At 43.8% G+C, this 57,671-nt stretch carries 60 protein-coding genes (2 of these 60 running past the window's edge); 51 read left to right on the plus strand and 9 right to left on the minus strand.

Annotated features, from left to right (window positions below; all coding sequences use genetic code 11):
- The 3 genes from ACSYSN_RS03150 to rpsD all read right to left on the minus strand — a co-directional run.
- Positions 1 to 179 carry the start of a replication-associated recombination protein A gene (locus ACSYSN_RS03150; protein ID WP_491712719.1) on the minus strand. 1,135 nt of this gene lie to the left of the window's left edge, so the window shows 179 of its 1,314 coding nt (coding positions 1–179); the start codon lies at positions 177 to 179; the stop codon falls past the left edge of the window.
- On the minus strand, positions 176 to 649 hold the full coding sequence (locus tag ACSYSN_RS03155) for a YueI family protein (RefSeq protein WP_491712720.1): 474 nt from the start codon (positions 647 to 649) through the stop codon (positions 176 to 178). Before ACSYSN_RS03155 ends, ACSYSN_RS03150 begins: the two co-directional genes overlap by 4 nt.
- A 68-nt stretch (positions 650 to 717) precedes the next feature.
- Positions 718 to 1,329, minus strand: a complete 612-nt coding sequence (gene rpsD, locus ACSYSN_RS03160; protein ID WP_317638084.1) for a 30S ribosomal protein S4 — start codon at positions 1,327 to 1,329, stop codon at positions 718 to 720.
- Positions 1,330 to 1,698: 369 nt separating this feature from the next.
- On the opposite strand from rpsD, the gene ezrA reads away from it, so the two are divergent.
- The 10 genes from ezrA (at position 1,699) to mreD (ending at position 13,956) form a co-directional block, all read left to right on the plus strand.
- Entirely contained in the window at positions 1,699 to 3,411 is a 1,713-nt protein-coding gene (gene ezrA, locus ACSYSN_RS03165; RefSeq protein WP_491712721.1) for a septation ring formation regulator EzrA, read from the plus strand.
- A 138-nt stretch (positions 3,412 to 3,549) separates the two neighbouring features.
- Positions 3,550 to 4,707, plus strand: coding sequence for a cysteine desulfurase family protein (locus ACSYSN_RS03170; protein ID WP_491712722.1), 1,158 nt, complete (start codon positions 3,550 to 3,552; stop codon positions 4,705 to 4,707).
- A 4-nt stretch (positions 4,708 to 4,711) separates the two neighbouring features.
- Entirely contained in the window at positions 4,712 to 5,929 is a 1,218-nt protein-coding gene (thiI, locus tag ACSYSN_RS03175) for a tRNA uracil 4-sulfurtransferase ThiI (protein WP_491712723.1), read from the plus strand.
- 264 nt (positions 5,930 to 6,193) lie between these two features.
- Entirely contained in the window at positions 6,194 to 8,833 is a 2,640-nt protein-coding gene (locus tag ACSYSN_RS03180; RefSeq protein ID WP_491712888.1) for a valine--tRNA ligase, read from the plus strand.
- Between the two features lies 1 nt (position 8,834).
- Positions 8,835 to 10,112 carry a bifunctional folylpolyglutamate synthase/dihydrofolate synthase gene (locus ACSYSN_RS03185; protein WP_491712724.1) on the plus strand — a complete coding sequence of 426 codons (1,278 nt, stop codon included), beginning with the start codon at positions 8,835 to 8,837 and terminating at the stop codon, positions 10,110 to 10,112.
- Positions 10,093 to 10,770 carry an HAD family hydrolase gene (locus tag ACSYSN_RS03190; RefSeq protein ID WP_491712725.1) on the plus strand — a complete coding sequence of 226 codons (678 nt, stop codon included), beginning with the start codon at positions 10,093 to 10,095 and terminating at the stop codon, positions 10,768 to 10,770. Before ACSYSN_RS03185 ends, ACSYSN_RS03190 begins: the two co-directional genes overlap by 20 nt.
- A gap of 35 nt (positions 10,771 to 10,805) precedes the next feature.
- Positions 10,806 to 11,429 carry a JAB domain-containing protein gene (locus ACSYSN_RS03195; protein ID WP_491712726.1) on the plus strand — a complete coding sequence of 208 codons (624 nt, stop codon included), beginning with the start codon at positions 10,806 to 10,808 and terminating at the stop codon, positions 11,427 to 11,429.
- 97 nt (positions 11,430 to 11,526) lie between these two features.
- A complete protein-coding gene (locus ACSYSN_RS03200) occupies positions 11,527 to 12,531 on the plus strand; it encodes a rod shape-determining protein (RefSeq protein ID WP_491712727.1) in 1,005 nt (334 codons plus the stop codon).
- Between the two features lie 46 nt (positions 12,532 to 12,577).
- Entirely contained in the window at positions 12,578 to 13,429 is an 852-nt protein-coding gene (gene mreC / locus ACSYSN_RS03205; protein WP_491712728.1) for a rod shape-determining protein MreC, read from the plus strand.
- The gene (gene mreD / locus ACSYSN_RS03210; RefSeq protein ID WP_491712729.1) at positions 13,429 to 13,956 is read left to right on the plus strand and encodes a rod shape-determining protein MreD; all 528 of its coding nucleotides are present in this window, start codon (positions 13,429 to 13,431) and stop codon (positions 13,954 to 13,956) included. The genes mreC and mreD overlap by 1 nt, the downstream gene beginning before the upstream one ends.
- 34 nt (positions 13,957 to 13,990) lie before the next feature.
- Here the strand turns inward: mreD and ACSYSN_RS03215 are convergent, their stop codons facing one another.
- Complete coding sequence (locus ACSYSN_RS03215) at positions 13,991 to 14,131, minus strand: DUF4044 domain-containing protein (RefSeq protein ID WP_317638096.1); 141 nt, start codon at positions 14,129 to 14,131, stop codon at positions 13,991 to 13,993.
- 101 nt (positions 14,132 to 14,232) lie between these two features.
- On the opposite strand from ACSYSN_RS03215, the gene ACSYSN_RS03220 reads away from it, so the two are divergent.
- The 30 genes from ACSYSN_RS03220 (at position 14,233) to ACSYSN_RS03365 (ending at position 41,480) form a co-directional block, all read left to right on the plus strand.
- Entirely contained in the window at positions 14,233 to 14,559 is a 327-nt protein-coding gene (locus ACSYSN_RS03220; protein ID WP_491712730.1) for a DUF3397 domain-containing protein, read from the plus strand.
- Positions 14,560 to 14,719: 160 nt separating this feature from the next.
- Entirely contained in the window at positions 14,720 to 15,151 is a 432-nt protein-coding gene (gene mraZ / locus ACSYSN_RS03225; RefSeq protein WP_491712731.1) for a division/cell wall cluster transcriptional repressor MraZ, read from the plus strand.
- 4 nt (positions 15,152 to 15,155) lie between these two features.
- Complete coding sequence (gene rsmH / locus ACSYSN_RS03230) at positions 15,156 to 16,103, plus strand: 16S rRNA (cytosine(1402)-N(4))-methyltransferase RsmH (RefSeq protein ID WP_491712889.1); 948 nt, start codon at positions 15,156 to 15,158, stop codon at positions 16,101 to 16,103.
- Between the two features lie 13 nt (positions 16,104 to 16,116).
- A complete protein-coding gene (ftsL, locus tag ACSYSN_RS03235) occupies positions 16,117 to 16,479 on the plus strand; it encodes a cell division protein FtsL (protein ID WP_317638099.1) in 363 nt (120 codons plus the stop codon).
- Positions 16,479 to 18,644 (plus strand): penicillin-binding protein, encoded by a 2,166-nt coding sequence (locus ACSYSN_RS03240; protein WP_491712732.1) that lies wholly within the window; start codon positions 16,479 to 16,481, stop codon positions 18,642 to 18,644. The genes ftsL and ACSYSN_RS03240 overlap by 1 nt, the downstream gene beginning before the upstream one ends.
- Positions 18,645 to 18,650: 6 nt before the next feature.
- Positions 18,651 to 19,613 carry a phospho-N-acetylmuramoyl-pentapeptide-transferase gene (gene mraY / locus ACSYSN_RS03245; protein WP_491712733.1) on the plus strand — a complete coding sequence of 321 codons (963 nt, stop codon included), beginning with the start codon at positions 18,651 to 18,653 and terminating at the stop codon, positions 19,611 to 19,613.
- A gap of 9 nt (positions 19,614 to 19,622) precedes the next feature.
- The gene (gene murD / locus ACSYSN_RS03250; protein WP_491712734.1) at positions 19,623 to 21,002 is read left to right on the plus strand and encodes a UDP-N-acetylmuramoyl-L-alanine--D-glutamate ligase; all 1,380 of its coding nucleotides are present in this window, start codon (positions 19,623 to 19,625) and stop codon (positions 21,000 to 21,002) included.
- 1 nt (position 21,003) lies between these two features.
- Positions 21,004 to 22,110 (plus strand): undecaprenyldiphospho-muramoylpentapeptide beta-N-acetylglucosaminyltransferase, encoded by a 1,107-nt coding sequence (gene murG, locus ACSYSN_RS03255; RefSeq protein ID WP_491712735.1) that lies wholly within the window; start codon positions 21,004 to 21,006, stop codon positions 22,108 to 22,110.
- A 19-nt stretch (positions 22,111 to 22,129) separates the two neighbouring features.
- Positions 22,130 to 22,993 carry a cell division protein FtsQ/DivIB gene (locus ACSYSN_RS03260; RefSeq protein ID WP_491712736.1) on the plus strand — a complete coding sequence of 288 codons (864 nt, stop codon included), beginning with the start codon at positions 22,130 to 22,132 and terminating at the stop codon, positions 22,991 to 22,993.
- Between the two features lie 62 nt (positions 22,994 to 23,055).
- Positions 23,056 to 24,411, plus strand: a complete 1,356-nt coding sequence (gene ftsA / locus ACSYSN_RS03265; protein ID WP_491712737.1) for a cell division protein FtsA — start codon at positions 23,056 to 23,058, stop codon at positions 24,409 to 24,411.
- Between the two features lie 14 nt (positions 24,412 to 24,425).
- Positions 24,426 to 25,739 (plus strand): cell division protein FtsZ, encoded by a 1,314-nt coding sequence (gene ftsZ / locus ACSYSN_RS03270; RefSeq protein WP_491712738.1) that lies wholly within the window; start codon positions 24,426 to 24,428, stop codon positions 25,737 to 25,739.
- Between the two features lie 14 nt (positions 25,740 to 25,753).
- Complete coding sequence (locus ACSYSN_RS03275) at positions 25,754 to 26,191, plus strand: cell division protein SepF (RefSeq protein ID WP_491712739.1); 438 nt, start codon at positions 25,754 to 25,756, stop codon at positions 26,189 to 26,191.
- A gap of 32 nt (positions 26,192 to 26,223) precedes the next feature.
- Positions 26,224 to 26,493, plus strand: a complete 270-nt coding sequence (locus tag ACSYSN_RS03280; RefSeq protein WP_491712890.1) for a YggT family protein — start codon at positions 26,224 to 26,226, stop codon at positions 26,491 to 26,493.
- 154 nt (positions 26,494 to 26,647) lie between these two features.
- The gene (locus tag ACSYSN_RS03285; protein WP_491712740.1) at positions 26,648 to 27,469 is read left to right on the plus strand and encodes a YlmH family RNA-binding protein; all 822 of its coding nucleotides are present in this window, start codon (positions 26,648 to 26,650) and stop codon (positions 27,467 to 27,469) included.
- Positions 27,445 to 28,233, plus strand: a complete 789-nt coding sequence (locus ACSYSN_RS03290) for a DivIVA domain-containing protein (RefSeq protein WP_491712741.1) — start codon at positions 27,445 to 27,447, stop codon at positions 28,231 to 28,233. Before ACSYSN_RS03285 ends, ACSYSN_RS03290 begins: the two co-directional genes overlap by 25 nt.
- Before the next feature lie 219 nt (positions 28,234 to 28,452).
- Positions 28,453 to 31,242, plus strand: coding sequence for an isoleucine--tRNA ligase (ileS, locus tag ACSYSN_RS03295; RefSeq protein ID WP_491712742.1), 2,790 nt, complete (start codon positions 28,453 to 28,455; stop codon positions 31,240 to 31,242).
- Positions 31,242 to 31,463: a cold-shock protein gene (locus ACSYSN_RS03300; RefSeq protein ID WP_491712743.1), complete on the plus strand. Its 222-nt coding sequence runs from the start codon at positions 31,242 to 31,244 to the stop codon at positions 31,461 to 31,463. Before ileS ends, ACSYSN_RS03300 begins: the two co-directional genes overlap by 1 nt.
- Entirely contained in the window at positions 31,464 to 32,027 is a 564-nt protein-coding gene (locus ACSYSN_RS03305; protein ID WP_491712744.1) for an NUDIX hydrolase, read from the plus strand.
- Position 32,028: 1 nt separating this feature from the next.
- Positions 32,029 to 32,346, plus strand: a complete 318-nt coding sequence (locus ACSYSN_RS03310) for a hypothetical protein (RefSeq protein ID WP_491712745.1) — start codon at positions 32,029 to 32,031, stop codon at positions 32,344 to 32,346.
- A gap of 19 nt (positions 32,347 to 32,365) precedes the next feature.
- Positions 32,366 to 33,061: a 5'-methylthioadenosine/adenosylhomocysteine nucleosidase gene (locus tag ACSYSN_RS03315; RefSeq protein ID WP_491712746.1), complete on the plus strand. Its 696-nt coding sequence runs from the start codon at positions 32,366 to 32,368 to the stop codon at positions 33,059 to 33,061.
- Positions 33,062 to 33,065: 4 nt separating this feature from the next.
- A complete protein-coding gene (locus ACSYSN_RS03320; RefSeq protein ID WP_491712747.1) occupies positions 33,066 to 34,223 on the plus strand; it encodes a cysteine desulfurase family protein in 1,158 nt (385 codons plus the stop codon).
- A 49-nt stretch (positions 34,224 to 34,272) separates the two neighbouring features.
- Positions 34,273 to 34,614 (plus strand): DUF1831 domain-containing protein, encoded by a 342-nt coding sequence (locus tag ACSYSN_RS03325; RefSeq protein ID WP_491712748.1) that lies wholly within the window; start codon positions 34,273 to 34,275, stop codon positions 34,612 to 34,614.
- A gap of 39 nt (positions 34,615 to 34,653) precedes the next feature.
- Positions 34,654 to 35,745, plus strand: coding sequence for a tRNA 2-thiouridine(34) synthase MnmA (mnmA, locus tag ACSYSN_RS03330; protein ID WP_491712891.1), 1,092 nt, complete (start codon positions 34,654 to 34,656; stop codon positions 35,743 to 35,745).
- A gap of 149 nt (positions 35,746 to 35,894) precedes the next feature.
- Positions 35,895 to 36,554, plus strand: coding sequence for a histidine phosphatase family protein (locus ACSYSN_RS03335; protein ID WP_491712749.1), 660 nt, complete (start codon positions 35,895 to 35,897; stop codon positions 36,552 to 36,554).
- The gene (locus ACSYSN_RS03340; RefSeq protein WP_491712750.1) at positions 36,551 to 37,186 is read left to right on the plus strand and encodes a tetratricopeptide repeat protein; all 636 of its coding nucleotides are present in this window, start codon (positions 36,551 to 36,553) and stop codon (positions 37,184 to 37,186) included. The genes ACSYSN_RS03335 and ACSYSN_RS03340 overlap by 4 nt, the downstream gene beginning before the upstream one ends.
- Positions 37,179 to 39,524 carry an SF1B family DNA helicase RecD2 gene (recD2, locus tag ACSYSN_RS03345; RefSeq protein WP_491712751.1) on the plus strand — a complete coding sequence of 782 codons (2,346 nt, stop codon included), beginning with the start codon at positions 37,179 to 37,181 and terminating at the stop codon, positions 39,522 to 39,524. The genes ACSYSN_RS03340 and recD2 overlap by 8 nt, the downstream gene beginning before the upstream one ends.
- An 11-nt stretch (positions 39,525 to 39,535) precedes the next feature.
- A complete protein-coding gene (locus ACSYSN_RS03350) occupies positions 39,536 to 39,925 on the plus strand; it encodes a DUF1828 domain-containing protein (RefSeq protein WP_491712752.1) in 390 nt (129 codons plus the stop codon).
- 92 nt (positions 39,926 to 40,017) lie between these two features.
- Positions 40,018 to 40,680, plus strand: a complete 663-nt coding sequence (locus tag ACSYSN_RS03355) for a hypothetical protein (RefSeq protein WP_491712753.1) — start codon at positions 40,018 to 40,020, stop codon at positions 40,678 to 40,680.
- Positions 40,681 to 40,878: 198 nt separating this feature from the next.
- Entirely contained in the window at positions 40,879 to 41,304 is a 426-nt protein-coding gene (locus tag ACSYSN_RS03360) for a nucleotidyltransferase domain-containing protein (protein ID WP_491712754.1), read from the plus strand.
- A 50-nt stretch (positions 41,305 to 41,354) separates the two neighbouring features.
- Entirely contained in the window at positions 41,355 to 41,480 is a 126-nt protein-coding gene (locus tag ACSYSN_RS03365) for an aminoglycoside adenylyltransferase domain-containing protein (RefSeq protein WP_491712755.1), read from the plus strand.
- Positions 41,481 to 41,609: 129 nt separating this feature from the next.
- Here the strand turns inward: ACSYSN_RS03365 and ACSYSN_RS03370 are convergent, their stop codons facing one another.
- The 4 genes from ACSYSN_RS03370 to def all read right to left on the minus strand — a co-directional run bounded on the left by ACSYSN_RS03370 (position 41,610) and on the right by def (position 45,227).
- Positions 41,610 to 42,557 (minus strand): diacylglycerol/lipid kinase family protein, encoded by a 948-nt coding sequence (locus tag ACSYSN_RS03370; RefSeq protein WP_491712756.1) that lies wholly within the window; start codon positions 42,555 to 42,557, stop codon positions 41,610 to 41,612.
- A gap of 43 nt (positions 42,558 to 42,600) precedes the next feature.
- Positions 42,601 to 44,280 carry a ribonuclease J1 gene (gene rnjA, locus ACSYSN_RS03375; protein WP_491712757.1) on the minus strand — a complete coding sequence of 560 codons (1,680 nt, stop codon included), beginning with the start codon at positions 44,278 to 44,280 and terminating at the stop codon, positions 42,601 to 42,603.
- Complete coding sequence (locus ACSYSN_RS03380) at positions 44,281 to 44,511, minus strand: DNA-dependent RNA polymerase subunit epsilon (protein ID WP_317638123.1); 231 nt, start codon at positions 44,509 to 44,511, stop codon at positions 44,281 to 44,283. It abuts the gene before it with no gap.
- A 161-nt stretch (positions 44,512 to 44,672) separates the two neighbouring features.
- Entirely contained in the window at positions 44,673 to 45,227 is a 555-nt protein-coding gene (gene def, locus ACSYSN_RS03385; RefSeq protein WP_317638124.1) for a peptide deformylase, read from the minus strand.
- A 252-nt stretch (positions 45,228 to 45,479) separates the two neighbouring features.
- Between def and typA the strand changes: the two genes are divergently transcribed.
- From typA to holA, 9 genes are all read left to right on the plus strand, one after another.
- Positions 45,480 to 47,321, plus strand: coding sequence for a translational GTPase TypA (gene typA, locus ACSYSN_RS03390; RefSeq protein WP_491712758.1), 1,842 nt, complete (start codon positions 45,480 to 45,482; stop codon positions 47,319 to 47,321).
- 93 nt (positions 47,322 to 47,414) lie between these two features.
- Positions 47,415 to 48,596: an FtsW/RodA/SpoVE family cell cycle protein gene (locus tag ACSYSN_RS03395; RefSeq protein ID WP_491712759.1), complete on the plus strand. Its 1,182-nt coding sequence runs from the start codon at positions 47,415 to 47,417 to the stop codon at positions 48,594 to 48,596.
- The gene (locus ACSYSN_RS03400; protein ID WP_491712760.1) at positions 48,593 to 48,937 is read left to right on the plus strand and encodes a YlbG family protein; all 345 of its coding nucleotides are present in this window, start codon (positions 48,593 to 48,595) and stop codon (positions 48,935 to 48,937) included. The genes ACSYSN_RS03395 and ACSYSN_RS03400 overlap by 4 nt, the downstream gene beginning before the upstream one ends.
- Positions 48,934 to 49,485, plus strand: coding sequence for a 16S rRNA (guanine(966)-N(2))-methyltransferase RsmD (rsmD, locus tag ACSYSN_RS03405; RefSeq protein ID WP_491712761.1), 552 nt, complete (start codon positions 48,934 to 48,936; stop codon positions 49,483 to 49,485). The genes ACSYSN_RS03400 and rsmD overlap by 4 nt, the downstream gene beginning before the upstream one ends.
- A complete protein-coding gene (coaD, locus tag ACSYSN_RS03410; RefSeq protein ID WP_491712762.1) occupies positions 49,485 to 49,970 on the plus strand; it encodes a pantetheine-phosphate adenylyltransferase in 486 nt (161 codons plus the stop codon). The genes rsmD and coaD overlap by 1 nt, the downstream gene beginning before the upstream one ends.
- Positions 49,967 to 51,013: a SepM family pheromone-processing serine protease gene (locus tag ACSYSN_RS03415; RefSeq protein ID WP_491712763.1), complete on the plus strand. Its 1,047-nt coding sequence runs from the start codon at positions 49,967 to 49,969 to the stop codon at positions 51,011 to 51,013. The genes coaD and ACSYSN_RS03415 overlap by 4 nt, the downstream gene beginning before the upstream one ends.
- 66 nt (positions 51,014 to 51,079) lie before the next feature.
- Entirely contained in the window at positions 51,080 to 51,760 is a 681-nt protein-coding gene (locus tag ACSYSN_RS03420) for a ComEA family DNA-binding protein (RefSeq protein WP_491712764.1), read from the plus strand.
- Entirely contained in the window at positions 51,729 to 54,017 is a 2,289-nt protein-coding gene (locus tag ACSYSN_RS03425) for a DNA internalization-related competence protein ComEC/Rec2 (protein WP_491712892.1), read from the plus strand. The genes ACSYSN_RS03420 and ACSYSN_RS03425 overlap by 32 nt, the downstream gene beginning before the upstream one ends.
- Positions 54,014 to 55,000: a DNA polymerase III subunit delta gene (holA, locus tag ACSYSN_RS03430; protein WP_491712765.1), complete on the plus strand. Its 987-nt coding sequence runs from the start codon at positions 54,014 to 54,016 to the stop codon at positions 54,998 to 55,000. Before ACSYSN_RS03425 ends, holA begins: the two co-directional genes overlap by 4 nt.
- Positions 55,001 to 55,050: 50 nt before the next feature.
- Here the strand turns inward: holA and rpsT are convergent, their stop codons facing one another.
- Positions 55,051 to 55,302, minus strand: coding sequence for a 30S ribosomal protein S20 (rpsT, locus tag ACSYSN_RS03435; protein ID WP_491712766.1), 252 nt, complete (start codon positions 55,300 to 55,302; stop codon positions 55,051 to 55,053).
- 200 nt (positions 55,303 to 55,502) lie between these two features.
- Between rpsT and rpsO the strand changes: the two genes are divergently transcribed.
- Together rpsO and ACSYSN_RS03445 are read left to right on the plus strand one after the other, a co-directional pair.
- A complete protein-coding gene (rpsO, locus tag ACSYSN_RS03440; protein WP_317638135.1) occupies positions 55,503 to 55,772 on the plus strand; it encodes a 30S ribosomal protein S15 in 270 nt (89 codons plus the stop codon).
- Positions 55,773 to 55,933: 161 nt separating this feature from the next.
- A protein-coding gene (locus ACSYSN_RS03445; RefSeq protein ID WP_491712767.1) for a ribonuclease J crosses the window boundary here: on the plus strand, positions 55,934 to 57,671 show its 5' portion. The gene runs 44 nt beyond the window's last position; the window shows 1,738 of its 1,782 coding nt (coding positions 1–1,738); it begins with the start codon at positions 55,934 to 55,936; its stop codon lies off the right edge, out of view.

Consider the following 57,671-nt stretch of genomic DNA (forward strand, 5'->3'; position numbering starts at 1 on the left):
CCGGCGATGGCACTGGCAATACTAGTCTTACCGATTCCAGGTGGACCATACAGAATCATTGAGGATAGCAGTTTGGCTTCAACCATCCGGCGAATAATTTTACCCGGACCGATTAAATGCTGCTGACCTACGACCTCATCCAGATTTTCTGGTCTCATCCGATAAGCCAGTGGCTTCATGATGATTCTCCATGAAAGAGCCGGTGCCAAAAACCAGTCTTTTGGGAGCCAGTTTTCTGACTTAGCTCGGATTTTGGCATTTCTGGTGCGTACACCTGACCAATTTCAACGCGCAGCTTATTAATGGCCGTTTTGGCGACTACTAAGATCGCGGTATCAGTTGGGCCGGTTTTGGCTGTTTCATTATTGACTAGCGTGAATGGAATGTCGTACTTACCGCAACTTAATTCGACTTGGTTTAAAAAGTCATTGTGGAGGTTGCCATTGACCAAAATGGAATAGCCCCTGAAGTCTTTAAAGTGTAGCAAGAACTGTTGAGTTAACTGGGGATCTTCGACTTCGGTGTTATTCATGCGCAGCAAAACGCGTTCACGTAAAGAACCGAGAAACTGTCTGCGTTCATCGGGCCGCGTTTGGGGGGTAATCCCTTGGGCAGCATTTTCGATTCTGGTATTTAAATCATCGGACATTGCTAAACTTCCTTTCGAGTAACAAAAACCCCTTTCCCAGGAGGAAAGGGGTTTTGTGATTGAAGAAATTAAAGTAGCTTGTTGTAGTATTCAACAACTAGGGCTTCGTTAATTTCAGGTTCCAGTTCGTCACGTTCTGGAAGACGTACAAGAGAACCTTCCACCTTATTGTCATCAAATGAAACAAATGATGGGCGGCCCACAACTGCTTCAAGTGCATCTTTGACTTGTTGCAAGTTCTTTGATTTTTCCCTGAGGCCAATGATTTGACCAACCTTGACATCATATGAAGGAATATCAACGCGCTTGCCATCAACAGTAATATGGCCGTGGTTAACTAATTGTCTAGCTTGTTCTCTAGTAGTGGCAAAGCCAAGACGGTAAACCAGGCTGTCCAGGCGGCATTCAAGCAGAACCATGAAGTTGGTACCATGCTCGCCCTGACGAATCTTACCGGCCCGCTTGAACAAAGTTCTAAATTGACGCTCGTTCAAGCCGTACATCCAACGCAGCTTCTGCTTTTCGTGCAATTGTTCGCCGTATTCTGACAGGCGACCGCGTGAGTTAGGGCCGTGTTGACCTGGCGCATAGTTACGCCGACTAAGTTCTTTACCAGTACCTGAAAGTGAGATACCTAATCTTCTTGATCGTTTCCAACTTGGACCTGTATATCTTGACATAAAATCCTCCAATAAAATCTGCTGACAGTTTTTGGAGTAAAATATTACACATAAGTTCAGCATTCGTGCATCTTAATTTTCATTTTCGCCTGTTGCAGCGTCGGTTACTCGTTCACTAAAACGTATTAAGATGTTGACGTTCTTGCCACTTATAGCTGCAAATATTTTACACGTCCCATATTATAGCGGTCTGGCCGGCTTAAAGCAAGAAAAATCACTATTTAGCATATATATGGTAGAAAAAGCTGGAAAAAGACTTTTTTCTGGGTTATTATTCCTGTTACCTGAACTCTGTTATGACGGTTCGAAAACAGTTTCCACAGTATAAGATAAATTTGGTATAATTGGGGTAGTTTTTGGAGGAAAATTATGTCATCAACCCAGTCGATTATTGTAATTATTGCGATTTTAATCATTATTTTTGTTGTGGCCCTTATGTTAGTGGTCAATCGGCGGCAATTGCGCGAAATTCTTGAACTTGACAACATGATTTCGAAGATTGAACAGATGGACCTAACTGCCGACATTGTCAAACTCGACAAGATGGATCTGGCTGGTGAAAGTTTGACAACGTTCACGACTTGGCGCAAGAGTTACCAGCAAGCCTCCAGTAAAAAAATCCCGCAAGTGCAAGAGCTGTTGGAGCAAGCAGCTGAACAGAATGCCCACTATCAATTGCTAAAGGCTCATAAGACTATTAAAGCGGCCCAGGAAGTTATGCGGCCGACTTATAGTGATGCTAAAAACACCAAAGAAGTTTTTACCGAGTTACTTGAATCCAATCGGGAAAACCAAATTCAGTACGATGATCTAAACCAAAGTTATCAAAAACTACGCAAGTCAGTCTTGGCCGATTCCTATGAGTACGGTAATGCTATTGACCGAATTGAAAATGACCTGTCAGCGATCGAAAGTGATTTTTCTGAAGCAAAAAGTTTAACTGCCCAGGGTGACCAGGTGGAGGCCAAGCGGGTTTTATCTCAAATCAAAGTGGCGCTGAGCTCAATTAGTAGTATTTTGCCTAAGATTAGAGCAGGGCGTCAAGCACTCGATACGGTCTTTCAAGAGCAGCTTAGGGAACTTTCTGATACTTATAAAAAGATGATGTCGTCGCAGTATTATATAACTGAAATTGACGTACTTGCCGAAATCAAAAAGTTGCACCTGCAGGTTGATGAAGCTGGCAAACTGCTGGCAGAACTAAAAACTACTGAACTGGAGCAACGAATTACCGCAATTAAGTCTGCGATAACCCACTTGTATGACGTTTTGACCAAGGAGTATAAGGCACGTCCCTTTGTTGAAGATAATCAGGACAAGATTCAGCGCCTCCTAGCCCATGAACAAGTTGAGTCCAAGAATTTGGTTGAAAAATTGCGCCACATTGATGAAAGTTATGAACTGACGCATGGTGAACTGGCCGCCAGCCGGCAGCTAGAGCAGGAAATCAATGAGATGAACCGGCAATATACCGTTGATACGCAAAATTTAGCGGATGGTAAAGGGGTATATTCGGAAATTAAAGCTTCGTGGCTAAGCATGCTTGAGCGTTTGCGTGAAATCACCGCTGAGCAGAAAACAATGGCCCAAGACGTAGATGGTTTGTATGATGCAGAAAATGTTGCTAATGATTCGATTAACGAGTTTAAGCAAGAAGTTTCCTTGATCTATCGCCGCCTTGAACGCAAAAAACTGCCTGGTAAACCCGACACCTTTGTCCAGATGTACACTTTGGTGGTCAATGAGATTGGCCATGTGGCTAAAGAACTAAGTCAAGTTCGCATAAATATGGAAAAGATTTCCAATGAATTAATTCAGATTTCTGACGATGTTGAACGTTTGAAGCGTGAGGCCGATGACATCATTAGCTCCTCTGACCTAGTTGAACTGACCATGCAGTATTCAAACAAATATGCGGGAAACAGTGTCATCAAGCAGGCTCAACAAGAGACCATGGCACTATACGGCCAGGAATATAACTATAAGGATGCCCTGGATACAATTGCAACGGCCATTGAAAAAGTTGAACCTGGTTCATATCAGCGGCTTGAGAACCTGTATTATTCAGAAAATAATCAATAAAGCGCTATGCGGTAAGCAGTTTTAAAGAGATAACTTAGAACTGCTTTTTGCTTGGACAAGGACTATCAATTGAAGGAAGTCAGTATTTAAGCTACAATTGTTAAGTTATGCAGGATTGTTTGAGGGGAGCAAAGATTAGTGATTTATTTTGATAATAGCGCAACAACCAAGATTGACCCAACAGTTTTGACTACATATGACCAAGTGGCGCGAGAAATCTGGGGAAATCCCTCGAGTTTACATCGGTTGGGTGATCGTGCAGCCCAATTGTTAGCAAGCTCACGCGAACAACTCGCTGACCTCTTAGGAACAAAGCCTAGTGAACTCTTTTTTACTTCAGGCGGAACCGAGGCCAATAATTGGGCCATTAAGGGTACAGCCTGGCAAAAACAAACATTTGGCCAACATTTAATTACTTCAAGTGTGGAACATGCCTCGGTGGCCAATGCTTTTACTGCGCTGGAAAACCAAGGCTTTCGGGTTACGCGCCTGCCAGTTGATAAAACTGGCCGGGTCAATGTTAATGACTTGCGCGCCGCTCTGGATAGTGACACCACACTGGTGTCAGTTATGGGGGTCAATAATGAAATTGGGACAATTCAACCAATTGAGGACATTAGTGACTTGCTTGCCAATTATCCGACCGTTAACTTTCACGTTGATAATGTGCAGGCTATTGGTAAAAATATTTGGTCACGAGTCTTCACTCCTCGGGTTGATTTAGTCAGTTTATCGGCACATAAATTTCATGCACCACGCGGAACTGGCATCCTCTATAAAAAAGCCGGTAAAATGATACTGCCACTCCATGATGGTGGTGGTCAAGAACAGGGCTTACGATCCGGAACGGAAAATTTGCCAGCAATAGCGGGAATGGCCAAGGCACTGCGTTTGCTACTTACTGATGAAGTGCAAAAGGCTGATCGGGAAGCGGCTATCAAGCGCAAAATAGTTGACTACTTGCAAGCTAAACCGGGAATTGAAATTTTTTCACCAGTTTCTCTGAATTTTGCTCCGCACATACTTTGCTTTGCCTTAACTGGTATTCGAGGGGAGACATTGGTCCACACGCTAGAAGAATACGACATCTACACTTCGACCACTTCAGCTTGTGCTTCTACTCGGTCTACTACAGCAAGCACCTTGTCAGCGATGCAGATTACTGATCGAGTAGCGACTAGTGCCATTAGACTCAGCTTTGATGAAACCAATACGATGGCAGAAGCTGAGGAGTTTATCAGGGTCTTTGAGGAGATTTACCAACACTTTGCCCCAATTAATCATTTAGGAGAATAAAGGAATGAAATACACTGAAATTATGGTTCGCTACGGTGAACTTTCAACTAAGGGAAAGAATCGCAAGGATTTTATCGGTCGGCTAGCTGGCAATGTGACCAAAGTCTTACGTGACTTTCCGGAAGTAGAAATTCGGCCCAAGCATGACCGTATGCACATTATTCTTAATGGAGCACCTTTTGCTGACGTCGATCAACGACTTAAAAAAGTTTTTGGGATTCAAACTTATTCGCCGACTATCAAAATCGAAAAAACTTTAACGATGATTGAAGAGACAGCACTTGCTTTGATGAAGGCGACATTTAAGCCGGGAATGACCTTTAAGGTTAATACCAGGCGTAGCGACCACAACTTTGCTTATGATACTAACGAGTTAAACCAAATGATTGGGGACTACTTGTTTGGTCAAATGGATAACTTAAAAGTTGAGATGAAGCAACCTGACTTGGTCCTTCGGATTGAGGTGCGCCAGGATGCGGCTTACCTTTCTAGCCAATTACTTCGCGGTGCCGGTGGCATGCCGGTAGGTACCGGTGGTCGTGCTGTCATGATGTTGTCTGGCGGGATTGATTCACCGGTTGCTTCCTATCTAGCACTCAAGCGCGGAGTTGAGATTGACATGGTTCACTTTTATAGTCCACCATATACTACTGAGAAGGCGCTGAATAAAGCTAAGGAATTAACTGGTATTTTAGCCAATTATGCTGGGCGCATTAACTTTATTGCCGTGCCGTTTGCGGAAATTCAGGAGACGATTAAAGCCAAAATCCCTGAAGGCTACTTGATGACGATTCAGCGCCGTTTTATGTTGCGGCTGGCCGACCAGCTTCGGGCAAAACGCGGGGGTCTGGCAATTTTTAATGGCGAGTCGGTTGGTCAAGTTGCTTCGCAGACACTCGAATCAATGGTGGCAATTAACGATGTTACCACCACACCGGTGTTGCGACCGGTAGCCACGATGGATAAGACAGAAATTATTGCTTTGGCTGAAAAAATCGGGACATTTGATCTTTCTATTCAACCCTTTGAAGATTGCTGCACAATTTTTGCTCCGCCTCGTCCTAAGACTAAGCCTAAGGTTGACAAAGCTCGTGAATATGAAGCACGGTTGGATACCAGTGCACTAATTGATCGTGCACTAGCAGGAATTGAGATCACGCCCATTTATCCGAATGACCAGTTTTTGGCTGATAAAGCCCAAGAAGATGCTGCATTACTCTAAAAAAAGTGCTATAATGTTGACAAAGTAATAACCAAGAGGTGTTAACCCGGTAAACAGAGAATGGTCCATTGGTGGTGAGAGGCTAAGGGTTAATTGGTAGCTTGGTTGGTCTGGTCAGCTGAACCAATAGTAAGCCGGCCCGGCAATTCGCCGTTATCGCAATGTGAGAGAAGCAGCATTTATGCTGGCTTAACTTAGGTGGTACCGCGGTTAATTATATCGTCCTAGACAAGATGTCTAGGACTTTTTTATTGGAGGAAAATGATGACAGACTTAGCACCTAAATATGACCCGCAAGCGGTTGAGCAGGGAAGATATCAAGAGTGGCTTGACCAGGACTTATTCAAGCCATCAAGTGAGCAAAAGGCACACCCCTATGCAATTGTTATTCCGCCACCTAATGTGACGGGGAAGTTGCACTTGGGTCATGCCTGGGATACGGCTATTCAAGATGCCTTAATCCGGTTTAAGCGGATGCAAGGCTTTGATACGCTTTATTTGCCAGGGATGGATCATGCTGGGATCGCTACTCAAGCTAAAGTTGAGGCCAAATTGCGTGATCAGGGCAAGAATCGACATGAGATGGGGCGTACGGCCTTCGTTAAACAAGTCTGGGATTGGAAGGATGAGTATGCCAGCATCATCAGGAGTCAGTGGGCTAAGATGGGCTTGTCCCTTGATTATTCCCGTGAACGCTTTACTCTAGATGAGGGTCTATCTAATGCAGTGCGGCGTGTCTTTGTTAAGTTATACGAAGAGGGGCTGATCTACCGCGGAGAATATATCATCAATTGGGACCCGGAACTGCAGACAGCTCTGAGTGATATTGAGGTTATCCACCAGGATGACGAGGGTGCCTTCTATCACATCAAGTATCCGTTCGCCGATGGCTCTGGCTTTGTTGAGATTGCTACCACCCGTCCAGAAACCATGTTTGGTGATACAGCCGTTGCCGTAGCCCATGGTGATGATCGCTATAAGGACATTGTTGGTAAGGAACTGGTTCTGCCGCTAATTGGCCGTCACATTCCGATCATTGAAGACCAACACGTAGATCCTGAATTTGGGACGGGTTTAGTAAAAATCACACCGGCACATGACCCGAACGACTTTGCGGTAGGTAACCGGCACAAGTTGGCGCGGATTAATGTCATGAACGACGATGGGACAATGAATGAGCAAGCCGGCAAATATGCGGGGATGGATCGCTTTGAGTGTCGTGAAATGCTGGTTAAAGACTTAAAAGAGCAGGGCTATCTCATTAAGATTAAGCCGATTGTGCACTCAGTTGGGCACTCGGAGCGGTCGGGTGTTCAGGTTGAGCCTCGCTTGTCAACACAGTGGTTTGTTAAGATGAAGCCGTTAGCCGAAAAGGCGCTGCAAAATCAGGAAACTACTGACAAGGTCAATTTTGTGCCCGAGCGGTTTGAACTTACCTTCAAGCAATGGATGGAAAATGTTCACGACTGGGTAATTTCGCGGCAATTGTGGTGGGGCCATCGGATTCCGGCTTGGTACCAGAAGCAAACCGGTGAAGTGTACGTTGGTGAAGAAGCACCTGAAGATATTGAAAACTGGGAGCAGGACCCCGATGTGCTGGATACTTGGTTTTCAAGTGCGCTGTGGCCATTTTCAACGCTAGGCTGGCCGGATGAAAAATCCGCTGATTTCCAGCGCTATTTCCCTACCAATGCCTTAGTCACTGGTTATGATATTGTCTTCTTTTGGGTTTCGCGGATGATTTTTCAAAGTTTGCACTTCACGCATGAGCGACCATTCAACGATGTTGTCTTGCACGGCTTAATTCGTGACGAACAAGGACGCAAGATGAGCAAGTCTCTAGGCAACGGGGTTGATCCGATGGACGTGATTGACCAATATGGTGCTGATGCTTTGCGCTGGTTCCTGCTTAATGGTACTGCTCCGGGTCAAGATACACGTTACAACCCCAAGAAACTGTCTGCCGCCTGGAACTTCATTAATAAGGTTTGGAATGCGTCTAGGTTTGTGATTATGAACTTACCCGCTGAGACAAAACCAGCCCACAAGCCGAATACTGCTTCCTTTGACTTAGCTGATCGCTGGATTTTTGACCGTTTAAACCATACGGTAGGTGAAGTTATTCGCTTGCTTGATGAATATAAATTCGGCGAAGCGGGTCGGGAAATGTACAACTTCATTTGGAATGACTTCTGTGACTGGTACATTGAAATGGCGAAAGTTGCCTTAAATGGCGGAAATCAGACCTTAAAGGCGCGAAAACAAGATAATCTAGTCTGGATTTTGGATCAAATTTTGCGCATGTTACACCCCATTATGCCATTTGTAACCGAAAAACTGTGGCTGTCGATGCCACACCAGGGCAAGTCAATTATGGTGGCTAAGTATCCAGAAACTCATGATGAATTTGTTGACGATCAGGCCCGGCATGAGATGGACTTCTTAATCGAAACAATTAAGGCTGTCCGCAACATCCGTATGGAAGTTAATGCCCCGCTTTCTGCGCCGATCGATATTATGATTCAACTTGAAGACCCTGAAAATGAGCAGATTTTAGCAGATAATACCGATTATGTTAAGAATTTTTTGCATCCTAAGAAGTTGACGATTGCCGGTCAAATTGCTGCTCCTAAGTTGGCCAAGACCGCGGTCATCTCCGGCGCTCAGATTTTTGTGCCTTTGGTTGACCTAGTTGATGTGGATGAAGAAATTCAGCGCATGAAAAAAGAAGAACAAAGCCTCAAAGCTGAGCTTGAACGGTCAAGTAAAAAGCTGAGTAATCAAGGCTTCGTGGCTCATGCACCGGAATCGGTGATTGCCAAAGAAAAATCCAAGCAGGCCGACTATGAGCACCAGCTTGAAAGCGTCAAGCAGAGAATTCAGGAATTAAAAAAGAGTGAGTAACGTGAATTTTACAAGTGCCCAAGCAGTGATCAACCACCTATATGCACTGCCGCGTTTGCACCCAAAAGCCGACTTAAGCTATATCAACCGGGTCCTACAAATTCTAGGTAATCCGCAGAATCAGGTGAAGACGGTGCATGTAACGGGAACGAACGGCAAAGGTTCGACTTCTTACTACCTAAGCAACTTGTTGCAAAAGGCCGGTCAAAAGACGGGCCTTTTTGTTTCCCCCTATGTCTTTAGCTTTAACGAACGAATTCAATTGAATGGAGAAAGAATTAGTGATCACGACTTGGTCAACGTCGCCAATCAGGTAGAAGAAGCAATTCTGCAGGTGCAGCGACAAGATCCTGACTTTGGCCTCGTTATCTTTGAGTATGAGGTAGTACTAGCCTTTGTTTATTTTATCCAAAAGAAGTGCGACTATGCTGTGATTGAGGTGGGGATTGGAGGTGAACATGATAAGACTAATGTGATTACACCAGAAGTTAGCATAATCACCACGATCGGACTTGACCATGAAGAAGTTATTGGACCGACTATCAAGGAAATCGCTCAGGAAAAGAGTGGAGTAATCAAGTTTCAGCGTCCAGTTGTACTTGGTTATATTCCGGCAGAAGTGCTGCCCATTATTACCCATAAAGCAGCAGCAGAAGCAGCTCCAGTAAAGAGATTGGGGCTTGACTTTTCATTAACTTGGGGAAGGGAGATACTTTATTCAGATAAATTTCACACGGTAAAATTAACCAGTAGACCCCAAGTCGAAGAAATTGATGCCGCGCTTGCCATTTGCGCCTTTAGCTTGCTGCACTTGCCACTTAGCAGTGGCGAAGTTGCAGCTGCAATTAACCAGACTGTGATACCGGGCCGATATCAAATCGTGCAAGAGCGCCCACTAGTTATCTTGGATGGCGCCCATAATGTGCAAGCAATGCAAAGTCTGCTAGCATTTGTTCGCCAAGAACAAGTGGACCGGCGGGGGCGCTTGCGTATCTTACTGACGATGATGCAGGATAAAGATATGGAGCAGGTTTTTGCTTTGTTTAATCAGACCGAAGAAGTTGAGTTGACGACGCTTGACTATCAACGTGCTGCCAAAAAAGCGGATTTTCCTGGCTGGGTTCAGCAGAAATACCCTTATCAGCCCGACTGGCAGGAAGCATACCGGGAAATGCGACAAGCTAGTCAGACAAATGATATACTGCTGGTAACGGGGTCATTTTACTTAGTTGGTAATATTTTGCAAATGGAGGATAAAAATGCGGGTACAGGGAAGTAAAGCCGATATTAAAGGTATCTTGTTTGATATGGACGGCTTGCTGGTTAATTCAGAAAGACTATACTGGAAAGCCAATATCCAGGCAGCTAAAGAAGCAAATTTAGGTCTTTCAGACGATGTGTACTTAAGCCTAGTTGGTTCAACCAATGCTGATATGACCGCCTTTTACCACCGGTATTTTGCTGATGACGAGCAGCGCGATCGCTTTATTAAGCGCACCGATGAATTAGCCTGGCAATGGACAGATGAAGGTGAGTTGAAGTTGCAAGCGGGCGTTCAAGCAGCACTTGACACTTTTGCGCAGTTGGGTCTGCCCATGGCGATTGTTAGCAGCAATACGGAAGCGGTAGTTGAGCATAATCTGTGGGTAACAGGTATTCGTAATTACTTTCAGTTCCACTTGAATTCAGCCGACGTCAAAAAACACCAGATCAAGCCTAAACCTGCCCCTGATATCTATCTTTTAGCGCTTGCTAAGCTGGGACTGCCCGCTGCAAACGTCTTGGCCTTTGAGGATTCTTCAACGGGCTTGCAGGCCGCCGTCAATGCCGGAGTTGAGTGTGTGATGATTCCTGACTTGTTACCTGCTAGCAAAAAGGACGAGGCACTGGCCTTGATGGTCTGTCCAAATTTTAAAATTTTTTTGCAAAAAGTTTAGTTTTTGGCGTACCTAATAGTGAAAGGGGTGATTTGATGAAAATCAGCAAAGCCGATCGCTATTTGGTAAAGACTGACGTTGAATTGTTGGGAGCGTTGTTTAATCAGTTGAACGAAAGGAATATTACTAGCTTTGACCAACTAACCCAACAACTAAGGCAACTAAAGATTAACAACTTCAATGACTTACTCAAGTACCTATCAGGCGAAACATGTGATGAAGATTTGGCCCTGCTCTGTGAAAATCTGCTAGACCGTTTGCGGGGTGCCCTACCTGATCGCGAATCAGTACTGACATCAAGTAGCGAGGTCGGAACATACCTAATTAATAAGCTTGCGGGTCATAAACAAGAGGAGTTGTGGGCCATTTATATTGATAATAGTAGCCATATTATTGCGGAAAAGCAGCTCTTTCAGGGGACGTTAGATAAGTCAGTAGCTCATCCGCGTGAAGTTTTCCGCTGGGCTGTTCTTTATGCCTGTGCTGGACTTTTGGTGGTTCATAATCACCCCAGTGGTAACCTGTTACCTTCTAAGAGTGATATTGCTTTTACTGAAAGTTTGCAGACTGCTGCTGAATTATTACACATTGACTTTTTGGATCACTTTATTGTGGGTAAAGGACACTATCTGAGCATGCGCGAGCAACAATTGTGTTAAATTCATCTTAAAGTCGTAAGCTAAATCTTTTTTAAATGCTACTTTATGCTATAATAATTCAAGATTTAGAGACTGCAGTATTTAAGGAGAGATTTACGTGTTTGGATTAGGAACAAAGAATATTGGCATCGATTTAGGTACAGCCAATACGCTTGTTTACATGGAAGGCAAAGGCATTGTTCTTAGGGAGCCATCCGTTGTAGCAAAAAATACCCGTACCAATAAGGTGATTGCGGTCGGATCTGAAGCAAGGGAGATGATTGGTAGAACTCCTGCCAGTATCGTTGCCATTAGACCGATGAAAGACGGTGTAATCGCAGATTATGATACCACTGCCTCCATGCTCAAGTATTTTATTGAGAAGACAGTTGGCAATTCCAAGCCGTCAGTCATGATTTGTGTACCATCGGGTGTTACCGAGGTTGAAAAGCGGGCTGTGATCGATGCGGCCCGCGTTGCAGGGGCTCGTGAAGCCTTCGTGATTGAGGAGCCATTTGCTGCCGCTATTGGGGCAGACTTACCGGTAATGGACCCAACTGGGTCAATGGTGGTTGATATCGGTGGAGGAACAACTGATGTTGCAACGATTTCGTTGGGCGGAATTGTCTCCTCCTCCTCAATTCGACAAGCTGGTGATAAGTTCAATACGGCAATTGTTAACTACGTCCACTCTAAGTTCAATTTATTGATTGGCGAACGGACGGCGGAAGATATTAAAATTCAAATCGGTTCCGCTTCGGTTGAAAAGGCGAAAGAAATAGAAGCCGTCAGTATTCGAGGGCGCGATTTAGTTACCGGTTTGCCTAAGTCAGTTGATATTGAGGCTGTCGATGTTTCTGAAGCAATTCAAGATGTTGTTCAAGATATTATCGTTGCAATCAAGGAAACCCTTGAACAAACTTCGCCTGAAATTGCTGCTGATGTCATTGACCACGGAATTGTCTTAACTGGTGGTGGGGCTCTCCTTAAGAACCTGCCTGACGTCATTTCAGATGCAACTAAGGTTCCAGTATTTATTGCGCAAGACTCACTTGACTGTGTTGCGATGGGTACAGGTAAGTCTCTGAAAAATATTGAATTAATGCGTAGAAGTCGCAGATAATACAAAAGTCGGCTAGTGGGCCGACTTTTTTAGGAATCAATACCATATGAAAAAGTTTTTACAAAATAAAAAACTATTATCAGTCTGTGTCGTTATCATTGTGATTTTTGCTGTTTTGGGTACAAGTGTTGGTATCCGCAATAAACGCAATACGCCCTTGGTGATCCAAAGCTTTGGCAATGATGTGGTGGCAGTCGGGGTAAGAGTTGTCGATTTTCCCCTTAGACTAGTCTCTGGAACGATGAATACCGTACACGACTTACTGAACACACAAGATGAAAACAATTATTTGAAAAGTCGCGTAAGTGAACTGGAACAGACGAAGGTGCGTAATTCGAGCCTGGAAAGTGAAAACAAGCAGCTAAAGGCAGCACTGGGCTTAAAAAAAACTTTGAGTGACTTTGAAATGGTACCTGCATCGGTCATTTCGCGTTCCCCTGACAGTTGGACTGCCTTGCTAGTGATCAACAAGGGCACCACCGCTGGACTGCAAAAGAATATGGCCGTTATGTCCGGTGGCGGAATCATTGGCCGTATTATCGAAGTTAGTGCGGCATCATCAAAAGTGGAGTTAATCACCACTACTGATAAGTCTGCCAACCGTTTTGCTGTTGAAGCAGACGCTGCTGGTGGACAAAAGGTCCATGGCATCATTACTGTCATTGGGACAAAAACGTTAGCCTTTACGCAAGCAATCGATGGTCGCAAACTAAAGCAGGGCACAAAAATTTACACGAGTGGAATGGGCGGTAACTCCCCCAAAGGGCTTTTGGTTGGAACGGTTGCACACACAACAAGGGATACGTTTGGACTGTCTGATTTAATCAAGATTAAGCCAGCTGGAGAATTGAATGATCCAGCTGTAGTTACCGTCGTAAAGAGGAAGGTGACTGATTAATGCGTTCACTGCAAAAATTCACCTTAGCCTTTGTCTTATACCTAATGCTCGCCCTTGACGCTAGTTTATCGCTTATTTTACATCAATTTTTGGCCCTTGCAGGGGGGATAAACTTACTGTTACCAATCAGTGTAATGTTGATTGCACTATTTGACGATATGAACCAAAAAGAAATTTGGCTTGCACTGGGGGCGGGCATCGTCAGTGACTTTTATTTTTTTGGCGTCCTAGGTCTTTATACGGTAGCTTTACCTGGAATTTGTTGGCTTTTACAGCGGTCAGCACGTTTTTTACCTGAAGTTTTTTGGGCGCGAATTGTGGCTGTTTTACTTGCTGTGGTTGCCCTATGTATCTACAGCTGGCTTGTTTTAAATATTACAGGCTTGGCTAGAGTGCCCTTGCTAGAGCTCTTAGTCAGTTTAGGATCCACTTTAGTTTGGTCTTTTGGCTTTGCCACGTTGACATATAAAATGTGGGCCTGGCTTGCGACTAGCTATCCTTTTATGGTTAAAAGAAGTAACTACTAAGAAAAAAGCGTGAGAAAATTATTTCTCACGCTTTTTATTCGAAAACGCCAGAGCTGGCTAGCGCACTGACAATTTGCATAAAGACTGCAGCTAGCGTGATGAATGCCATCAGCCAGGCCATTACAATCGTTAATTTTTGAAAACCTGATTTCTTCTTTTTTCTTTTTCTTGCCATGTTTGTCCTCCTGCTTGAACAATATTTTATGCTATTTAGTGGTTTTTTTCAAACGGATAGTAAGATAGAATAGGTAGCAGTGAGTGGAGGAAGTAGTTTTTATGTTGTTAATTTTTCTATTACCCTTAATTGGCCTGGCTATTGCCGTTAGTTTGAACAAGTTTTTTCCCAAGGCAAAATTTCGTGGGTATGATGTTTTACCCTGCTTTATGCTTTATGCCTGTCACTTAATTACGGTTGAGCAGCATAAGCCTGAATTTTTACCATATGGCTTTTTTATCTTTTTTATTTTGGTAATAATTTTGGCAGTGACAGCAGCTGCAAAAAATAAAAATATTGCGCTTGGTAAGACGATGCGCCAAATATGGGATTATCTTACCGTTAATGCCCTGCTTTGGTATCTAGGTTTGTTGTTCATGATGATTTGAGCTTTTTTTCAGAATAGTAAAGGCGTAGCCGAAAATTCAGTTGAATTTTCGGCTTTTTTGTTTGCGAACCAGGAAGTTAAATTATTTTTACTTTTATTCCCAAAAAAGTGGTGGAAAGTGGTGAATTGTGGTAAATTATTATTTGGAAGGGGGCTAAACCATGTTCATGGGTGAATATCATCACAATATTGACAACAAAGGGCGTTTAATTATACCCGCTCGTTTGCGTAGTCAGATTGGTGACAAGATGATTTTTACCCGGGGGATGGAAGGCTGTATTTTCGGATATACCACGGAGACGTGGGAGAAAATTGAAGCTAAGTTGGCCCAACTTCCGTTAACTAAGAGAAATACGCGTAGTTTTACGCGTTTGTTTTACTCTGGTGCAATGGAATGCGAATTCGATAAACAGGGACGTGTGAATCTGACCACAACATTGAAGACCCACGCCTCCCTTGATAAAGAATGTGTCATTGTTGGTGTTTCCGACCGAATTGAAGTTTGGTCCAAGGAACGCTGGGAAGACTTTAGCAATCAAGCTAATGAAAACTACGATGACATCGCAGAAGATTTGGAAGATATTGAACTTTAAAATGATGGATTTCAAACATACCAGCGTACTCTTAGCTGATACAATTGAAAATTTAAAACCCAAAAACGATGGTCTCTATGTAGACGCGACTTTTGGCGGTGGGGGCCATGCAAGATATTTGCTGAGCAAGCTTGATCGAGGAACACTGGTTGCTTTTGACCAAGATGAATATGCGATAAATTCAGCTAAGTTGAACTTTGCCGATTTATTACAAGCAGACAGTAATCCGCAGTTAAAGCTAGTACATGACAATTTTAGCCATTTGCAGTTGAACCTGGTTAAGCTAGGTTATCCAGATGGCATTGATGGCATATACTACGACTTAGGAGTTTCTTCTCCGCAGTTTGACCAGGCAGGACGCGGTTTTTCATACCGGTTCGATGCCAGGTTGGATATGAGGATGGACCAGAGTCAGAGTTTGGATGCATACCAGCTCGTAAACAACTCCAGTCAAAAGGAGCTAGCCGATATTCTGTATAAATTTGGTGGTGAGAAATTCTCGCGTCAAATTGCCCACAAAATCGTCGAAAGTAGACAAAAAAAACCGATTGCAACCACCTTTGAATTGGTGGATGTAATTAAGGATGCTATTCCTGCGTTTGCCCGTCGGACAGGGGGACACCCTGCCAAGAAAACTTTTCAGGCCCTACGTGTAGTAGTTAACCGTGAGCTTGAAGTTTTACATGATTCGCTTGAAGAAGCTATTGAACTGCTAAAACCAGGTGGTAGAATCAGTGTAATAACTTTTCAATCCGATGAAGACAAAATCGTCAAGGGCATTTTTAAAAAATATTCCGAGGTTGAGGTACCAAGAGGCATGCCAATGGTTCCCGATAGTATGAAGCCAACACTTCGCTTAGTCAACCGCAAACCAATTGTGGCCTCGCCTGAAGAATTAAAAAACAATAACCGCTCACACAGTGCTAAATTACGCGTTGCGGAAAAATTGTGAAGAGGAATAGATAATGGCTGATAGTTTAGCAAGACAAGTAGAATTTAATCCCAATCAGGAAACTGAGCTCAAAAAAAGGCAGCGGCAAGTTCTCAATCCACATCGGGTTACTTGGACCGGCTTTGAGAAGTCCTTGCTAGTGCTGGGAGGCATAGTAACAGTTGGACTAATGACGTTTCTAGTTTCCGCGAGCATTTCTGCAACATCAGCACAGCATGAACTTACCGGCGTGCAGCGTGCAGTTGCAAAGGGACAAAATGAAGTCAGTGATTTACATCAAGAATTAGGTGAGCTATCTTCGAGTGCAAGATTAAATAAGATTGCGCGAAGCAAGGGGCTAACTCTCATTGGAAAAAATATTAGGACTATCCGCTAATGAAAAAACACATTAGTAAGCTAAATTTGCAAAAATCCAAAGCCCGCAGGTACCGCTTTACAGTAGGGAGATTTCTCCAGGTAGCTGTAGCTTTGGTTTTTCTTGTATTTGTAGGCAGATTTTTATATATTGGTGTTTCAAAAACCGTCAATGGCCAAAATTTGCGCCAGCGAACTGAGCAGTTGTATATGCGCAACCAGGTTCTAAAGGCCACCCGAGGTAATATTTATGATCGCAATGGCTTAGCGGTTGCGCAAGATACGCATCAGTATACTGTATATGCGATTTTGGATAAGTCTTCGATTAATTACAAAAATAAACCTGAACATGTTGTTAATAAAGCGGAGACAGCACAAAAGTTAGCAGAGGTGCTGCCGCTATCGGCCCAGCAAATTTTGCATTATTTGGAACCGCAGCACGCGGCCTTTCAAGTTCAGTTTGGTGCTGCAGGTAATGGCTTGACCAAGGCGCAAAAAGATAAAATTGTCAAAATGAAACTACCGGGTATTAAATTCTTTGAAACACAAGCCCGCCTGTATCCTAACGGCAACTTTGCTTCGCACGTGGTTGGTCTTGCCAGTCCAAAGTATGACAAAAAATCCGGCCGACAGAGCTTGGAAGGAACGATGGGACTTGAAGCTTGGTATGATAAAGTGCTTGCTGGCAAAGACGGCTATCAAGTTTCATCAGTTGATGCCGCTAATTATCAAACCCCCAACAGTGTTCAAACATATCAAGCGCCAGAAAATGGCAAGAATGTTTATCTAACGATCGATTCACAGTTGCAGGAATACTTAGAAACCAGGATGAGTTATGTTCAAAAAGCGTATAATCCGGTTTCGATGACGGCAATTGTTGAGGATATGAAAACAGGTAAGGTTTTGGCAGCTTCACAGCGACCAACTTTTAACCCGCAGACCAAGCAGGGAATGAGTAAGTCTTACCGCAATATCTTAGTTCAAGATACATTTGAACCTGGGTCGGTCTTTAAAGTTTTAACTTTAGCAGCTGCAGCTAACAGTGGAAATTACCACCCGAACCAGTACTATAACTCTGGCTCGGTAACTGTTAATGGCTCGGTTATCCACGATTGGCAACCTCGGGGTTGGGGTAATATTCCATTTTCGCAGGCCTTTCCCCGGTCCTCTAACACAGGTTTTGTGCACATCGAACAACAGATGGGAGCAAAAACTTGGCGTAGTTACCTGCGTAAGTTCCATATTGGCCAAAAGACCGGTGTAACTCTGCCAGGTGAACAGGTTGGATTGTTAGCTTTTAATTCTCCCATTGACCAGGCGGTTACTAGTTTTGGTCAGGGTGTTAACGTTAATGTTATGCAAATGATGCAGGCATTTAGCAGTTTGGCCAATAATGGTCAGATGGTGAAGCCGCAGTTTGTTGATAAAATAACTGATTCTAATGGTAAGACCACTAGTGGTTATCAAGTCAAAAACGTTGGCCAGCCCGTTTACTCTAAAGAAACGGCTCAGGTGGTTTTGGCTAATATGCGGCGAGTCTTGAATAAGCGGATTGGAACCGGTTCGGTATATCAAATTGGTAACGAAAGTATCGCAGTCAAGACTGGTACGGCCCAAATTGCCAATCCTAAGGGCGGCGGCTACCTCAAGGGCGATAGCAACTATACTTTTTCTGTAGTTGGGGTCACCCCAGCCAAACATCCGCGTTACTGCATTTACATCACGGTAAAGCAACCGAGACACATGTCTAAGCCGGCCGAAGTGATTTTATCGTCGATTTTCAAACCAATGATGACCCGAATCATTCTGATGTCCAAAAACCAATTGAATGAGTCTACTGCTGTTACAATTCCTGACTTAGAGGGACAAAGCTATGCTCAAGCTGAAAAGCTTGCTAACAAGCTAGGCTTAAGACTGGTTAAACTTGGTAACGAAAGTAAAATCACCGCTCAGGCTTATCCTAAGGGCCAAAAAGAGCAGTCAGGTAAGCGTTTGTTTGTGTTAACTGGAGGTAAAATTACCTGTCCTAACATGAAGGGCTGGAAAATCGACGATTTACACCAGTTCGCTGACCTTACCGGGGTAAAGCTGGAAGTTAAGGGGACAGGCACTGTGCATGCGCAAAGTATTGCCGTTAACGCTGCCGTTAAGTCAGGGACAAAAATCACCGTAAAGTTAAAGGAGTAGCATTTTATGCTCATTACTAGCATTATTGCATTAGTTAGTTCATTAGCATTGACAGGCATTTTTTTGCCCTGGATGATTATTTTTATGCGCATTCACCATGAAGGCCAAGAAATTCGTGACGAAGGTCCTAAGTGGCACCAAAAAAAATCTGGCACTCCCACTATGGGGGGCGTGGTCTTTGTCCTGGCAGCTGCTATTTCAACTGTTTGGGTAGCCGCTTGGCAACAGCAAATGACCCGACTAATTTGGATTTTAGTAATTAGTCTGCTAGGTTATGGGATTATTGGCTTTTTAGATGATGGGCTCAAGTTATTTTATAAACGTAATTTGGGTTTGAAGGCATGGCAAAAATTTTCTTTGCAGATTCTAGTTGCCTTGGTTATTGTAGCTATTGCGGCGAGTGCTAACTTCAAGTTCCAACTCTTTATTCCTTTTTTCGGCTTAATCAACAGTGTTATTTTATTTACCTTTTCTGTAGTTGTTTGGTTGGTGGGCTTTTCTAATGCGGTAAACCTGTCGGATGGCTTGGATGGTCTGGCCACTGGGTTAACCATTATTGCGTATGCGACATATGCCTATCTTGCTTTGAGACAGCAAAATTTTGCAATTTTAATCTTTTGCATGAGCGTAATTGGTGGCTTGATTGTATTTTTTATTTTTAACCATAAACCTGCTAAAATCTTTATGGGTGATGCGGGTTCCTTGGCACTTGGTGGTGGCCTGGCCGCAGTCAGTATTTTTTTACAACGGCCCTGGTCCTTATTACTGGTCGGAATTGTCTTTGTCGGTGAGACTGCCAGCGTTATTTTGCAGGTGATTTCTTTTCAGACTACGGGCAAGCGGATTTTCAAAATGACCCCAATTCACCACCACTTTGAAATGATGGGCTATTCTGAATGGAAAGTCGATATTCTATTTTGGGTGGTAGGACTGCTTGGAAGTATATTGTATTTATTGATTTGGAGCTAAGGGTAAATAATGAGGCAGATTGAAACGTATCGGAATAAGAAGATCTTTATTTTGGGTCTAGGCAAAAGCGGTTTTGCAGTAAGTATCTTATTGCTTAAACTTGGTGCAAAGCTGACTTTAAACGACCAGGCCGACCTAGATCACAATCCTCAAGCCCAGCAGTTGCAAAAATTAGGAGTGCGCGTAATCGGCGGTGGCCATCCAACCGAGCTGCTTGAGCAGGAGCACTTCGACTATTTTGTTAAAAATCCTGGTATTCCATACGAAAATCCGCTAGTAAAACTGGCTCAAGAATTACATTTGCCCATTATTACGGAACCTGAAGTTGCCCTCAATGCCAGTAGTGCCCCGTATGTGTGCGTGACTGGTTCAAACGGCAAAACGACCACGGTACTGCTGGCTCAGCGGATACTTGACCATCATCTGGCTCCGACTGGCCATCACGCGTACGCTGTTGGCAATATTGGTGTGCCGATTTCAGAAGTGGTACTGACAGCCTCTAAAGATGATCTTTTGGTAGTTGAGTTATCTAGTTTTCAGCTATTAGGGGTGACTGACATCAACCCGCGAGTGGCTGCCATTATTGACATTTATGATAATGTCCATTTAGATTATCATAAGTCCTTTGCAAATTACGTAGCGGCCAAATTACGGATTACTAAAACTCAATCGCCAGATAATTATTTCCTGGCTAATTTTGACCAGAAAGAGCTTTTGGCCAAAGAAAAGAAGCTGACCCGGGCGCAAGTTTTAACTTTTTCTGAAAAAGACCCAGCTGCTGACTACTATATTGCTAACGGCTATCTGCAAAGTCAGAAGGGGCGGATAATGAAGACGGCTGAAATGAAGCTACCCGGATTACATAACCAGCAAAATGCTTTGGTAGCTTGTGCCATCGCCGAATTAATGGGTGCTAGCAGTGAAGATATCCAAGCCGGCTTGTCGACTTTTACCGGTGCTAAACATCGTTTACAATATGTAATGACCATAAACGGACGGGCGATTTATAATGATTCAAAATCGACCAACATTGAAGCGGCTACGGTGGCCCTTCCGGCTTTTCAGGAACCAGAAGTCTTAATTGCAGGTGGTTTGGACCGGGGTTTTACCTTTGATGCCTTGGTGCCCTTATTAAAAAAACACGTCAAGGCGGTTGTACTCTACGGCGAAACACGTTATTTGTTAGCTGATACGGCTCGCCAAGCCCAAATTAAGCAAATTGTGGTTGTCGATACGCTGCGAGAAGCGGTTCCGCGGGCTTACGACCTGTCGGTTGCGGGCGATGTCATACTGTTTTCACCGGCGTGTGCTTCGTGGGATCAATTCAGGTCATTTGAAGAACGTGGTGACATTTTTATGAATTTGGTTAAGGAATTGAAGACAAAATAAAATGAGAGTTATTTTTACCGGCGGCGGAACTGGCGGCCACATCTACCCGATTATGGCAATTATTGAGCAGCTAAAACAGCGTGAACTTGTAACAGATGAAGACATTTTGTTTGTGGGTACTGCCCGAGGCCTTGAGGCTAAAATTGTTCCCGCAGCTGGCGTCAACTTTAAGACAGTTGAGGTTCAGGGCTTTTCGAGCAAAAAGTTATTAAGCAATTTAACAACAATTAATAAGTTTGTGAAGGCGGTTAAACAGGCTAAGCAGATAATCGGTGACTTTAAGCCTGACGTGGTAGTTGGCACTGGTGGGTATGTTAGCGGGGCGACAGTCTATGCTGCTGCGAAGTTGGGCATTCCGACCATGATTCATGAGTCAAACTCGGTGGTTGGGGTAGCTAACAAGTTTTTGGGGCATTACGTCGATAAAATATGTTACACCTTTGATGATGCTGCTAAGCAGTTTCCCGAAAAAAAGAAGCTGGTTAAAACAGGCAATCCGCGTTCCCAGCAGGTTTTAAACTTGTCTTCGACGAGGTTTGATTTACAAGATAAGTGGCGCTTAAATGAAAAAATACCAACTGTGCTGATTTTTGGAGGTTCTCGAGGTGCACTTGCCATCAATCGCGTAATGCTGCAATCTTTGACCAAGTTAAAACAAAAACCGTACCAGATTATCTGGGTGACAGGCAATTACTATTACCAGGAGATTAGTGAAAAGTTGGCAGGCGTCGACTACGGCAACAGTATAAAGATTGTACCTTACGTCAAAGATATGCCTGCTTTACTCCCCAAAGTAACCTGTGTGGTTGCCCGTTCAGGAGCGACCAGTATTGCTGAGTTTACTGCATTAGGTGTTCCCGCGATTTTAATTCCTAGTCCCAATGTCACACATAACCACCAAATGAAAAATGCCCTTGATCTTGAACGAGCAGGAGCAGCCACGGTAATTGCCGAAAGTGACGTAAATACCAATAACTTTATTTCATCGATTGATCATATTTTACTTGATCACAAGTATGCCGATGAGATGAGTACAGCATCCAAAAAATTAGGCATTCCTGATGCATCAGATCAAGTCATTAATGTCATGAAAGAGATTGCCAAGTAGCAAAGAGGAGGTGAGGCAGTTGCCTAAAAAACGTGTGACCAAGATTGATCCGAAAGAAAAGCTTTCGCCTTATTTAGACTATCAATCGAATAAAAATAAGCGCAAGTCCCAAAGTAAGACGCAAAACAAGCTTTCTGCCTCGCTAGCTAATTTACGCAGTGAACGTAAGTCCGCTTTGGTTAAACGACTAGGGTTGATTGTGGGTATTTCAGTAATTGCGTTGATCGGTCTCAGTTATTATATTTCACCGCTTAATGATGTAGTTAGTGTTAAGGTAGAAGGCGGCCGCGACCTGCCCCTGGCAGAACTAGTTAAAACCTCTGGCATTAAGACCAGTGACAAGGTAATTGATCATCTAGTTGATTCACGGGGCGTTAACCATAAAGTAAAACAGAAGTATAGTGAAGTCGAGCACATTAACATTGGCGTTAACCACCTTAACCAGTTGGTTTTAAAAGTAAATGAGTATCAGACCATTGGTTATATCAAAAAAGGAAATAAATATTGTAAGATTTTAGTGCATGGCAAGTTAGGCACCCAATTACTGCCTTGGAGCAAAGTAAGCCCCGATAAACCAGTGTTTATCGGCTATAATCACGGCATGTCCTTGAATCAGAGTTTAGCCTTGTTCAACAGCTTGCCTAGCGGCTTTCAGAGTCAGATTAAGTTGCTCAGCGGTAATACGCGGCGCAAATCGCAGGTTATTTTTGTAATGAAGGATGGCAATGTAGTCATTGGTAACGTTTCTACTTTGAAAAGAAAACTGAAATACTATGATGAAATTAAAGCCAAGGCCACTAAAGATAGCTTAATTGACTTGGAAGTAGGGGCATACAGTCGTCCACTAACAGTTAAAGAAAAAAGAATTTATGGTTTAACATAAGCTGATTTTATATTTCTTTTATGTTAGAATTTTTACAAGAAGTATCGACGGGGGGTTAATTTTTGGACAATACAAATCTTTTAGTGGGTCTAGATATAGGTACCACAAGCGTTAAGGCAGTTGTTGCTGACGCCGGTAAAGTGATTGGAGCCGTTGCAATTCCCAACCAAGGAATGAGACACGGAAGCATTATTGACATTGACGAGACAGCCAATGCGATTAGACGTGCTTTAAAAGAAATCGCGAAAAAAATTAATACAAATATTTATCGTGTTGTGACCGGCATTCCAGTCGGGATGTTGCAGCTAGAAACCGCGAGTGACTTAGTTAACGTTGGTGACAATGGTCGAGAGGTCGGTAATGGTGATGTCAAACGCGTTGTTCGCGTTGCCATTAAGTCTGCCGTGAAGAGCGAGCGGGAGCCCATTGCCTTTTTACCCAGTCGTTTTGTTATTGATGGTAAAACTGAAGTTGATGATCCCCGAAAGATGATTGCCCACTCGCTGGCCGTGCAGGGTATCATGCTAACTGCGCCGTCCAGTGCGCTGCATAATATCAAAAAAGCAGTTGAGCGAGCTGGTTACCAAAATAACTTCTTCGTCCCGACCCCGTTAGCTATTGCTAGTGTTGCCCTTACCGAAAGTGAACGTACTTTTGGGTCAATTATTCTTGATTCTGGTGGCGGAGTAACGACTGCTACAGTGGTTCATAACGGACAAATCAAGTATGCCAATATTGACTTTGAAGGCGGTAGGGATATTAGTAATGATATTTCTGCTGTCCTCAGTACCTCTAAAAAGGACGCAGAGCAAATCAAACTTGATTATGGTTATGCGGATCCAAGCCTTGCTTCAACTAAGAATAAATTTGCGGTCAATAGTGTCGGTACGAATGGCCAGCAAATGGTTGACGAGGTGTATTTAAGCAATATCATTAATGCCCGTATTATGCAGGCAGTTGACCGGCTTGATAAGGGGCTAGCAAGTCACGGTGCTTTAAAGCTGCCGGGTGGGATTGTTATTACCGGTGGTAATAGCCTATTGCAAGGTTTTGAGAATATTGTTGCCAATTCATTAGGGGTGAAAGCGCAAATCTATCAACCAGATCAGATTGGAATGCGGAATCCAGTATATTCAGCGTCTTATGGCATTGTCAATTATGCATATAAAATGTCTGACATTGATTTCCTAGTAATTAAGGCAATCTATGGTAGTGAGACCGCTGAAGAAGCGGAATCAGCTAAAAAAATTACCAAGAATTCAAAAAGTCCGGCTACAAGTAATGAAACCAAGGTCAAAGAAGAATATAATAGACATGAGTTGTTAAAGCGAGAACATAACTCGCGCAGTAAAGAGAAAAAAAATCTGCAAAATAAAGATAGAAGCATTAAGAATTTCTTTAAAAAGTTCTTTGATTAAAGGTGGTTAATTAGATGGATTTTACATTCGATTCTGACGATAATAAGAACGCTATCATCAAAGTCATTGGTGTTGGTGGCGCAGGTGGTAATGCCGTTAACCGGATGATCGACGATGGCGTGCAAGGGGTCTCCTTTGTTGCTGCTAATACAGATGTGCAAGCGTTGAATAGCAATAAAGCAGAAACTAAGATACAATTGGGACCCAAATTGACGAGGGGACTTGGTGCTGGCTCACATCCAGAAGTTGGCCAAAAGGCTGCGGAAGAAAGCGAGCAAACGATTGAAGATGCCTTAAAAGGTGCTGACATGATTTTTATCACGGCTGGAATGGGCGGTGGTACGGGAACTGGAGCAGCTCCGACAGTAGCCAAGATTGCGCGCGAAACTGGCGCACTGACAGTTGGCGTGGTTACCCGGCCATTCACTTTTGAAGGGCCTAAACGGTCAAAAAATGCCACTGCGGGAATAGCAGAATTAAAGCAATATGTAGATACGTTGGTGATTATTGCTAATAATCGTTTGCTTGAAATGGTCGATAAGAAGACCCCCATGATGGATGCTTTCAAAGAGGCGGATAACGTTTTGAAACAAGGTGTGCAGGGAATTTCTGACTTGATTACCTCGACTGACTACGTTAACTTGGATTTTGCTGACGTTAAAACGGTAATGGCAAACCAAGGTGCCGCATTAATGGGAATTGGTCGTGCCAGTGGTGAAAACAGGACGATTGAAGCCACTAAACTGGCGATTTCGTCACCATTACTTGAAGTTTCAATTGATGGAGCAAAGCAAGTCCTCCTTAATATTACTGGTGGACCTGACCTGACGCTATTTGAGGCCCAAGATGCTTCGGAAATAGTTTCTAAAGCTGCGGGTGATGACGTCAACATTATCTTTGGTACGTCAATTAATCCTAATCTCGGCGATGAGGTTGTAGTAACCGTTATTGCAACCGGAATTAGTTCAGCGGCTGAAGAAGAAGCTTCCCGCCAGCTTCCGGGTCAGAGCCATCAAGTTAAGGCGAAGCCGCGGACAGCTAATCCAGAAAACACTAGTGACTCAACTTCAGACGATGACCAAGGACTGGCAAGGCCTGCCGCTGCCAAGCACAAGCCAATGGTCGACCCAACCAGTGTTTGGGGCTTGAATAATGATGAAGAGGACCTGGAAGAAAGACGGTCAAAACCAGTTGCCTTTGACCAAAATGACAGTCAAAGCATCTTTGACGATGATGATCAGACTAGTATTTCCCAAATTGAAACCAGTGCTTTAGACGATGATGATACAGAAGATATTCCGTTTTTTAGGCATCGTGGCAAAAAATAATTAGGAGGCAAAAAATGGCTTTTAGTAAAATAGGCAAATTTTTTGGCGTTTCAGATGATAACGAAATGCTTGATAACGAAGAATACTATGATGACCAACAAGTAGAAGAAGAGGAAGTACCTGGTGGCGGGCGTAATAGCGATAAGGTAGTTTCGATTAAGTCTGGGCTTGATAGTAATAAGAGTAGGATTGCTCTTTACGAGCCCCGGGTATATTCGGATGCCAAGGATGTTGCCCAAAACCTATTGAATAATAAAGCGGTGATTATTAACTTCAGTCGTATGGAAGATTCTTCTGCCAGACGGATCGTTGATTTTATTACTGGAACTGTTTATGCATTAAATGGTGAAATCCAGCGGATCGGAGACAAGATATTTTTGGCCACACCACCCAAGTTTGTCACCAATGGCAAAATTAGCGACTTAGTTGACAAGAAAGATAATTTAAGTTGATAGCAAAAACAATATATTACACCCTTGAAATTATGAGTTGGATTATTTGGCTTTATAGTATCGTGATGGTGATTGATGCAATTATGAGTTGGGTTCCTGCTTTACGGGACTCGGCAGTTGGTCGCTTACTTGACCGCTTGATTGATCCTTACTTGAATATTTTTCGCAAAGGACCGATTCAGGCACTGACCGAGTCTACCGGCTTAGATTTTTCATTTTTAATTGGACTATTTTTGCTATATTTTGTCCAAGAGCATGTTCTTGATTGGATTTCCAATATTTTGTTGAGAATTTTTGTGTAATGAGTCAATCAGTTATTTTGAAAATAAAAAAACCAGTTCATCTTGAGCTGGTTTTTAACTTGACAGCCGTTGACGTTTTTCATGCAGTTGATGCTGCTTAGTAAAACAGGGTATTATTTACGCATAAGTAATGTAAGTTTGGGGGTGCAGGCAGGTGGAAATAGAAGGCATTAGTAAGCGGCGCAATTATGCTAAGCAAGCATTATATCAAAATAGTCCTAGTGAACTTAAAATAGTTGATCAAATGGCCACGCTGTTGACTCGGCTTAACGGCCAACAGCAGGCATGCTTGACCGCATTTCTGAATCCAGGCCAGCGAGCCATTTTGCGTTTGTTGGCTGGCGGCGAAGTTGCTATCCATGAATTTGGGGGCTACCCCCAAGCTGAAAAAAAGCGGGTATGGTTGTCTGGTAATGAAAGTAACCCAGCTCTAGCAGACTATCAACTTGCGGTTTGCCAACTTGACTATCCGGTGAAGTTTGCGCAACTGACGCATAGCGCAATTCTCGGTTCATTAGCAAATCTTGGGGTTGAGACGGCTACTTTTGGTGATATTATTACGGACGGAGCAGGACAGTGGCAGTTTTTGGTTAAGGCGGACCTGACCGCTTTCTTCCAGGCGGAGGTCACCCGCGTTGGCAAGACGCAGGTTCGTCTCAGGTCAGTTCCGCTGCAGGCCGTCCTTAAGCCTGTTGATGATAGTATAACGATTAGTATTGTAGTAGCATCACTAAGATTGGACGCGGTGTTAGCTGGACTGAGTAAATCGAGCAGAACGCATATCAAAGCAGCCATTAGTGATAATTTGGTAAAATTAAATTGGCATAGCGTGCAAGATTCTAATATAATAGTAAAGGTAGATGATGTTCTTAGCTTAAGACATTTTGGTCGAAGCCAAATTAGGAACATCAAATCAACTAAAAAGGGTAAATATAAGGTGGTGCTAAAACTTTGGCAAACAAAAAAACACAAGTGAAGCGGCTAACCCCGATCGAAATTCACAAAAAGGAATTTAAAAAACGTGGACTTAGTGGCTACGATCGCCGCGAAGTTGACAGCTTTCTGGATCACATTGTTGATGATTACGGGAGTATTTTAGACGAAAACACTGATTTGAAAAATGAACTGTATCAAATCAAGAGTGAGCTTAACGACTATAAGAAGCAAGCTATCACACTTCAGCAAACTGATCAGACGGTCAAAGATACGATTGCCAAAGCACAGTTAAGGGCCCAGGATATTCTCAATGAAGCTGCTATTCGGGCTAATAACGTGACGGCTCAGGCCAAGGCCGATACTGATTACCAACAACAGCAACTGGAAGGACTAAGAGCCGACTATGATCGTGTTAAGCGTGAAGTTGCCGGATATCGTAATAATCTTAAAGAGATGTTGCAAGAAATCATGGACAATCTGGACGATGAGCGGTGGCAGAAGGCACTGGATAAGTACTTTGGAACCGAGCGGTTCTATCCGTCAGATGGTGGTGAGCCGGTTTTTATGGCTGACGGCGATGCTGATGCTGAAGAAGACAATGATGATAGTGGTATTGAATTTGACAACGACGAGGATAATGAAGTAAACTTTGATGAAGATATCGCTGAGGATGATGAAGGGCCACGACCAATTGACGGAGACAGTCCTAATCTGGAGATGAATAATTTGCAGACCAACGTCTCAGTTACTAATAATTCGGGTCCAACCATTGTTTTCCCAGAGGATTACAAAAATCACAGTTAATAAACTGACAGTAAAACCAGAGAGCGAATTAGCGAACTAGCGTTGGTGGAAGGCTAGTGTAAATGCTTGAAGGTTGATCAGCTGCCAAAGGGTTTATTGCGTTAGTTGCACGATACGCAAGCAATAAGTGGAGCTTAAGAGCTCAATTTAGGTGGTACCACGATGATAAAACTCGCCCTATTTTTAGGACGAGTTTTTTTACAGAAAGGAATAATTAAAATGAGAGTGAAGGATACGCTAAACTTGGGCAAAACCAAGTTTAAGATGCGCGGCAATCTCCCCGTGCGTGAAGCTGAATGGCAAAAAGACTGGCAGGACAATAACTTATATAGCGAGCGGCTTAAGCTGAATGAGGGCAAGCCCCGTTTTGACTTGCATGACGGTCCCCCGTTTGCTAACGGTAATATTCACATGGGACATGCCCTGAACAAGATTTCTAAGGATATTATTGTGCGCTTTAAGAATATGGCGGGCTATTATGCTCCCTTTGTTCCTGGTTGGGATACTCATGGGTTGCCAATTGAACAACAACTCACTAAGCAGGGTGTTGACCGTAAGCAGTTAAGTCGCGCTGAGTACCGGCAATTGTGTGAGAATTTTGCCAGAAAAGAAATCAAGAAGCAGATGGCTGATTTTAAGCGGTTGGGTGTTTCTGCCGATTGGGACCATCCATATATTACTTTGCAGGCAGAGTATGAAGCAGAAGAAATTCGTCTTTTCGGTAAAATGTATCAGCAAGGCTATATTTATAAAGGCAAAAAGCCCGTTTATTGGTCACCTTCAAGTGAGTCGACTCTGGCCGAGGCCGAGGTTGAATACCACGATGTTAAGTCGCCCTCGATTTATATTGCCTTTCCCGTAAAAAATGGTAAGGGGCTGTTGGATCCTAAAAATACTTATTTTTTGATTTGGACCACTACACCTTGGACCATTCCGGCCAACCAAGGCATTACCGTTAATCCAGCTTTTGATTATTCGCTTGTTCAAGTGGGCGATAAGCGCTACGTGGTTGGAACTGATCGCTTGGCAGTGGTTGCGCAAGCGCTAGATTGGCAGAACTACCAAGTGGTTCAGCACTTCAAGGGGAGCGATCTGGACCGGCTGGTGGCCAAGCATCCGCTCTACGACCAAGATGCGCTGCTGATGAATGCACGTCACGTCACTGCTAGTGATGGTACTGGTCTCGTCCATACTGCGTCAGGCTTTGGTGAAGACGACTATAATGTAGCACAAAAATATGGCCTACCAGTTTTTAGTCCGTTGGACAATAAGGGGTGTTTTACTGAAGAGGTTCCTGATCCTGACCTAGTGGGGATGTTCTATGATGATGCCAATAAAGTAGTCAGTGAAAAACTAAAAAAATCAGGTAACCTGCTCAAATTGAGTTTCTTCACGCACTCATACCCGCATGATTGGCGCACCAAGAAGCCGGTAATTTATCGTGCCACTACTCAGTGGTTTGCTTCGATTGCCAAATGTCGTCAGCAGATTCTTGATCAAATTGACCAAGTCGACTATTCGCCGTCCTGGGGTAAGGTTCGTTTGCATAACATGATTAAGGATCGTGGCGACTGGGTAATTTCCCGTCAGCGGGCCTGGGGCGTCCCACTACCAATTTTTTATGCCGAAGATGGAACACCAATTGTAACTCCGGAAACAATTGAGCACATTGCGCAAATTTTTGCCAAGGAAGGTTCCAATGCTTGGTATAAGCGTACCGTTCAGGAATTGTTACCAGCGGGCTTCACTTCCGCACATTCACCAAACGGTCATTTTACCAAGGAAACTGATATTTTGGATGTTTGGTTTGACTCTGGCTCCTCTCACCAAGCCGTCATGGCCAAAAGACCTGACCTGCGCTTCCCGGCTGATTTGTATCTTGAGGGTAGCGACCAGTATCGCGGCTGGTTTAATTCAAGTTTGATTACCGCTGTTACTACTACGGGTAAAGCACCATATCGAGGCATTCTATCTCAAGGCTTTGTGTTGGATGATAAAGGGCACAAGATGTCTAAGTCGTTGGGCAATGTGATTGCACCTGACGATATTATCAAGCAAATGGGAGCCGAGATTATTCGTCTGTGGGTAGCTTCAGTTGATGCGACTGCTGATGTTGCAGTTTCTAGTGATATTCTTAGCCAAACTGCAGAAAGTTACCGTAAAATCAGAAATACTTTCCGCTATATGCTTGCCAATACCAGTGATTTTGATCCGACTGCAGATCGGGTCGCTTATGAAGAGCTGAATTCAATTGACCAATACATTGAAGTACGCTTAAATGACCTTGTTAAGCAGTGCCTTGAAAGTTATGAAAAATATGACTTTAATGCGGTTTACAAGAGTGTTTTTGCCTTTATTGCCAATGACCTCTCCGCTTTTTATCTGGACTTTGCTAAAGATGTCCTGTACATTGAAGGTAAGAAGAGCCATACCAGGCGATCAATGCAGACGGTTATCTATGATGCAACAATCAAAATTGCGAAAGTATTAACGCCCATCCTGCCCCACACCATGGAAGAAATTTGGTCCTTCTTACCAGAAGCGGACAAGTACATTCAACTGACCAACATACCAGCAGTGCTTGAATATGACAACCGGCAACAATTACTTGCTGATTGGCAACAATTCTTGAATTTACGAGATGATGTTTTAAAAGTATTGGAAGCAGCGCGGGAGCAAAAATTAATTGGAAAATCCTTTGAAGCGGCGCTAACAATTTATCCGACTCAAGCAATAAAAGCAGTCTTAGATGATTTGAAGTCCAATTTCCGCCAGATTCTGATTGTTTCCAAGTTGACCATCGAAGAAGGCAAAGCACCTGCTAATGCAGTTCAGCTAGCAAATGGAGCATTTGTGGTTGAACACGCTCCAGGAGAAGTTTGTCCGCGGTGCCGGATGATTAGGACTGACCTTGGAGAAGATCAGGACTTGCCAATGCTCTGTGGTCGTTGTGCAAAAATTGTTAAAGACAACTATCCTGAAGTAGTACAAGAAGGTTTAGAAGAATAATGCGTCTAGGTACAGTGAAGCAGTTTGACCAAAATAGTAGTTTTGGCTTTATTGAAGATGAACAGAATCATAAGTCGTACTTTGTTTTTTACACGGCAATTAAGGAAGAGGGCTACCGCCGACTGCGCGTTGGCCAGCAGGTCAAGTATCAGCTTGCCCAAGGTAAAAAAGGACTGCAATGTGTTAATGTATATTTAGCTGATTTACAGGAAAGTGAGTAAATGGATTTAACAGAAACTGAAATTTCCTCAAAGCAAATTTTTTCGGGTCGAATTGTTGACCTGTCGGTTAAAACAATTAAGTTGCCCAATGGTGAGACTGCTAATCGTGAAGTGGTCAGGCATCAACCGGCTGCAGCTGCCATTGCGGTCAATGATCAGCAAGAAATGCTTTTGGTTGAGCAATGGCGGGAACCAATCAAGGAAGTAACCTTAGAAATTCCAGCTGGGTTGATCGATGCGACTGATGCAAGTCCCTTGGATGCGATGAAACGTGAATTAAATGAGGAAGGCGGCTACCATGCCGACTACTGGGAAAAGATCACCGAGTTTTATTCTTCCCCGGGCTTTACTGATGAAAAGTTGCACTTATTTTATTGTGATACCTTAACCAGGCTAACCGAAAAAAGGCCCCTCGATACTGATGAATTTTTGACCAGCCACTGGTATGATTTAGAAGAGCTGAAGAAGTTATTCGCACAAGGAAGAATTGTTGATGCCAAAACTTTGTACGCAATGAGCGTGTGGGAAAACATGCTTTTAACCGGTGCGGACGCAGAGGAATAACATGACTGAAAAACGATCTGATTACCGCAAGAAAATTAAACACAAGAAGAGCAAGACCTTTTTTACCACTATCAAATCGGCTTTTGACAGTGGTGCTGAAGACGTTGATGTCAATCCTGAGTTTACCCGTAGCACTGTAGATAAGCAGCAGGTGGACGATTATGAAACACAGGTCGACCAGGACCGCTTGCGGTCTACTGCTGAGCAGACGCAGGTGGAAGAGGACAAGGGGCGCAAGCTTAAGCAAAAGCTGAACCGGGCTATCTTGCTAGTTTTGGTGCTATTGATTCTAGTATTAATCGCGTTATTTCACTTATAAAAACTAAGCGGGTGTAAAAATGAAGATAGCAATTATTGTCCCCATGGCAATTGAAGCAGAGTATTATCATAAATATTTTCACTCCGGTAACAAGGAAATGTTCGGATCGACGATGTTCGAGCATTTTTGCGTTCGGGGCAATGATATTTATCTTGGTTTGAGCGGAATCGGCAAAGTCCAAGCAGCTATGAACCTGACCTCCATACTAGCACAAGTCAATCTTGACCTGGTCTTGATGACGGGAACGGCGGGATCGCTGCAAGCAGGTGTCCATCAGGGCGATTTGATTGTGGCTAAGTCCTTTGCTTACCACGATGCCCATAACACATTGGCAGGGGACTATGTCGAGGGACAGCTTCCGGGTGAACCTGCTTCTTTTGACCTAGACTCACCAGCGCGCACTCAGTTAACTCATTTTCTTGAAGTACAGGGGGTCAAGTATCAAGAGGGGCTGATTGTAACTGGTGATTCCTTTATTGGCTCTGACCAGCAAAAGCAGGCAATTAAACAGAATTTTCCCCAAGCATTGGGAGTAGAAATGGAGGGGGCAGCCTTTGCCCAGGTTGCGGCCCACTTTAAAAAACCACTAATTGCCTTGCGGGCAATTTCTGATAATGGTGATGATGGAGCTAATGAGGATTTTGACCGCTTTGCCCAAAAAGTTGGTGCGCAGGCGGCCAAGTTGATCTGCGCATACATAGAAAAGATGAGTTAGAATCATGGCAGAAGTGTACTTAGATAATGCCGCAACAACACCACTGGCGCCTGCAGTGATTGATGTTATTACCGAGGAGATGAAAAAAACTTTTGGTAATGCCTCGAGTACTTATGAACTGGGACGTAAGGCCCGGCGCGTAATTGACCAAGCGCGGGGGCAGGTTGCGGCTGCGATTAATGCCAAAGAAAATGAAATTATTTTCACATCAGGGGGATCTGAAAGCAATAATACTGCAATTTTTGGTACCGCCCAGGCCAGACGAGCAGAAGGCAGGCGAATTATTACCACTAAGATTGAACATCCCTCGGTCTTAGAGCCAATGAAACAGCTTGAACGTGCTGGTTATGACGTAATCTATCTTGATGTCGATGACCATGGTCGAATCGCCTTATCCGACCTCAAACAGGCGTTGACGCCAGCAACTATCCTGGTTTCGATCATGGCAGTCAACAACGAAGTGGGGACGATTAATCCGTTGGCTGAAATTGGTGCACTCGTGGCCGACAGTAATGCCTACTTCCATGTTGATGCTGTTCAAGCTCTGGGTAACCTTGACTTGGATGTGGCCAAAATGAGGATTGACTTGTTATCCGCTTCGGCCCATAAAATTAATGGCCCTAAATTTTTAGGCTTTTTGTATGAGCATCACGGAGTTAAGCTGCCACCTTTAGTATTAGGCGGCGAGCAAGAGACTAAGCGCCGCGCAGGTACTGAAAATGTGCCTGGCATTGCTGGTTTTGGTGAAGCTATTAGTGAGAGTGCGGCGCTTGACAAGCAAAAACTCCAGGCAAAGTATCAGGGTTTTCAAAAGTTGATATTGGATAAGTTGACGGCTGGCAAGATTGATTTCGAAATTAACGGTGGAACTGGTACACACGATTCTCATCACCTGTTAAATCTGCACCTTGTCGGTGTGTCTACGACCCTGTTGCAGGCTAATCTAGACCTAGCCGGTTTTGCGGTTTCGGGTGGATCAGCCTGCACAGCCGGATCTCTGGAGCCGTCCCATGTTCTATTGGCTTGTTTTGGGAAAGATTCGCTGCGAATTAATGAGTCAATCCGGATTTCTTTTGGTCGTTTTACGACGGCAGAAGAAGTTAGTGCCTTTGCCCAACAATTAGTCAAAATAGCGGGGAAAATACAGCAAAAGGGAAAATAGTTGCTTTTTTAGGCAAAAGCACTTATTATTTGTAAGCGAGGAAGAACAAATGGCAAATACAGTTGTAATTAATGGAGATAAGCGCAAGTTTACCCTTAGTCCAGATTTGAAACTTTATGCGTTGATTGATGCAGGCTTTGTTAAGACTGTCAAGGGCAACTACAATTATGAACATCCGCTTTATAATGACTCGCCCTACAATGCGTCAACCAAGCTTAAAGTGACTATTGACAAGGATATGACCCGCTTAACCATGGTTGTTACCGACCGGAATGGTCTAAAAAAAGTAAACATTTTTAAGAATCAGGAATTAGCGCCGACCGTTGAATTGTTAGACTATGTGCTCAAAGATTTAGCGGAGCGTAAAATTCTGGTTGCGGTAAAGGATTGATCAAAATTGGCAGAGCAGAAGACCAGAGTAGTTATTGGGATGAGTGGGGGCGTTGATTCCTCAGTGGCCGCACTCTTGCTCAAACAGCAGGGCTATGATGTGATTGGTGTCTTCATGAAAAATTGGGATGATACTGATGACGCAGGAGTTTGCACCGCGACCGAAGATTATGAAGACGTCAAACGGGTTGCTGACCAGATTGGCATTCCCTACTATTCAATCAACTTTGAAAAAGAATATTGGCACCGAGTGTTTGAATATTTCTTAAACGAATATAAAAAGGGACGAACACCTAATCCAGACGTGATGTGTAATAGCCAGATTAAGTTCAAGTCCTTTTTAGAGTTTGCGCTGAATCTTGATGCGGATTACATTGCAATGGGGCACTATGCCAAGACGGTAACCGATGAGCAAGGGCTTAGTCACATGATGCGTCCTAAAGATGGTAACAAGGATCAGACCTACTTTTTGAGCCAGCTGAGTCAAGAACAGATTAGCCGGGTGATTTTTCCGTTGGCCAATCTGACCAAGCCGCAAGTGCGTGAAATTGCTATTAAACATGGCCTGATTACGGCCAAGAAAAAAGATTCGACGGGCATTTGTTTTATTGGTGAGCGCAATTTTCGTAAGTTTCTGAGTGAATTTTTGCCTGCTCAGTCGGGCCAGATGATTACCCCAGACGGGCAAGTAGTTGGCCAGCATGCTGGCCTCATGTACTACACCATCGGACAGCGATCGGGTCTGGGTCTGGGCTCAACTAAAGAATCCACAGCACCATGGTTTGTTGTTGGTAAGAACTTGAAAAAGAATGAACTGATTGTTGAGCAGGGTTATGATAGTGACTTGCTGTATGCTACAGAGCTAGAAGCTAGCGACATGTCCTTTTTTACCGGTCAGCCGCAAAGTGATTTTAAAATGCACTGTAGTGCCAAGTTTCGTTACCGTCAACCCGATGTTGGTGTGACGGTGCATTACCATGCTAAAAGTAACACGGCAACGGTTTACTTCGACGAGCCGGCTAGGGCCGTGACCCCAGGCCAGGCTCTGGTATTATACCGGGGTGAAGAGTGTCTTGGGGGTGGCAACATTGATAGTGCTGCTCAGAATGAGCGACAGCTACAGCTAGTCTAATTAACATTAAAAAGGAGTAGGTCTTTTCGACCTACTCCTTTTTTGCTGAGCAATACGGTTAGTTTAAGTGCCACTTAAGCAAGTTTTTCCTTTTGGCAGGATTAAATGATAAACTAGAAAGGAAATAATGGAAAAGGGCCAATTAATTAATGCAGATTTATTTTGTTAGACATGGTAAAACTGAATGGAACTTGGAACAGCGCTTCCAAGGTGCTCATGGTGACTCACCGCTTTTGCCGCAGAGTTGGGCAGATATCACTAAACTAGGCGGCTACTTAGCAAGGACAGAGTTCACGGCAATCTACACCAGTCCCTTAAGGCGCGCCTTTGACACGGCCCAGGGCTTAAAAGTAAGTCTGGGGACGCAGCTCCCCATTATTGCCGCAGCTAGCTTGCGTGAGTTTGATTTGGGCAGGATGGAAGGTCTCACGTTCGATGAAGCTTGTGTTGAATATCCCCAACAGGTGCATGACCTGTGGCAGGCGCCGGATGAGTATGATGGTCAGGCCATTGGCGGTGAGGACTACTCCGAAGTAATAGCGCGCGGTTGTAAGTTTGGCCGTGCAGTGGCCCAGCGCTACCCTGGCACTGAAGATAAGGTTTTAGCAGTCAGCCATGGAGCGGCGCTTAGTGCCATCATGGGCGGCTTGCTGGCTTATCCACTTAAGGATATCAGGTGTAATGGTGGCCTCAGCAACACCAGTTTGACGATTCTGGAAACAAATGACCAAGGTGCAAGTTTTCGGTTAGTGGTCTGGAATGAGACAAGTTTTTTGGACCGAAAAATGGAAGGAACGGATTCGCTATGAGTAATGAACAAAAAATGAAGCAAAACGCAGCTCAGGTGCACCGGTTGATTACAGAAATCGATGCGGATCCCCATAACACGGAGAACTATTTGAGATTGGCCACGCTTTTGGTGGAAGCGGGGAGTTTTGACCAGGCTAGGCAGCTTTTGGAAAAGGCCCAAACTCTAGTTAAAAATCCTCAAGCCTTGGACTATGATTTGGCGGTTTGTTACTACCTGCAGGGTGAATTTACTAAATCCTTGCAGCTGCTGGAACAGATCCCCAATGATGATCTGGTTCTTTACCAGAAGGCGCTAGTTTTTTTGAAAATTGGTCAGGCGCAGAAGGCCCTAGCTTACGCTCTGACCATTAAGAAAAGTGATGAACGGGTTAACGAGCTGCTGGGAGATATCTGGCTGGCCCTGGGGTCAGACCAAGCAGCAAAAGCCAGTTTTGAAGATATTGCACCGGCCCAAAGAACCGCTAAGGTCAATTTCAGGTTAGGAATTGCGACCCTTGCCAGTGACCGTGACCAGGCTGAGAAATACCTGCACCGGGCGCAAAGACAGGATCCCCAATACTTTGAACAGGCCCAAAAGCAGTATGCCGCAATTTTGAAAATGATTAATCATACGGGTAAGGATAATGGTTGAGTTCACAGGACGGATTAATAGAGTTGTATTTGAGAACGACCAAGACTTATACAAAATTGTCGATGTAACAATTATTGGGACATTGGCTGACTATGATCGTGAAGAAATTAAAGTTACCGGTAGCTTTGGTGATCTTCAGGTTGGTGGCACCTATAATTTTACCGGCCAGTTGGTTGAGCATAATAAGTTTGGTCTACAGTTTCGCTGTGACAGCTACAAGCAGGCTTTGCCGCATGAAAAGGGGAATTTAACAAAATATCTCAGTTCTAAGGAGTTTCCGGGAATTGGCCCCAAAGCTGCGGACAGTATTATTGCTGCATTAGGTGTTGATGCACTAACTATTTTGAAGGAAAATCCGTCCAAAGTGGCGACCCTGCCGCTGACTAAGAAACAGAAGGACAGCCTACTCAATGGCGTCAATTCGATGGATTCATACTCAGAGATTGTTTTACGACTGGCTCAGTTCGGTTTGAATAGAAAAGTGGCGGGCCGATTGTACCAACTGTACCGCGGTGAAACCTTAGCTGAATTACAAAAAGATCCTTATACTGCAATTGCCGATGTGACCGGCTACGCCTTTAAAAGTGCCGACCAAATTGGCACCAAATTGGGTTTTGCAGCTGCTGATCCGCGCCGTATCAATGGGGCAATCTTCCAGGTCTTACTGGATGAATTGATGCAGGCCGGCAATACTTTTATTAAATTGGCACAATTATTGACGGAGGCCGGAAAACTGCTCCAAATTAACGAGTTTGATCCGATTGCTAACTGTGTTAACCAGCTCCAGCATGATGGTAAAGTTGTGGTTGAAGGAGAAAATGCGGCTCTACAGAACATTTTTCAAACCGAAACTGACATTGCCTTGACGATGAAGAACCTGGTCAAGCGGCAGGCAGAGACCAGTTATAGTGACCAAGATATCCAGGCGGCTATTAGCAAGGCAGAAAAACAGTTGCAGATTGAGTATGATGATACCCAAAAGGTAGCAATTAAAAATGCCCTGACTAACCCTATCTCGATTTTGACGGGTGGTCCAGGTACTGGTAAAACCACCATTATCAATGGTATCTTGTTGGCGCTACGCGACCTGGAAAAGCTTCCCGCAGCAGCCTTATACAGCTCAGCCCCACCATTTTTACTAGCTGCACCAACTGGTCGAGCAGCCAAAAGAATGGAAGAAATCACCGGCATCACAGCCAAGACCATTCATCGTCTATTGGGTCTAGGTCTGGGTGAAAGTGATTTTACTGAGCTGAATGAACTAAATGGAGAAATTTTGATCATTGATGAAATGTCGATGGTCGATATGGTTTTGTTCAAGCAATTGGTAGCCAGTATCAATGAAACTAACCACATCGTCTTTGTCGGTGACAAGGACCAATTACCCTCGGTTGGTCCCGGCAACGTCTTCAGTGACCTAATTACGGCTCAAGTATTCCCAACTACCGTACTCAGGCAAATTCACCGCCAAGGTGAGGATTCCAGTATTATCACCCTGGCTCATAGTATCAATGAGGGACAGGATCAAAGTGTTCTGTTCAAAAAAACGAAGAATTATTCTTTCATTTCGTGTCCGCCGCGTGAAGTTGATCATGTAGTTAGCCAAATTATTGAGCGGGCGCTCAAACGCGGCTTTGACCAGGATGATGTTCAGGTATTAGGGGCGATGTACCAAGGTGAGGGCGGTGTGACCAATTTAAATAATATTATTCAAGAGATTATGAATCCACCTAAGCCCAACAGTAAATTCCTTGAGGTTCACGATGAAATTTTTCGAATTGGCGACCGGGTATTGCAGTTGCAGAACAATCCCGAAAAAGATATCTATAACGGCCAAATTGGAAAGATTTTGGCCATTGATGAAAAAGCTTCTAAGCGGTGTCTAACTGCTGACTTTGACGGACGTGAAATCATCTTTAGCAAGAAAGACTTGTTTGACTTGACGCGGGCCTATGCAATTACCATTCATAAGGCACAGGGCTCCGAATTTCCGCTAGTAATTCTTAGTTTAACGATGCAAAATTACGTCATGCTCAAACGCAATTTGCTCTATACTGCCGTTACCCGCGCAGCTAACAACCTGGTTTTAGTTGGGGATCCCCGGGCTTACACGATGGCTTTGAATACTTCTGGTAATGATCGGCAAACGGGCCTGAGTGCTAAGTTACAAAAAGAACTAGGTGGGATTGAGCCAAATGATGATCGAGTTAAGGATGCTAAAATTGTTCAAGCAGAAACGGAAATCAAGCCAGCTGCGCAAGCGCATGTCCTCACTGCTGAAATGATCTATGCGGGCGAGATTGACCCGATGATTGGGATGCAAAATATTAAACTGTAGTAGGAGGAGTTATGACTAAAGAAATAACCGCGGAGCTAGTAGGAAAAGCATTGAATCAGTGGATGACCGCCAATACGCACGTGCTTGAACTTGCACCGGATACCCTGGAAGTGGTAACGTTTGCTAGGGATGCATTGGGCGAAACAGTTTACTGCTTCGTCGAAGCTCGGGCAGACTGCTATGAAGTTAGCGATGATGGACATTGTCTATTTAAGCTGGACCCAAGCGCTAGTGATAAAGATTTATATCAGCTAGCGGCAGGGCTGGCAAGAGACGCTGGTTTTCAATTAAATACGGCTAACGGAGTGCTTTCAGCAATGACTGAGGCAGCGGACCTGATGCCCAAAATCATGGACCTGGCCCAACTACAAGTGGTAATTTCATTTTTAGAGATTGAATAAAATAAATTTACTAAATTGGTAAATTTATGCTCCTGTTACCAAATACATATGTTATACTATAAAATATTTTAGAAGGAAAGAGGAAAAATCTTATGAAATTGAAGAAAAATATTATTGTTCTCGCAGTTGCCGGAGCAACTGCACTATCACCTGTTATTACTGAATCAGCCATGGTATTGGCGGATACTCAAACTGCACCAACTGCTAACCAAAATGGTCAAGCAGCTAACACCGGTCAAACTGGTCAGGATGCTGCTAAACCAGCAACCGATCCAGCTAAGACACCAGAAGCGCCAGTAGTTCAACCAATTAATGAACCAATTGACCCAGGCTTTAATGGTCCCAAAGAAACAACTAAGGGTGTAATTAAAAAGACTAAGAAGTCTTGGTCAAAGCGCCATAAGAAGGCTAATAATTACTTCAACAAGACAGTAAAGAAGTCTTGGGGACTCTCTTTTGAGAAACAATTGAAGTTGGATAAGAAGGCTTTGAAGCACTTTAAGGGATACAAAGCAAAGTATGCTAAGCGTTATCGTACATACCTTAATGCGCAAATTAAGAGTTTGAAGAAGAAGATTAAAGATGCTGAAGCTACTGCTAAGCAACCTGCAACCCCTGTAGCTGACCCAAGTAAGCCAGCAGATTCTGCTAAGCCTGCAACTGATCCAAGCAAGCCAGCAGATCCTGCTAAGCCTGCAACTAATCCAAGTCAGCCAACAACGCCAACCCAACCTACAACTCCTGCAAAGCAATAATCAGGAATAGTAAAAATAACTTTTTACGAGAAATTGTAATAGTTATTTAAAAAGGAAGACTCCGGTCTTCTTTTTTGTATAGCTTTATTTTTCAGGTTAAACTACCAGAAAGATGATGATTTTTAAAATATTAGTGGGGCAATTTTGAAATATGCTAGTAAATGATCTGAAAACGTACCAATTATTAAAGATAAGCTGGTGGGACTCTATTTGCATGGGTCACTAGTTTTAGGTGGGTACAATGCGCAAGTAAGCGATATTGATTTTAATGTAGTCATAAAGAGACCTTTGACCAATCATGAAAAACTTAGGTTACTTGAGGCATATTTATCCAATTGGCAACCAGCAAAGGGCTTAGAATTTCGCGTGATGCTGCAAAAAGAAAGCAAAAATCATCGCCAGCCACCCTTATTTGACTTGCATTATTCAAAGCTGCACTTAGCAGAATATCAAAAATCGCCGTCGGCTTTTATCAAAAAAATGCAGGGTGGCGATCCTGACCTGATCGCCCAGTTGGCAGTTATTAGGGCTAAGGGAAAAGTACTTTTAGTCTCCCCAATTAAGACTGTTTTTGCTCCTGTTTCCAGAGAGCTCTATTGGCAGGGGATTAGCTTGGGACGTTAGAGCTGCAACTAGTGAGATTAGAGTGCAACTAAACTATACTATATTTAAATTTGTGTCGTGCATTGTCATTCAAGGAGGAAGGGGTAATTCTATCTAAAAAAGCTGGTGGTCAGTGGGCTCGGGAATACCTTCCAGCAGAATTTAAGCCACTGATTGACTTGGCTGAACAGGCCTAAAGTGGACAGCAGGTTGCGAGTTGGCCAAGTAATAGTAAGCAATTTGCCAATTACATGTTGCAACGAATGAATATCAAGCCGTAAATAAAACCCGTTCAAGTGTATGAACGGGTTTTATTTGTGATTAATTTAGTGCAAAAGATTAAACTGGTCTACCACAAATTCAATATTGAATTTGGCCCGCTTAATTTCTTCGCCATCGACTTGGCCAAATTCTTTTTTGCTAGTTTTTACTTTAATATGCTTTGCTTCGACATAATGAAATTCTGGACAAGCAACGTGGGAACCATCCTTGAGGAGCTTGATAAAAAGCTTAATTAAACTTTTAATTGTATATTTTTCAACAATCACTGTATTAATTTTATGGCTATCGATGCGTGCGGGTGGTAGCAGGGCAATGCCACCTCCCAAGTACGGATGATTAGTGGTGGTAACTAAAAAGGCATTATGATAATATCTTTTCTTGCCATCACATTCAAGTTCAACGGCAAAGGTATCTTGCTTGCGCAGACAGGTTAAGATATGGGAACCGTAGATTAGGTTTCCCTCATTTATTCTGTTGAGCATCTTCTTTAATGTTGAAATATTACTGAGGTGGTTGACATAGGCATCAAAGCCAATTCCAAAACTATTAGCAAAAAAATAAGTTTTGGAATTAAGGTCCGGAAGCCTAAAAGCGCCGCAATCAATTGAACTGGGCTTCAAGTTGGTCTTGAGGTGGTCAAGCAGGACTTGCGGATTGCTAGTCAGGCGAGCGGCCCGACCAAAGTCATTACCCGTTCCAGCTGGCAGGTAGGCGCATGGTGTCTCTGGTTTATTTGATCGTTTGATACCGTTTAAAACCTCATTGAGTGAGCCGTCACCCCCGATTACTAGTAAAACTTCATTTTTGTGGTGTTCTTGGTTGCAGTAGTTTTCAGCCAAGATAATGGCTTCCCCAGGGTAGGTGCTCTTTTGAAGATCAAAATCAATATTTTCATTTACCAAAAGCAGTACAGTTTGTTCTAAAATTTTTTTAGCCCGACCGTTACCGGCTGTTTCATTGACTAAAAGGTGGATGGTTAAATTGTTACTCATTTTGTTTACAATACTCACAGAAAAAGCCCGGCTGGGGCTTTATTTATTTCTTTTCGACTAACATCGGTAAAACCATTGGTCGCCGTTTAGTTTTTGAATACAAGAAATCGGATAGGTTTTCGGCGATGGCTTTGCGGATAACGCTGTCTTTGGGGTTATCTGTCTTGTCCATCTCAGTTTTTAAAATGTGGTAGATGTGCTTTTGCGCTTGGCTAATCAGCTCAGTCGATTCACGCATATAGACAAAGCCGCGACTCAAGACATCGGGACCAGCTAAAACGCGTTTATGCTTGTAGTCAACAGTTGCGACAATTACGACTAGACCATCTTCTGAAAGGACTTGCCGATCGTGGACCACTACGTTACCGACATCAGCGGTACCAGAAGTATCAACGTAGACATCGTCAACTGGAATATGACCCGCAATGCGTGATCCCTCGGGGCCAAAGCAAATTACTTCACCGTTTTCTAAGACAAAAGTGTGGTCGGCAGGGACGCCAGCGGCTTGAGCCAGTTGAGTATGAATGACCTGCATCCGGTACTCACCATGGACTGGAATCATGTATTGCGGCTTAGTCAGTCTAACCATCATTTTTAGTTCTTCTTGACCACCATGTCCAGAGGTATGGACGTTATTGACCCGACCATGGATTACATTTGCTCCACCTTCCATCAACTTGTTGATGACATGGTTAACACTCAAGGTGTTGCCTGGAATCGGATTAGATGAAAAAATCACGGTATCATCTGGTTGTAGGCTAATTTGCCGGTGGGTTCCACTTGCAATGCGCGAGAGCGCAGCCAACGGTTCGCCCTGAGATCCAGTACATAAAATCATTACCTGATTGGCTGGAGTGTGGTTGATCTCGTTGGCGTCAACAATCAGACCTTCGGGTACGTTGAGATAGCCCAGGTCAATCCCATTTTGCACCCCATTTTCCATGCTCCGGCCAAAGATTGCCACCTTTCTGCCGGTGTCAATTGCCGCCTGAATGGCTGTTGATACCCGGTATAGGTTAGAGGCAAAAGTGGCAAAGATGATGCGGCCATGAATACCAGTAATAATGTCATGGAGAGACTTGGCAACGAAGCGTTCGGACTTAGTGAACTGTGCGACTTCCGCATTAGTTGAATCCGATAAAAGCGCTAAGACGCCCTCTTCACCTAATTTAGCAATTCGCTGAAAGTCAGGTGCCGGCTGGTTCATAACTGGTGTCAGGTCAAACTTAAAATCGCCCGTGAAGACTACCGCACCAAGTGGGGTGTGAACCGCAATACCTAATGTATCTGGAATTGAGTGGGTAGTTCTGAAGAAGGAAACCGTCAGTTTTTTAAACTTAAGGACCGTGTCTTCGTGTTCTTCATGTAATTCAGTAGTCCGTAAAATGCCATGTTCATCAAGTTTTCCTTTAATGAGCGCAAGGGCATATGGGGTCGCATAAACTGGAATTTCTGGAATCTTTTCAAGTAAGAAGGGAATGCCGCCGATATGGTCTTCGTGCCCGTGACTAACAACTAAAGCCTTGATTTTTTGGCGATTTTTGACCAGGTAGGAATAATCCGAAATGACATAATTGATGCCAAGCAGTTCATCTTCCGGAAATTTAATCCCGCAGTCCATAATAATAATTTCATCTTGGTACTGAACACAGTACATGTTGCGGCCGATTTCATGCAACCCCCCGATTGCAACAACGGCAACTTCATTATTTTTAATACGCACTTATTTTGCTTCTTTACTAGTAAAAGACGTCAATTTAAAATCGGCGTGGTCTTGTTCATATTTTAGGGAATTTCCAGCTAATTCTTGGATGAGTTCGATATTGTAGGGGGTGTTCTGTTCAACCAAGGTTCTAGCGGTAACAATACTTTCGGCCTCTATGTAGAGAGTTTGAGTTGTCTCTCGGCGAGGATTGACAATTCTGTCTTTTTGATACAAAACTTTGTAGATCATATTTGTATTCTCCTTATTCAGTTATAAAAACGTTCTTTTTTGATCGCCGCAGGCGTCCAACAGTTAAAAATAATTCTACCATAATTGTTATTTCAAGTATAGAAACAAGTCAGCTAGTCCGACGAAAAAAAGCCGACCCTAAGGTGGCTAATTGGGGGGAGTTAATAGATAACCACGGCATCTTCATCCAGCTTGAATGGATCTTGCTGGTTAATTCGATCATAGAAGAGGTGGCCGCGCAAGTGCTCGATTTCGTGTGAAGCTACAATTGCAGGATAATCTTTCAAACGAATGGTTTTTTCGACACCGTCGATTGTGTAGTAGTGGATTTTTAACTTATCCGGACGCATAACATAACCATCGATCACCTTGTCAACACTCAGGCAGCCTTCGCCCTCGCTCAGGCAAGCTTGACGCACCGACTCGGATAAGATTTCTGGATTAACAAAGGTGTCTTGAAAGACAATTTCACCTTCATTGTTAGGCACCAAAAGAGCTGCCATTTGCACGCTTTCGCCGACTTGCGGAGCAGCTAGGCCCACACCAGCTCGTAGTTGGTGTTTTTTAGCGATTTCAGGGTCTTGGGAGTTAATCAGGTACTCCATCATCTCAGTCGCCAGTTTTTGGTAGTGGTCGCTCAGTGGAAAGGACAGCGGCTGGGCCACTTTGCGCAGGACGGGATTGCCGTCGCGCGTAATATCTTTCATTAAAATCAATTACATTCACTCTTTCATTAAAAATTGTTCTCTTTATTTTAACCATAAGTTGGTAAATTGTCTGCTATTTATTCCATTAACTAAATTTTTAATTTGAAGCAAGGATAACCATTGACCCGTATGTGGTTATGGTGGTAAAATCAATGAGCGTAAATATACAGATAAGATACACTTCGATTAGCATGTTTTACATGCCGCCGAAACTGTGACAGCGTCACAGTTTTTTTATTGAGGAGTGGAGGAGGAAAACTTTTGTCAGAAAAAAGAAGAGACGATATTAGGAATATAGCTATCATAGCGCACGTTGACCATGGTAAAACGACCTTGGTTAACCAATTATTGAAGCAATCTGACACTTTGCCTGAACACATGTCAATCGAAGACCGGGCAATGGACTCAAATGACATTGAGCGTGAGCGTGGTATTACTATTTTATCCAAGAATACGGCGGTGAAGTATGGCGATACGACCATCAACATTTTGGATACCCCTGGACATGCCGACTTCGGTGGTGAGGTTGAACGAATCATGCACATGGTTGATGGGGCGCTCTTGCTGGTTGATGCCTATGAAGGTACGATGCCGCAAACTCGTTTCGTCTTGAAAAAGGCGCTAGAGGCCGGTGTTAAACCAATTGTGGTGATTAATAAGATTGACCGTCCGGGTGCCCGTCCTAAGGAAGTCCTTGACGAAGTGCTGGAGTTATTCATTGAGCTTGGTGCCAATGATGAACAACTCGACTTTCCAGTAGTTTATACTTCTGCTTTGAATGGAACTTCTTCTTACGATGCAGATCCAAGCAAGCAAACAGAAACGATGGATCCAATTTTTGACACAATCATTAAAGCAATTCCGGCGCCAATTGATAACGTTGACGAACCGCTCCAATTCCAAATTACCATGCTCGATTGGGATGACTATGTTGGTCGTATCGGAGTTGGACGTGTATACCGCGGCCAGGTTAAAGTTGGTGACAACATTACGGTGATGAAGCGTGATGGTTCTTCGCAAAACTTCCGGGTGACCAAGCTCTTTGGGTTCTTTGGCTTGAAGCGTAATGAGATTACTGAAGCTAAGGCCGGTGATATTATTGCAATTAGCGGAATTAACGATATTTTTGTTGGTGAAACGATCGCCTCGGCTGAAGCTCCAGAAGCATTGCCATTTTTAAAGATTGATCCACCAACCTTGCAAATGGACTTTGCGGCTAATGACTCACCTTTTGCGGGACGTGAGGGAGATAAGGTAACACCTAAGAAACTGGAAGACCGGCTGATTAGACAGACCAGAACCGATGTTTCTTTGAAAGTTGAAGCGACTGATCAGTTGAATTCATGGACAGTTTCTGGGCGTGGGGAACTCCACTTATCGATTCTAGTTGAAGAGTTACGCCGTGAAGGCTTTGAAATGCAATTATCGCGGCCTAAGGTTATCTATCGTGAAATTGATGGTCAAATGTGTGAACCGTATGAAGCGGTTCAGGTTGATACTCCTGATGAGTATGTTGGTTCTGTAATCGATGCACTGTCGCAACGTAAGGGTGAGATGAAGAACATGGCGTCAACGGGTAATAACCAAACACGGTTGGACTTCCTCGTACCATCTCGTGGCTTAATTGGTTACAATAATGAGTTTATGTCCCAAACGGGTGGTTACGGCATTATGAACCACAGCTTCGACTCATACAAGCCGGTGGTTAAGAACTGGGAGCCAGGTCGTCAAAACGGGGCTTTAGTTGCGATTAGCCAGGGTAAGTCAACTACTTACTCACTGCAGACAGTTGAGCAACGCGGCGAGCTGTTTATTGGGGCAGGTGTTGAAGTGTACGAGGGCATGATTGTTGGTCAGTCTTCTCGTGACCGAGACATCGCCGTAAACGTGATTAAAGGGAAGAACCTGACTAACACGCGGGCAGCTGGTAAGGACCACGCCGCCGCAATTAGGACCCCCAAGACTTTGACTTTAGAAGAAGCAATTGAGTTCTTAAATGATGATGAATTTTGTGAAGTAACTCCTGAGTCTGTTCGCTTGCGCAAGAAGATTTTGAATACTTCAGAACGGCAAAAAGCTGACAAAAAACGTAACCGGCAATAAGTAATATAATTAAAAATGGCACTCACTGATGAAGTGAGGCCTTTTTTGTTTTATAATAAGTAATATGTATACTCAAAAGGGAGAGGGCTACCTGTGCGACAAAAATTACACTATCTGAATTATAAAATTCTGGTACCATACCTACTATTGGTTGTCTTAGGGATCATCATGGTTTATTCGGCTAGCTCCGACATTCTGCTCGTCAATGGCTTTAAGCCGTCGGCTTATGGCGTGCGCCAGGCCTATTACGCCGTGTTTGCTCTGCTAGTTGCACTTACGGTCTTTGCTTTGCGGGCAGCCGTTTTTAAAAATACCAAGTTTGTTGCGTGGTTCTTAGGGGTTAGCATGTTATTGCTACTCTACCTCATTGTTTTGAAAATTTTCAAGGGTTCTGCTGCTGCGGTTAACGGTGCGGTTGGTTGGATTGACCTGAAAGTGATTAAAATTCAGCCGTTGGAAATTGCCAAGCTTGCACTAGTTATTTATCTTGCTTACTTTTTAGACCGGCATGATGCCTCCCTAAGTCGGGGCAACAATATCATTAATAAGCTTTCGCGCCCAGCTGTTTTGGCAATCGTCATGATGCTGTTAGTGATAGTCGAGCCCGATTTTGGTGGTACAGCCATTCTCGGCATGATCGTGGTAGTCATGTTTGCGGTCTCTGGTATTCCGGCTAGAAAAGCCTTGTTCTGTCTGATTAGTATGGGCTTAATCGTTTTTTTAGTGGTTGTGCTAATTATTAAGTGGAACCCAGATTTTTTGCAAAAGAACTACCAATTCCAGCGATTGATGTCCTTTATGCACCCTTTCGAGTTAGAGCGAAAGGGAGGAGCGCAACTGGTTAACTCCTATTATGCTATCCACAATGGCGGTTTGTTTGGTGTTGGACTTGGTAACAGTATGCAGAAGCGGGGATATTTACCTGAACCGTACACCGACTTCATACTGGCTATAATTGCTGAAGAACTGGGAGTAATTGGGGCAATCGTAGTTATTGGTTTGTTGTTTTACTTGATGTGGAGCATCATGGAAGTTGGCGTTCACGCTAGTTCACAGTTTAATGCCTTACTTTGTTTTGGCGTGACGACCATTATTTTTACGGAAGCGTTATTCAATATCGGTGCAGTTTTGGGACTGTTACCGATTACAGGAGTTACTTTGCCCCTCATCTCATATGGTGGGTCATCCCTAATCATTTTATCCGCGTCTATCGGTCTGGTTCTGAATGTTTCAGCAAACGAAAGAATAAAGAAAGAAGAGGAGGTTCTTGAATGAGTATCAACCAAGATTTAGTGGCTACCACATTGACTAAACGTCAGGGTGTGGTTGTTTACCTCAATTCGGTTAGCAACCAATACAAATTACGTCGTTACGGTGACATTGTTTACTTTTCAAAGAAAATGGGTTACTGCATTTTGTACGTTGACCAAGAGGAGCTAGATCAGGTTATTGAGCAACTAAACCGGCTTAATTTTGTTGATCAGGCTGAAAAAGCGGTCAGTGATGAGGTAGATTTGTCAAGTAGCCACATTGAGGAACAGATTACGACCCTGGCCCAGGAAGCTGAACAAAAGTTGCAGGGTAGCCAGGAAAAGAACACGGACCACATCGCATGAGAATTATTGCAGGAAAGTATGCCAAGCGTAACTTGTTCACTTTAAAGAGCCAGAAGACCAGACCAACCAGTGACAAGGTCAAGGAATCTCTGTTTAATAGCTTGGGACAGTTCTTCAGTGACGGGCAGGTACTCGACTTATACGGTGGTAGTGGAGCTCTAGCCATCGAGGCGGTCTCACGCGGTTATGACCATGCCATGATTGTTGATATCAACTATCAGGCCATCACAATCATTCGCAAGAATGTGGCTTTAACCAAGGAGGAAGGCCGGTTCGATGTCCTTAAGCTGTCAAGCCAGGCTGCCTTAAAGAAGTTTGATCACAGTGAAATGAAGTTTGATTTGGTCTTTTTGGATCCGCCTTATGCCAAGCAGCGGATTGCTGCAGACATGAAAACAATGCTTGATCGAAGACTATTAAACCAAGGGGCAATAATTGTTGCAGAAACCGATGAAGCAACTGCTTTAGGTAAAGTAGAAGGATTTGTTAAGTTTGGTGACCACCACTTGGGCAAGACAATTATTCGTTTTTATCGAAAGGAAAATTGATGAACACAGCATTATTCCCAGGTTCTTTTGACCCGATTACTAAGGGACACGTTGAAGTTGTTCGCCAAGCAGCTAGAATTTTTGACAAAGTGATTGTAGCCGTCATGACCAATACGGCTAAAAGCTATTTGTTTACAGTTGAAGAGCGGATGCAATTTGTTCAGGATGCCCTGCGTGAGCTACCTAAAGTTGAGGTGGTTAAGCGACCTGACGAATTGACTATTCAAACAGCACGTGATCTGCAAGCAACAGCAATTGTGCGCGGCGTGCGTAATGATCAGGATTTCTTATACGAGCAACAAATTGCTGCGATGAATAAAGAACTTGCCCCGGAAGTTGAGACGGTTCTGCTCTTTACGCGTCCCCAAGACAGTTTCGTTGCCTCGAGCGTAATCAAAGAAGTGGCACATTTTGGCGGCGAGGTAAGTTCTTTTCTGCCAGTTATGGCGGCTGCGGCAGTGAAGGAAAAGTTGGGTAACCGATGAAAAGTGCAAAACAAGACAACAAAAGTCATAGGCTTGCCCGTAATTGGCTGTTGGCAATTGGAGCTATTATCCTGCTGGCAATTGGAATGAGTTGGCCGACCGATTATTATATTGACACACCAGGTGATGCTGTTCCCATTAGTCAATTTGTTAAAAGTAAGGACCGGGTACCTAATAATTTTTATTTGGTAACAGTTAGTGAAACCAGTCAACCGGCCTCAGTTGCAGAATTACTACAAAGTTATACCGACCAATATGCTACGCGTATTCACAAGTCCCAGCTATTGGGAACAACGACCAACCGGCAATATCAGGAATTACAAAAGTGGTACATGGAAACTAGCCAACAAAATGCTATTTACTATGCTGCTAAAAAAGCAGGCATAAAGGCTAAGTTGAGTTATGAAGGCGTCTATGTCATGGATGTGCAAAAAAGCTCAAGCTTTCGCGGCAAGCTCCGAATGGGAGATACGGTCTTAGGAGCGGATGGTCATAAATTTCATTCTACTAAAGAAATGACCACCTATTTCCGGCAGAAGTCGCTTAATGCCAAGCTGAAGATCGATGTCTTGCGCGGCAGCAAGAAGTTGACAATTGCCGGAAAAGCCGTCAAGGTGGACGGAACTGGCAAACCTGGAATTGGTATTCAGCTAGTGGAACGAGTAAAGGTAACTACGCATCCGGAACTAAAAATTGATGCTGAAGATATTGGCGGCCCATCTGCTGGTCTAATGTTCACGTTGACCAGCTATCAGGTCTTTACTAAGCAGAACCTGGCTAAGGGACACAAGGTAGCCGGTACGGGAACCATCTCAGCAGACGGTAAGGTGGGTGCTATTGGCGGTGTCGATAAGAAAGTAGTAGCTGCTGATGAGGCAGGAGCCGAAGTCTTTTTTGCTCCAACTGATACGGCGGAGCTAAAAAAGCAGGGTAGTAACTACGTTGTGGCCAAGCAAACTGCCAAGCAGATTGGTAGCAAGATGAAGGTTGTCCCGGTCAGAAGCTTTGAAGATGCACTCAATTACTTACGCAATACCTATTAAATAAAACAGGAAAAGCCCAGAAAAATTTCTGGGCTTTTTACGTATCTAATAGTGAGGTGATATTGAATGGATTGGGAAAAAATCAAACACTCGGCAATCGACCACAAGCGTTACCTGGTGCTGGGAATAGTGCTGCTGGGCCTCTTTTTTTGGTTCAAGCACGATCGCGACCAGGATAAGGGTACAGTCAGCGAGTTCACAGCGAACTCGCAAGAACGTCCTGCAAAAAAAGCATCTTCCGATCAAGAAAATAAGTCTGACCAGGCAGAAAGTAAGACGCAGGAAGTAACCTGTGATATTTCAGGTGCCGTTAAACACCAGGGGGTTTACACGTTGAAAAATGGGGCGCGTTTGCAGGAGCTCCTTGAGGCAGCGGGTGGACCAGCAGCTAATGCTCGGTTAAAAGAGGTCAATCGTGCGCTGGTGCTCAAAGATCAGGACAAGATTCATATTCCTTATCGGGGGGAGCGGATCAAGGCGACGGAGATTGTTACTTCAGTAGGCGGTAGTGGTGGAGAAACGGCAGCAACAGCTGAATCCGGTGGTCAAACTGCTGGTAAGATCAACCTTAACACGGCTAGTGCGCAAGACTTACAAAAACTAAGCGGAATCGGTGAAAAAAAGGCGGCGCAAATTATCGCCTACCGGCAAAAGAATGGTCACTTTAAAAAAATCACTGATTTAAAGCAAGTTTCAGGAATTGGGGACAAGACCTTTGCGGCCCTTAAAGACCAACTGGAAGTCTGATATATTTCAGCCAGGTTTTTGCTTAATCCTCGCTTTGCTCTTGGCTGATTTGAGTCTGTTTGCCTATAAATGCACAAGCTGGGGGCAGCGGCTGCTGTGCCTGGGGTTCGGTTTATACTTGTTAATACTTTGTCTGCGTAAGTATGCCAACTTGAAATGGCTGGTGGGGCTTTTTTTGCTACTTGCCCTGCTGGTGGGCCAGCTGCAACACCGCCGCACTAACTTCGTCATTAATCCCACTACAACCATTATGCTCTATCCTGACCAGGTCAAAGTTGATGGCGACTGGGTGTCTGGTGTGGGTCAAGTTAAGGACGGCAAGATACTGGTTTCAGCCACTGTAACCAAAAAGCAAAAGCAACAAATCACCCAAGGCCACTTGCTAGTATTGACCGCTTTGGAGGGAGAAGTGGAGCCGATTGCGCCCGCGACTAACTACGGCCAATTTAATTCCCAGCAGTACTATGCTAGTAAAAATATTTGGCAGCAGGTAAAGCTAAAAACTTGCCAGATGAGAGTTCGGGTCGGCGGAATAGCAGACCACGTACACCATTGGCGCTTTGCGCTACAGTCTTATTTTAGCCAAATGCCTAAAATTTTAGGCTTTTTCAGCAGTGAATTATTTTTAGGCGAAAGTTTGACGCGTGACAGTCAGGTGATTTTGGATAATTACCGCAATCTGGGGGTTATTCACATTCTTAGCATTTCGGGCCTGCATGTTGGCATTTATACCTTGGTAATCAGTATTATTTGTTCTTACTTGAAATTAACCGAAGAAGAAGCCCTTGGCTGTTGTCTGGTGGTCCTCATCCTGGGTATCCTGCTGAGTAACGGCCAGGCGGGTTTTATTCGGGCTAGTTTGACTTATTTTTTAGGGAAAGTATTTAAGTTTAAGGGAGTCCGGCTGGCTCACTTTGACTTGCTGGGCCTGGCTTGCTTGCTCCACTTGGCTTTAAATCCACGTTTGCTATTGGGTCTTGGTGCCTTGTTAAGTTATGTCTTGGCCCTGGGCCTAGAATTAACCAGTCAAATGACAAGCTTTAAGCGGTCGCTGGCTTTGAATTTTTTATTAACGCCGCTCTTGCTCTTATATTTTTTTCAATTTAATGTTTTAACCATCTTTTTTAACTTGTTAGTAGTGCCCTATTTTAATTGGGTAGTCATGCCAGTGACAGTTATCAATTTAGTTGTTTTTGCAACTATCCCAAATGTTGCATTATTTTTTGAAGATGTTTTGGTGATAAGTGAAGGATTAATTGGCAAACTTTCGGCAACCCGCCTAGGTCTATTAACTTTTGGAAAAATCAATTGGTGGCAGTGTCTGCTTTTGCTTGCGCTAACCGCAATTTGGCTGCTTTCGGTTAATGATCAAGGACTGACTAAGCGGTTGCGTCAGCGCTTGATGAGAGTTATCTTATTCATGTATGTAATTTTCTTTGCTCTGATACATTTTCCTTTGACTGGGCAAGTTACTTTCATTGATGTCGGGCAAGGCGATAGCATCTTGGTAACGACGCCGTTTCCGCGGCGGGTCTACCTGATTGATGTGGGCGGTCGCTTGAATTTTGGTAAGCGTAAGATTACTCCGCAGGTTAACCAGATCACCGTCCCCCTGCTTAAAGCCCAGGGCATAAGTAAGATTGATGGCATCTTTGTTTCACACCAGGATGCTGACCATGTCGGCGATTTGGGGCCGCTACTAGAGCAGGTCAAGGTGGGGAAATTGTATATGGCAGCTGGCTTAATTAATAATCCGTCATTTCGTAAACGGATTGCCGGCAAAGTTAGGAATAACCAGCTAGTCCAGTTGCTAGCTGGTAAGCAGGTGGTTGAGCCACAGGTGAACTTTAACGTGGTCTATCCTTTTAAGCCGGGCCGCGGCGAAAATGAAGACTCATTGTCACTAATGTTTAAACTGGCCAACAAAACCTGGCTGTTCACTGGTGATTTGGGGCAAGCCGGTGAACAGGAGATCATGACCAAGTATGGCTTGGCTGTGAATTACTTTAAGCTGGGCCACCATGGTAGCCGGACAGCGTCGAATCCTGACTTCCTGCAAAAGTTGCAGCCCGACTTAGTTTTTATTTCCGCTGGGCGTAACAACCGGTTCGGTCATCCGCACCCAGAAACATTGGCAACTTTGCAGAGCTACCACATTCCGTGGGTTTCAACCCAGGATTGTGGTATGATAACTTGGACTTATGGTCCACTAATGCGACCGCAATTTAAATATTTTTTGCCGGTGATAAAAAAATGACGCTACTTTCTTTATTTAAAAATACTAACAGCAATAATCCCCATACTTTGATTACGGGGGATGATGACTTTCTAAATGATTATCTAGCCCGATCTTATACCCGTGAAAAAGCCTTTGCGAAGTTGGACCACGTGACGGTCGATTGTGAGAGTGATGGGCTTGCTGAATTAATTGCTGACCTAACAGAATCAAGCCTGTTCAGCGACCAAAAGGTTATCACGGTTAAGCATCCGTTTTTTTTGACCGCCCGGGTACCCCAAAAATATCAGCAGCAGCTGGCTCAACTGGAACGTATTTTGGCTAATAGTGATCGCTTGGAAGATATTATTGTGCTTGTAGCCTCAGATGAAAAGATTGACCGGCGGAAGAAGTTGACTAAAACCGTTTTGCGGCAATTCAATGTGGTTGATACGCACGTTAAGCCCTATGAAGTAGAGAAGGTGACTAGGCAGCTACTTAAGGCTGAGGGTTATCAACTCCCCGGTCTGGCCCTGCAATTATTACTAGAGCGCAGTGACCATATTCTAGATACCGTGCTGAGCAACTTGCAGAAATTAAAGATGCTTGCGGATGATGGACAAATTTCGGTGGAGGCGGTAAAGCGAAACGTTGACTTGTCCATGGCCCAAAATGTCTTTGCAATCTTGGAAGCAGCACTTAAGCATAACTACCAAGAGGCCGTGGAGCGGTTGGAAAATCAGCTGCAAGAAGGCAGTAATCCAGCGCAATTACTAGCTATTTTTGAAAATCAGCTGGAATTGATTTTGGTAGTCAAAATCCTGCAAGCGCGGGGTAGAAGTGAAGGCCAAATTACTAAGGAACTAGGCGTTCACCCATACCGAGTAAAGTTAAGTCTGCAAAACGGCCTTCCCGTGGCAAAGTTAGCGACCTTGCTAGAACAAGCTATCAAGCTGGACTTTGGCTATAAAAGCGGCCAATATCGCGACAGCAACTTTTTACAATTATTTGTTTTAAGCGTCTAAAAAGGCAAGAATGAAATCATTCTTGCCTTTTACTTGATTTGTTAGTCAAATTATTTTGCTAATTTAGCTAAACGACTTTTGTCACGGCTAGCCTTGTTTTTGTGGATAAGACCTTTAGAAGCAGCCTTATCCAGTGCGCGGGCAGCAGCAACATGTAATTCGGAGGCGTCTTCGGCACCAGCAGCTTGAGCCGTCTTGAACTTCTTAATCATCGTTCTTAACTGGTTCATTTGAGCAGCATTGCGCTTTCTAGCAGCATCTTGAGTTTTGACACGTTTAATCGCTGATTTGATTTGTGGCATAAAATTCACCTCCAATTGATATAAATTCACTTAATAAATTATACTGAAGAATAATATCAGATGCAAGGTAATTTGCACTTGCTTTTTAAAAAAATAATCTGTATCATACTATTGTTGTGAACCGTTAACGCTGTTTGTCCGCTCACACCTGACGGTTAACGTTGTTAACGGCAATTATTTAAGTGAAAGGTGAATAGAATATGGCTATTTCAAAAGCTGAAAAAGATGAAATCATCAAAAAGTATGCAACTCACGAGGGTGATACTGGTTCAACCGAAGTTCAAGTTGCAATTTTGACTACGGATATTAACAATTTAACTGAGCACATGCGGAATCATTCACATGACCACCACTCATACGTTGGTTTGTTAAAGAAGATCGGTCACCGTCGTAACTTACTGCGCTACTTGCAGGATAATGACATTAATCGTTACCGTGACTTAATTAAAAAATTAGGCCTGCGCCGGTAGTTACAGCTTCAATATTGCAAAAGTCAGTTCGAATTATGAACTGACTTTTTGTTTTTCTCATTATTGCTTTTTATGCTAGAATGGAAGCAGATACTTTTGACGTTGTGATCGTACTGATCCATAAAATAATAACTGAATAGCAGGATAGAAAAGGAAAAATAATGACTGATCAAGTTAAAATAATGATTTTGAGTGGTGTTCGGGAACAAGGAAAAGATATGTTCGCCGTTCAAGTTAATGACGAAATTTTTGTGCTTGATGCCGGGCTTAAATACCCTGATAGCACCTTGTTTGGCATCGATTTGGTAATTCCCGACCTTGAATTTTACGAGGAATATGGCGATCAGGTTGTTGGCATCTTTTTGACGCACGGGCATGCAGACTCTATTGGTGCGCTGCCTTATATATTACGCCAGTATGATATTCCGGTTTTTGGTTCGCAGTTAACGGTTGAGCTAGCTAAAATTACCGTGAAGCGGGAGAACAAAAAAATAAACAATAGTTTATTCCATGTGATTGATGCGGATACTGAAATTGAATTTAAGCATGCGGACATTTCGTTCTTTCAGACGACGCATTCAATCCCTGATTCTTTAGGTATCGATGTTCATACTCCTGCAGGCGAAGTGGTTTATACTGGTGACTTTAAGTTTGACCCGTCTGCTGCACCAAAGTACCGCACTGATTTGGATCGGTTAGCCGAAATTTCACAAAAAAAGGTGTTGGCGTTACTAAGTGACTCTTCCAACGCCGAAGCGGTTCTGCCCAATGTTGCTGAACAGGAAATTGGTGACTATGTTACCAACGTTTTTCGTAATGCTGCGGGCCGCGTAATTGTCGCAGCCAAGGCGTCGAACTTAATGAGAATTCAGGAAGTACTGAATGCTGCTCATCAGACGGGCAGAAGAGTGCTACTGACGGGCCGGGATGTTGCTAAAATTGTTCGTACCGCAATGGACCTCGGCTACTTGCAAGTACCTAAAGGATTGTTGTTGCGGGTTAAGGACTTAAAAGAGACGCCTGACCACAAGACAGTTATTTTAGAAACGGGCCAGATGGGTGAGCCGCTGAATTCCCTGCAAAAAATGGCTAAGAAGAGCCACAGTATGATTACGATCCACGAGGGTGACTTGGTCTTCATTGCGACCACGCCATCACATTCGGTCGAAACGATGGTTGCTCAGACTAGTGATCTAGTATACAGTGCTGGCGGTACGGTAATTGAATTAGGCCGGGCCAAGAACACTAGTGGTCATGCCACCGGCCGTGACTTACAGTTGCTAATTGATATTTTGAAACCGCAGTTTTTGATTCCCGTAATTGGGGAGTACCGGCTGCTTGAAGTTCACCGTGATCTGGCTATCAGGGCCGGCCTTAAAAAAGAAAATATTTTTATTACCAAGAATGGTGATTGCCTTAATTATGATTTCCAGCAAAAGCAGTTTTACTTGACTGACCCTGTTCCGGGAGAGGATATCATGATTGATGGCTCTGGCATTGGGGACGTTGGCAATATCGTTTTACGCGATCGAGAAGTTCTTTCAGACGATGGTATTTTTATTGCTGTTGTCACAATTGACCGGCGCAAGAAAAAAATCATTGCCCAGCCCCAAGTTACTAGCCGCGGGTTTGTGTACATCAAGGCCAACCGGCAGTTGATGGCTGACAGTATTGAACTCATCAAGAATACGATTAAGAACAACTTTGAACATAAAAAGTTTGATTGGACGGAAATTAAACAAGACGTGCGCAATGACTTGGAACGGTTTTTGTATCGCAAAACCAACCGACGCCCAGTTGTTTTACCAGTCGTAATGGAAGTAAACCAAAATCGGCACCGGGCGATGCAAAATCGCAACACTAAAAATGCTAGTGGAAAAGACAGCGATCGCCGCGCAG

It is taken from the genome of Lactobacillus sp. ESL1191 (assembly GCF_058504435.1).

Bases quoted from the DNA above. Each gene is read 5' to 3' on its own strand.
- ACSYSN_RS03155 (WP_491712720.1), bottom strand. From the start codon at position 649: ATGTCCGATGATTTAAATACCAGAATCGAAAATGCTGCCCAAGGGATT.
- rpsD (WP_317638084.1), bottom strand. From the start codon at position 1,329: ATGTCAAGATATACAGGTCCAAGTTGGAAACGATCAAGAAGATTAGGT.
- ezrA (WP_491712721.1), top strand. From the start codon at position 1,699: ATGTCATCAACCCAGTCGATTATTGTAATTATTGCGATTTTAATCATT.
- thiI (WP_491712723.1), top strand. From the start codon at position 4,712: ATGAAATACACTGAAATTATGGTTCGCTACGGTGAACTTTCAACTAAG.
- ACSYSN_RS03180 (WP_491712888.1), top strand. From the start codon at position 6,194: ATGACAGACTTAGCACCTAAATATGACCCGCAAGCGGTTGAGCAGGGA.
- ACSYSN_RS03190 (WP_491712725.1), top strand. From the start codon at position 10,093: ATGCGGGTACAGGGAAGTAAAGCCGATATTAAAGGTATCTTGTTTGAT.
- ACSYSN_RS03195 (WP_491712726.1), top strand. From the start codon at position 10,806: ATGAAAATCAGCAAAGCCGATCGCTATTTGGTAAAGACTGACGTTGAA.
- mreC (WP_491712728.1), top strand. From the start codon at position 12,578: ATGAAAAAGTTTTTACAAAATAAAAAACTATTATCAGTCTGTGTCGTT.
- mreD (WP_491712729.1), top strand. From the start codon at position 13,429: ATGCGTTCACTGCAAAAATTCACCTTAGCCTTTGTCTTATACCTAATG.
- ACSYSN_RS03215 (WP_317638096.1), bottom strand. From the start codon at position 14,131: ATGGCAAGAAAAAGAAAAAAGAAGAAATCAGGTTTTCAAAAATTAACG.
- ACSYSN_RS03220 (WP_491712730.1), top strand. From the start codon at position 14,233: ATGTTGTTAATTTTTCTATTACCCTTAATTGGCCTGGCTATTGCCGTT.
- mraZ (WP_491712731.1), top strand. From the start codon at position 14,720: ATGTTCATGGGTGAATATCATCACAATATTGACAACAAAGGGCGTTTA.
- rsmH (WP_491712889.1), top strand. From the start codon at position 15,156: ATGGATTTCAAACATACCAGCGTACTCTTAGCTGATACAATTGAAAAT.
- ftsL (WP_317638099.1), top strand. From the start codon at position 16,117: ATGGCTGATAGTTTAGCAAGACAAGTAGAATTTAATCCCAATCAGGAA.
- ACSYSN_RS03240 (WP_491712732.1), top strand. From the start codon at position 16,479: ATGAAAAAACACATTAGTAAGCTAAATTTGCAAAAATCCAAAGCCCGC.
- mraY (WP_491712733.1), top strand. From the start codon at position 18,651: ATGCTCATTACTAGCATTATTGCATTAGTTAGTTCATTAGCATTGACA.
- murD (WP_491712734.1), top strand. From the start codon at position 19,623: ATGAGGCAGATTGAAACGTATCGGAATAAGAAGATCTTTATTTTGGGT.
- murG (WP_491712735.1), top strand. From the start codon at position 21,004: ATGAGAGTTATTTTTACCGGCGGCGGAACTGGCGGCCACATCTACCCG.
- ftsZ (WP_491712738.1), top strand. From the start codon at position 24,426: ATGGATTTTACATTCGATTCTGACGATAATAAGAACGCTATCATCAAA.
- ACSYSN_RS03275 (WP_491712739.1), top strand. From the start codon at position 25,754: ATGGCTTTTAGTAAAATAGGCAAATTTTTTGGCGTTTCAGATGATAAC.
- ACSYSN_RS03280 (WP_491712890.1), top strand. From the start codon at position 26,224: ATGAGTTGGATTATTTGGCTTTATAGTATCGTGATGGTGATTGATGCA.
- ileS (WP_491712742.1), top strand. From the start codon at position 28,453: ATGAGAGTGAAGGATACGCTAAACTTGGGCAAAACCAAGTTTAAGATG.
- ACSYSN_RS03300 (WP_491712743.1), top strand. From the start codon at position 31,242: ATGCGTCTAGGTACAGTGAAGCAGTTTGACCAAAATAGTAGTTTTGGC.
- ACSYSN_RS03305 (WP_491712744.1), top strand. From the start codon at position 31,464: ATGGATTTAACAGAAACTGAAATTTCCTCAAAGCAAATTTTTTCGGGT.
- ACSYSN_RS03310 (WP_491712745.1), top strand. From the start codon at position 32,029: ATGACTGAAAAACGATCTGATTACCGCAAGAAAATTAAACACAAGAAG.
- ACSYSN_RS03315 (WP_491712746.1), top strand. From the start codon at position 32,366: ATGAAGATAGCAATTATTGTCCCCATGGCAATTGAAGCAGAGTATTAT.
- ACSYSN_RS03320 (WP_491712747.1), top strand. From the start codon at position 33,066: ATGGCAGAAGTGTACTTAGATAATGCCGCAACAACACCACTGGCGCCT.
- ACSYSN_RS03325 (WP_491712748.1), top strand. From the start codon at position 34,273: ATGGCAAATACAGTTGTAATTAATGGAGATAAGCGCAAGTTTACCCTT.
- mnmA (WP_491712891.1), top strand. From the start codon at position 34,654: ATGAGTGGGGGCGTTGATTCCTCAGTGGCCGCACTCTTGCTCAAACAG.
- ACSYSN_RS03335 (WP_491712749.1), top strand. From the start codon at position 35,895: ATGCAGATTTATTTTGTTAGACATGGTAAAACTGAATGGAACTTGGAA.
- ACSYSN_RS03340 (WP_491712750.1), top strand. From the start codon at position 36,551: ATGAGTAATGAACAAAAAATGAAGCAAAACGCAGCTCAGGTGCACCGG.
- recD2 (WP_491712751.1), top strand. From the start codon at position 37,179: ATGGTTGAGTTCACAGGACGGATTAATAGAGTTGTATTTGAGAACGAC.
- ACSYSN_RS03350 (WP_491712752.1), top strand. From the start codon at position 39,536: ATGACTAAAGAAATAACCGCGGAGCTAGTAGGAAAAGCATTGAATCAG.
- ACSYSN_RS03355 (WP_491712753.1), top strand. From the start codon at position 40,018: ATGAAATTGAAGAAAAATATTATTGTTCTCGCAGTTGCCGGAGCAACT.
- ACSYSN_RS03370 (WP_491712756.1), bottom strand. From the start codon at position 42,557: ATGAGTAACAATTTAACCATCCACCTTTTAGTCAATGAAACAGCCGGT.
- ACSYSN_RS03380 (WP_317638123.1), bottom strand. From the start codon at position 44,511: ATGATCTACAAAGTTTTGTATCAAAAAGACAGAATTGTCAATCCTCGC.
- ACSYSN_RS03400 (WP_491712760.1), top strand. From the start codon at position 48,593: ATGAGTATCAACCAAGATTTAGTGGCTACCACATTGACTAAACGTCAG.
- rsmD (WP_491712761.1), top strand. From the start codon at position 48,934: ATGAGAATTATTGCAGGAAAGTATGCCAAGCGTAACTTGTTCACTTTA.
- coaD (WP_491712762.1), top strand. From the start codon at position 49,485: ATGAACACAGCATTATTCCCAGGTTCTTTTGACCCGATTACTAAGGGA.
- ACSYSN_RS03415 (WP_491712763.1), top strand. From the start codon at position 49,967: ATGAAAAGTGCAAAACAAGACAACAAAAGTCATAGGCTTGCCCGTAAT.
- ACSYSN_RS03420 (WP_491712764.1), top strand. From the start codon at position 51,080: ATGGATTGGGAAAAAATCAAACACTCGGCAATCGACCACAAGCGTTAC.
- holA (WP_491712765.1), top strand. From the start codon at position 54,014: ATGACGCTACTTTCTTTATTTAAAAATACTAACAGCAATAATCCCCAT.
- rpsT (WP_491712766.1), bottom strand. From the start codon at position 55,302: ATGCCACAAATCAAATCAGCGATTAAACGTGTCAAAACTCAAGATGCT.
- rpsO (WP_317638135.1), top strand. From the start codon at position 55,503: ATGGCTATTTCAAAAGCTGAAAAAGATGAAATCATCAAAAAGTATGCA.